This is a genomic window from Acidovorax sp. (assembly GCF_046339755.1).
GTDB lineage: Bacteria > Pseudomonadota > Gammaproteobacteria > Burkholderiales > Burkholderiaceae_C > Acidovorax.
In genome coordinates, this window is record NZ_JBKDTZ010000347.1 from 1 (window position 1) to 50,600 (window position 50,600).

Genomic DNA, 50,600 nt, shown 5'->3' on the forward strand with positions numbered 1-50,600 from the left:
CCGCCGGCGCGGGCAGCAAGCTGCGGTTCGTGGGCGCCTTCTGCGTCATCCTGTCGATGTACGGCGGCGGCGTCGCCACGGTGCCGGCCTACCTGGCCGACCTGTTCGGCACGCAGTTCGTAGGCGCCATCCATGGCCGCCTGCTGACGGCCTGGGCCACGGCGGGCATCCTGGGCCCGGTGGTCGTGAACTACATGCGTGAATACCAATTGGGGCTGGGCCTGCCGCGCGAACAGGTGTACAACCAGACCATGTACATCCTGGTGGGCATGCTGGTCATCGGACTGATCGCCAACCTGATGGTGCGCCCGCTGGCCGACAAGTGGTTCATGAGCGACGAGGAGCTGGCGCACGAGAAGAAGCTGGCCCACGAAAAGAGCGTGGCGGCCGAAGTGGGCGGTGGCCCCGGCAGCGGTGGCACCACCAGCCCCGCGCTGGTGGCCTTCGCCTGGCTGGCGGTGGGCATTCCACTGATCTGGGGTATCTACAAGACCTTGGTGAGCGCGGCCAAGTTCTTCCAGTAACGCAAACGGAGCGCAAGCAACGGGATCGGGGGCGGGCGCTTGCGCACCGCCAGCGGAGCACATGCCGTCGCTTCGCCCTCCTGATTCCCTGGACGGCAGTTGCAGGCCGGGGAACGCTGCGGGTGTGTCGTGATCCAACCGGTTGGCATTGCCCAGTAGACCATGAAGAAAGAAGAGAAGATCGAGTTCTACAAGGGCCCAGCCGGTGGCTGGGGTGCGCTCAACAGCGTGAAGAACACGCTGCTGCGCCAGGACATTCCGATCAAGGGTGCCAAGACCCTGCTGTCGGCCAACCAGCCCGATGGCTTTGACTGCCCGGGCTGCGCCTGGCCGGACCGCAACCACGCCTCCACCTTCGAGTTCTGCGAGAACGGCGTCAAGGCCGTGGCGGCTGAGGCAACGGCCCGGCGCGCGGGCCCGGCGCTGTTTGCCCAGTACACCGTGGCCGAGCTGGCGGGGCAGAGCGACTTCTGGCTCGAAGACCAGGGCCGACTCACCCACCCCATGGTCTACCACGCACCCAGCGACCAGTACCGCCCCATCTCCTGGGACGATGCGTTCGCCATCATCGCGCGCCACCTGAACGCGCTGCCAGACCCCAACCAGGCGATCTTCTACACCTCGGGCCGCGCGAGCAACGAGGCGGCCTTCCTGTACCAGCTGTTCGTGCGCCAGTACGGCACGAACAACTTCCCCGACTGCTCGAACATGTGCCACGAGCCCAGCGGCAGCGGCATGCGCCCGCAGATCGGCGTGGGCAAGGGCACGGTGACGCTGCACGACTTCGAGTGCGCGGACGCGATCTTCATCTTCGGCCAGAACCCGGGCACCAACCACCCGCGCATGCTGGGCGAACTGCGCGAGGCGCACAAGCGCGGCGCGCGCATCGTGAGCTTCAACCCCCTGCGCGAGCGTGGGCTGGAGCGCTTTGCCGACCCGCAGGACAAGCTGGAAATGGCCACGCTGGGCTCCACCCCCATCAGCACGCACTACTTCCAGCTGCGCGTGGGTGGCGACCTGGCGGCCGTCAAGGGCATGATGAAGCATGTGCTGGAGCAGGAAGAAGCGCGCGGCGGCGTGCTCGACCACGCCTTCATCGCCGAGCACACCACCGGTTTCGACACCATGGCGGATGAGCTGCGCAGCGAGTCCTGGGCCCTGCTGGAGCAGGAGTCGGGCCTGACCGAGGAGCAGATCCGCTCCGCGGCAGACATCTACATCGGCGCTAAGAGCGTCATCGCCTGCTGGGGCATGGGCATCACACAGCACAAGTACTCGGTGCCCACCATCCAGGCCATCGTGAGCCTGCTCATGATGCGCGGCAACATCGGCCGCGAAGGCGCAGGCCCCTGCCCGGTGCGCGGCCACAGCAACGTGCAGGGCGACCGCACCATGGGCATCTGGGAAAAGCCCCCCGTAGCCTTGCTCGACAAGCTGCGCGACGTGTTCGGTTTCGAGCCGCCGCGCGAGAACGGTGTGGACACGGTGGAGGCCATCGAGCTCATGCTCAAGGGCCAGGGCAAGGTGTTCTTCGCGCTGGGCGGCAACTTTGCCGCGGCCACGCCCGATACCTACGAGACCTGGAAGGCCCTGCAGCGCTGCGACCTCACGGTGCACGTGACCACCAAGCTCAACCGCAGCCACATCGTGCACGGCAAGGAGGCGCTGATCCTGCCCTGCCTGGGCCGCACCGAGATCGACGTGCAGGCCACCGGACCGCAGGGCGTGACGGTGGAGGACTCGATGAGCATGGTGCACATCTCCGTGGGCATCAACCCGCCCGCGTCCGAGCACCTGCTGTCCGAGCCGGCCATCGTGGCGCGCCTGGCGGCAGCCACCATCGGCGCGCGCAGCAACGTGCCCTGGATGTGGCTGGTGGAGGACTACGCGCGCATCCGCGACCAGATCGAGAAGGTGTTCCCCGACTTCAAGGATTTCAACAAGCGCGTGGCCGTGCCCGGCGGGTTCCGCCTGCGCAACACGGCCAGCGAGCGCGTGTGGGCCACGGCCTCGGGCAAGGCCAGCTTCCATGCACCCGTGGTGCCGCTGGACACGCCATCGCACCGGGCGCGCGAGCGTTTCAAGGACTCCATCGTGTTCACGCTGTTCACCACGCGTTCGCACGACCAGTACAACACCACCATCTACGGCATGGACGACCGCTACCGCGGCGTCTATGGCCAGCGCCGCGTGGTCTTCATCAACGACAAGGACATCCGCGCGCTGGGCATGAAGGACGGCGACTGGGTCGACATCCAGACCGTGTGGAGCGACGGCCAGGAGCGCCGGGCCGACCGCTTCAAGCTCGTGGCCTACGACATTCCGCGCGGCAACATCGCTGCCTACTACCCCGAGACCAATCCACTGGTGCCGCTGTCGGCCGTGGCCGATACGGCAGGCACGCCCACCTCCAAGTCCATCCCCGTGCTGCTGGTGCCCCATCTGGTGGCCTTGCCGGACGGGGTGGTGTCCCCCGCTGCTGCGGCCACGGCGCCGTGAGCCGATGACCACCACACCCGAGCAGGAACCGCTGGCCTGGGCCATCCTGCGCGCGCTGGCGCAGGCCCACGGCGAGTCGGGCGCGGGCATGTCGCTGCCGCGCCTGGGCAAGCGCCTGGGCCAGGGGGCGAGCGTGCTCATGCGCCAGCTCACCCTCATGAGCGATGCCGCCGTGGGCGGCCAGCAGGGGCCGGGCTGGGTGCGCGTGGTGCAGGCCGACGACCGCTGGACTGCGCACATCACCGAGCAGGGGCTTGCCGCCGCGCAGGAACTGCCCGCGGCCGAGGCTGCGCCATGAACGCCCGCATCGATACCGCGCCCGCGGACCCGGACCTCGATCAACGGCTGGGCGCACTCTCCGCCCTGGCGCAGCGGCCGGTGCGCGTGTTCGGCGAGGCGGGTGCCCCCACAGCGGGAAGCCTGCGCGCCGACACCCTGGCGGCCGAGACGCCTGTGGCGCTGGTCTTCAACGGTGTCTCGCATGCCGTGATGATGGCCAGCCCCGAGAACCTGGAAGACTTCGCCCTGGGCTTTGCGCTGAGCGAAGGCATCCTGGACCGTGCCGAGGACTGCCGTGGCACCTCGCTGCGTCTGGCCGATGCGGGCGCCGCCCAATTGCCCCCCGGTGTGCCGGGCGTCGAGGTGCACCTGGAGATCTCCACACGCAGCTTCGAGCGCCTCAAGGACCGGCGCCGCAGCATGGCGGGCCGCACCGGCTGCGGCGTCTGTGGCGTGGAAAGCTTTGCCTCGCTGGACCTGGCGCCCACCCGGCTGCCGGCGCGCGACTGGATTGCCCAGGTGGACCTGCCCACGGCGCTGCATGCCCTGGGACAGCTGCGCGACCAGCAGCCGCACAACGCGCTTTCGGGCTCGCTGCATGCGGCCGGCTGGGCGCAGCTCGACGGCACCCTGGCCCAGGTCTGCGAAGACGTGGGCCGGCACAACGCACTGGACAAGCTCATCGGCTGGCTGTCGCGCACGGGGCGGCTTGGGGAGCCGGGCTTCGTGGTGCTCAGCAGCCGGGGCAGCCACGAGCTGGTGCGCAAATGCGCGCGCGTGGGCCTCTCGGCGCTGGCCACCATTTCGGCCCCCACCGCCACCGGCGTGCAGGTGGCCGAGCTGGCCGGGCTGCGCCTGTGGGGCCTGTGCCGCGCGCCGCGCGGCGTGCTCTACGCATCGGGCCTGCCCGCCCTGTAGCCGTACGGCATTTTTGACATGGGCCTGCCGCGTGCCGATGGCATGATCGGGCCATGCGCGACCGCCAATCCACCCATGTCTGGCCGGACACCCTGCCAAGCCAGTTCGGGCCCTACGACCTCGACGAGGTGCCGGAAACCCACCGCACCTCCGTGGAACCCCAGCCCGGCGCCCCGGCACCCGAAGATCCCGCTCTGCAACCGGCACCTGCCGTGCCCCCTGCCCAGCCCGCGCGGCTGGCCTGGGCCGGCTGGGTGGCCGAAGGCCTGCGCGCAGCGCTCCTGAAGCAGCCCCGCACGGGCGCTGCCCTGCCCACGCCGCTGCAGGCCTTGGTGCTGGTGCTGCTGTGCAGCGCGCTGCTGGTGGGCCTGGAGCGCCTGCACACTCCCGGCCCGGCCGTTTTCCAGCTGGGGAACTGGCTGTCGCACTGGTGGGCCATGCTGGTGCTGGTCGGCGCCGCCTGGTGGGCCGTGCCCCCGGCAGCGCCGCTGGCCGATGGAGAGCGGCCTGCGGGCGGGCTCGCGGCCTGGCTGGTGCTGTCCACGGTGGCCGTGTTGCCCGCGGCGCTCGTCGTCTACGGGCTCATGGCGCTGGGGGCGCACCGGCCTGCGTGGTGGTCCACGGGCGTGGGTTACTGGGCCTTCTGGGGCATCTATGGCGCCATGATGCTTGCGTACATGCTCGCCCATGCCGTGCTGATGGCGCGCTTTGCCCGATCCTGGGCGCGTACCGCCGTGTTCATGGCGGTGCTGCTGGCCGTGACCGGCGCCGGCATGACCTATGTTCCGCTCCAGTCCTGGGCGGCGGCCCCTGCGGAAGATGGGCCTCGGCCGGCACGGCTGCGGCTGTCGCAGGCCGTCTTCGAGGCCCAGCAGGCGCTGATGCAGCAGCAGGCCGAGGCCCTGGCCGCCGAGCGCCCCGGCGTGACCGATGTCTATGGCCTGGTCTTCGCCCCCTACGCGCGCGAGAACGTGTTCCGGCGCGAGAGCAGCATGGTCGCCAAGCTGCTGGAGGAACCCTTCGACGCGCAGGGCCGGGTGCTGCACCTGCTCAACCATGCGGAAACGGCGGACACCCATGTCTGGGCCACGCCCGAGAACCTGGAGGACGCGGTGAACGCCCTGGCCGCGCGAATGGACAAGGACAACGACGTGCTCGTGGTCTACATGACCTCGCACGGCGCCCAGAACCACCAGCTCGCGGCCTCGCACTGGCCGCTGGAGGTGCCGCCCATCAGCCCCGAGATGCTGCGCGAGGCGCTGGATGGGGCTGGCATACGCCACCGCGTAGTCGCCATCTCGGCCTGCTACTCGGGCGGCTGGATCGACACGCTGGCCAACCCGTCCACCCTGATCATGACGGCGGCCGACGCGACCCACACCTCCTATGGCTGCGGCGCCCTGTCGGAACTGACCTTCTTCGGCCGCGCGGTGTTCGACGAGCAGCTGCGCAGCACGCACTCCTTCGAGGAAGCGTTCAAGAAGGCCGTGCCCCTGATCCAGCAGCGCGAGGTGGAGGCGGGCAAGAACGATGGGTTTTCCAACCCGCAGATCCGCGTGGGCGCCGAGATCGCCTCCGTGCTCAAGAGCCTGGAAGAACGCCTGAACGCAGCGCCCCGATAGCCGGGAAGGCCTGAAAAGGCCTTCATGCGGGCTGGAAATGTTGCATTGCCGTGGATTGGCGGCCTTTTGCGCTAATGTCACGCCCATGAACCTCTCTTTTATCCGCCTGGGCTGGCGTACCCTGCTGCGCGACCTGCGCGCGGGCGAGCTGCGCCTCTTGGTCGTGGCAGTGACCCTGGCCGTCGCCGCTCTCACCTCCGTGGGCTTTTTCGCCGACCGCCTGCAGGGCGGCCTGCAGCGCGACGCCCTGCAACTGCTGGGCGGCGACGCCGTGGTGGCCAGCGACAATCCGACCCCGGCGGTCTTTGCCGAGCGCGCCAAGGCACTGGGCCTGCAGAGCGTGACGACCATGGGCTTCCCCACCATGGGGCGGGCCAGCGACGACAAGGGCGGTGCCAGCAAGCTGGTGGCCTTGAAAAGTGTGCAGCCAGGCTACCCGCTGCGCGGCACCCTCACGGTGGCCGTGGGCCCGGGCGCGGCCGAGCAGACCACGCGCGACATCCCTGCGCGTGGCGAGGTCTGGCTGGATGCACCCCTGCTCGAATCGCTGGGCCTGTCCATGGGCGACATGCTGCTGCTCGGTGATTCGCAGCTGCGCATCACCCGCATCATCGTGCTCGAGCCTGACCGGGGCGGCGGCTTCATGAGCTTTTCGCCGCGCGTCATGCTCAACGCGGCCGACGTGCCCGCCACCGGCCTGGTGCAGCCCGCCAGCCGGGTGACCTACCGTTTTGCCGTGGCCGGCCCCGAGGCCGCCGTCAAGACCTTCAGCGAGTGGGCCACGGCCGAGGCCCAGAAGCCCGAGCAGCATGGCGTGCGCGTGGAGTCGCTCGAAAGCGGCCGCCCCGAGATGCGCCAGACGCTGGACCGGGCGCAGAAATTCCTGAGCCTGGTGGCCCTGCTGGCAGCGTTGCTCTCGGCCGTGGCCGTGGCGCTGGCCGCGCGTGGCTTTGCCGCCGACCACCTCGATGCCTCGGCCATGCTGCGGGTGCTGGGCCAGAGCCAGCGCACCATTGCCGGTGCCTACACCACCGAGTTCGCCATGATCGGCCTCTTCGCCAGCGCCCTGGGCGTGGCCGTGGGCTATCTGGTGCACTACGTCTTCGTGCTGCTGCTGGCGGGCCTGGTCGAATCGGCCCTGCCCGCCGCCAGCCTGTGGCCCGTGGCCTTCGGCCTGGGCATGGGGCTCACGCTCCTGTTCGCCTTCGGCCTGCCGCCCGTGCTGCAACTGGCCCAGGTGCCGCCGCTGCGCGTGATCCGGCGCGACGTGGGCGGGCTCAAGCCCGCCTCCCTGGCCGTGCTGGGCGTGGGCGTGGCCGGCTTTGCCGCCCTGCTGCTGGCCGTGAGCAGCGACATCAAGCTGGGCCTGATTGCCGTGGGTGGCTTCGCCGGCGCCGTGGCGCTGTTCGCGGGCCTGAGCTGGGTAGCGGTGAAGCTGCTGCGCCGCAGTGTCAACGAGGCCACGGCGCCGCGCTGGCTGGTGCTGGCCACGCGCCAGATCTCCGCGCGCCCGGCCTATGCGGTGGTGCAGGTCAGCAGCCTGGCCGTGGGCCTGCTGGCACTGGTGCTGCTGGTGCTGCTGCGCACCGACCTCATCAGCAGCTGGCGCCAGGCCACGCCGCCCGATGCGCCCAACCGCTTCGTGATCAACGTGATGCCCGAGCAGGCCGATGCCTTCCAGCAAAGCCTCAAGGACGGCGGGGTCAAGCGCTACGACTGGTACCCCATGATCCGCGGCCGCCTGCTGGCCGTGAACGGCAAGGCCGTGGGCCCGGCCGACTACACCGACGACCGCGCCAAGCGCCTGGTGGATCGGGAGTTCAACCTCTCCACTGCGGTGCAGCAGCCGCCCCACAACCAGATCGTGGCCGGCCAGTGGACCGAGAACGAGAAGGGCGCCATCAGCGTGGAGGAGGGCATTGCCGAGACACTGGGCCTGAAGATGGGCGATGTGCTGCAGTTCGACATCGGCGGCGTGCAGAACGAGGCGCGCATCACCAGCCTGCGCAAGGTGGACTGGGGCTCCATGCGCGCCAACTTCTTCGTGATGTACCCGGTGGAACACCTGGAGGGCGTGGCCGTCACCTACCTGGCTGCCTACCGCGCGCCCGACAAGGCGGGCTTCGACAATGGGCTGGTGCGCCAGTTCCCCAACATCACCAATGTGGACATGGGCGCCACCATCACCCAGGTGCAGCGCGTGCTCGACCAGGTGATCCGCGCGGTGGAGTTCCTCTTCGCCTTCACCCTGGCCGCCGGCCTGGTGGTGCTGTTCGCGGCCGTCACCGCCACGCGCGAGGAGCGCGCACGCGAATTCGCCATCATGCGTGCCGTGGGCGCGCGCGCCAGCCTGCTGCGCCAGGTGCAGCGCGCCGAGCTCATGGGCGTGGGCCTGCTCGCGGGCTTCCTGGCAAGCACGGTGGCCGTGGTCGTGGGTTGGGCGCTGGCGCGCTTCGTATTCGACTTCACCTGGACGGCATCGCCCTGGGTGCCGCTGGCGGGTGCCGTGGCCGGTGCCCTGCTGGCCCTGGCAGCCGGCTGGTGGGGCCTGCGCGAGGTGCTGCGCCGCCCGGTGGTGGAGACGCTGCGCAGCGCCGCGGAATAGCACCGCGCCTATGCTGCCTTGGCAAAAGGCGTGCGGATGTCCGAGAGGAACTGCTGCGCGCGCGGGTGCTGCGGGCGGGTGAAGAATTCACCCGGCGTGGCGCGCTCCAGCACGCGGCCTTCGTCCATGAAGAGCACGCGGTCGGCCACCTCGCGGGCAAAGCCCATCTCGTGCGTCACGCAGACCATGGTCATGCCGTCACGCGCCAGGTCGCGCATGACCACCAGCACCTCGCCCACCATCTCGGGGTCCAGGGCGCTCGTGGGTTCGTCGAACAGCATCAGCGGCGGCTCCATGGCCAGGGCGCGGGCGATGGCCACGCGCTGCTGTTGCCCTCCCGACAGTTCCGAGGGCCAGGCATGGGCCTTGTGCGCCAGGCCCACGCGATCGAGCAGGGCCAGGGCGCGCTGCTCGGCCTGCGGGCGCGTGAGGCCGCGCAGCTGGATCGGCGCCAGCGTGCAGTTGCCGAGCACCGACAGGTGCGGGAACAGGTTGAACTGCTGGAACACGAAGCCGATGCGCGAGCGCAGCGTGTTCACATTCACGTCGGGGCCGTAGATGTGGTGACCGTCGATCAGGATGCGCCCACCCTGGATGGGTTCGAGCCGGTTGAGCGTGCGGATCAGCGTGGACTTGCCCGAGCCCGAGGGGCCGCAGACCACCACCACCTCGCCCTGCTCGATGGTTTCGGTCACGTCCACCAGGGCGTGGTAGCTGCCGTACCACTTGTTGACGTCGTGCAGTTCGATCATGTCGGGAGCGCCTTGGCGGGGGAAGGAGATGCTGCGCGCCGCGCCAGCCGGCGCTCCAGCCCGTAGGCCAGGCGCGACAGGCCGAAGCACAGCATGAAGTAGGTCAGGCCCAGGATGCCGAAGACCTCGGCCGGCCGGATGAAGACCTGGCTGTTGATCTGGGTGGCGATGAAGGAGACTTCGGTGAGGCCGATGCTGTAGCCCAGCGAGGTCTCCTTGATGGTCGAGACGAACTGGTTGATGAGCGAAGGCAGCATGCTGCGCAGTGCCTGTGGCAGCACCACCAGGCGCATGGCGCGCGGGTAGGTCAGGCCCAGGGCGCGCGCGCACTCCATCTGCCCGCGCGGCACACCGAGGATGCCGGCGCGCACGATCTCGGCCAGGTAGGCCGCATTGAAGATGACCAGGGCCAGCAGCATGGTGGTGAACTGGCCGGTCTTCACCCCCGTCACGCTGGGCAGGAAGAAATAGGCCCAGAAGATCACCATCAACAGCGGCGTGCCGCGCACCACGAAGACCAGGGCCGTGACCGGCCAGCGCACGGCGCGCCAGGGGCTCACGCGCGCCAGGCCGAACAGAATGCCCAGCGGCAGTGCCAGCAGCAGGGCGCCGGCCGCCAGCAGCAGCGTGAGCGCCAGGCCGCCGAGGGGGCCATTGGGGTATTGGCCGACCAGGAAGTACAGCCAGTAGGTGTCGATGAGTTCCAGCATGCCAGGGGATCAGATCAAGCGTACGGGGTAACGGTGGTGGTACCAGCTGGCCAGCCCCGTGATGAGCAGCGACACCGTGAGGTAGGCCGCGCTCGCAAAGGCGAACGCCTCCACGCTGCGGAAGGTGGCGCTCTCCACCTTGGCGGCCTGGTACATCAGCTCGGCCACGCCGATCACGGTGGCGATCGAGGTGTTCTTCCAGAGGTTGAGCGCCTGGGAGATCAGCGGCGGCACGGTCACGCGCAGCGACTGGGGCAGCACCACGCGGCGCATGGTGGCCAGGAAGCCGAAGCCCAGGGCGCGGCCAGCTTCCATCTGCACCGCCGGCACCGCGCGGATGCCGCTGCGGATGTCCTCGGCCATGAAGGCCGCGGTGTAGAGCGCCAGCGCCACGATGGCCGCTGCCGCCTCGGCATGTCCGCTGTCATAGAGCCATTGCCTGGCCGCCTCGGGCAGCAACTCGGGTGCGCCGAAGTACCAGAACAGCATGTGCGCCAGCAGCGGCACGTTGCGGATGCCTTCGATGAAGACGAAACCCGCCCAGCGCAAAGGGGCCACCGGCGCCAGGCGCAGCAGGGCCACGACCAGGGCGATGGGCAGGGCCGCCAGCAGCGAGGCGGCCAGAAGCTGCAGCGACAGCAGCAGGCCACCCACCATCATGTGGTGGTACTGGCCGCTCAGCAGCAGGGAATAGTCAAACACGGGAATGCATGCCAGTCATTCAGAAGGCCGCAGCAAGGGGGGGCAGCGCGCACCAATGGAGCGCCGACCCTCCTGCCAGCCCTCGGCGGCCTTGCCATCAACCGTCGATCTTGTCCGACTCGAACTTGAATGGACGGGTCGTGAACTTGATCTTGGTGTTCGGGCCGTACCACTTGAAGTAGATCTTCTCGGCCTCGCCCGACTTCTCCAGGTCGCGCAGCGTGTCGTCCACAATGGATTTCACGGCGGTTTCACCCTTCTTGATGCCGAGGGCCAGCGGCTCCACGCTCAGGTTGGTGGGCAGGATGGCGTAGTCCTTGTTGCGCGCACCGAGCTTGCCGAAGTCGTCGATCAGCGAGGACTCGTCGTTCACATAGCCCACGCCCTTGCCCTGCTGCAGCGCCAGGAAGGCCTGCTGCGTGGTCTCGAAGGTCACCACCTCCACGGTGGGCACGGCCTTGCGCACATTGGGCTCCTGCGTGCCGCCCTTGACGGTGACCACGCGCTTGCCCGCCAGGTCGACCACGTCCTTGATGCCGCTGGCCTTCTTGACCAGCACCTTCTGGCCCGTGACGAAGGTGGTGAGCGAAAAGTCGATCTGCGCCTCGCGCTCCTTGTTGTGGGTGAGCGAGGCGGCCAGGATGTCCACGTGCCCCTGCTGCAGCTCGGGGATGCGCGCTGCCACGGCCAGCTGCTTGAACACGGGCTTGACGCCGATCTTCTTGGCGATGGCCTTGCCCAGGTCCACGTCGTAGCCGATCAGCTCGCGCGTCTTGGGGTCGATGAAGCTGTTGGGCTCGTCGGTGCCCAGCACGCCGACAACGAGCTCGCCCTTTTTCTTGATGTCTGCCAGCTGGTCGGCGTGGGCGGTGCCCGCAAGGGCGAACGCGGCGGCGGCCAGGGATGCAATGAAACGGATGCGCATGATTTCTCTCTCTCCAGACTTGTTGAAGACTGAAGGCTACGCTTCCAACCGGGAGATATGAACATCGCATTTCTTATAATCAAACTCGCCAAACGTGCTTGGCGCAGACTGTGACCCCATGGACGACGACACCCCCGAAAACACCACCTCCGCCACCACACCCTTCGAATGGATCGGCGGCGAAGAGCGCGTGCGCGCCCTGGTCGAGCGCTTCTACGACCTGATGGACCTTGAGCCCGGCTAAGCCGCGCTGCGCGCCGCTCATGGCATAGACCTCGCCAGCGCGCGGCAAAAGCTGTTCTGGTTCCTGTGCGGCTGGCTCGGTGGCCCGTCGTACTACACCGACCAGTTCGGCCACCCGCGCCTGCGCGCGCGCCACATGCCCTTTGCCATCGGTCCCCTGGAGAGCCGGCAGTGGGTGGCCTGCATGGACCAGGCCATGGGCGAGACGGGCGTGCCCGAGGCATTGCGCACGCGGCTGCGCGAAAGTTTCACGGGCACGGCCGACTGGATGGTCAACCAGCTCCTGGTGGCCAAGAAGCTGATGTGAGCGGGGGCCGGGCCTGCGCCCACAGGCATACTGCGCTTGTCCATTCCACTGGAGGAACCTGCGCCATGAAGCCTTCCCTTGTGCTTGCCGCCAGCCTGCTGGCCTGTGCCCTGTCGCATGCCCAGCCGGCACCCGCCGCGGCTGATACCTGGAGCAACGTGCCGCCGGCATCGGACGACCGCTTCACCAACCCCAAGAGCAAGCTCTACGCGGGCCCGAATGGCTGGCACAACTTCGGCGAGGTGCGGGCCGAGGTGGCAAACGCCGCCAAGACCCGCTACGCCTTCAAGACCGGGCTCACCTACCTCTCCACCCCCAAGGCCTTCGTGTTTGCCACCAACGCGCAGTTGCAATTGGTCGAGGTGGATTTCGGCACCGACCGACCCGCGCCGGGTGCCTATGAGGTGGCGGCCAAGCCGGATCCGGCACAGAAGAAGGTGCGGGTTTCGCTGGCCGACGCGTCGGGCGGCAAGCTCCTGGGCTGGCAGAGCGCCGACAAGGCCGGCACGGTCACGCTGTCCAAGGTCAATGGCTACCTGTATTTCAGCGCGCGCAACCTGCGCCTCCTGCCGGTGGGCATGGGCAATACGGGCGATTTCAAGCAGCCCATGTCATTGGGCTTCGAGGGTGCGGTCGTACCCGAATGAGCCTCTTCAACCCCCGGAGAATTCTTTTCCATGTCCTGCGATGAACGCTTTGCACAGGAGGCCCGGGCGCTGGGCTCCAGCTTCGACGGCGAGATCAAGATCGGTGGCAACTACGTGCCGCTGGTGCGCGATGGCCGCCACCTCTACCTGAGTGGTCAGATCCCCCGTGTGGGCGATACGGTGGTGGTCACCGGCGCGGCCGGTGCCGATGCCTCGCTGCAGGACGCGCAGCGTGCCGCCAAGGTCTGTGCCCTGCGCGCGCTGGCGCTGCTGCAGCGTGCCTTGGGCTCGCTCGATGCCGTCAGCGCCGTGCTGCGCATCACCGTCTACGTGCAGTCGGCCCCGGGCTTCACGCAGCAGAGCGAGGTCGCCGATGGCGCCTCGGAAGTGCTCTACCGCGTGCTCGGCCCGGTGGGCGCGCACACCCGCACCTCGGTGGGGGTGCTGCAGTTGCCCAAGAACGCGACGGTCGAGGTGGACCTCATCGCGACCACCGGCTGACGCAGCGGTGCTTCACTCTGCCTTGATGCCTGCGGTCTTCACGATCTGCGCATAGCGCCCATACTCCGCAGCCACCTGGCGCTGAAACTGCTGCTGCGGCGCACCCGTGGCGTCGATGCCCTGCGCGGACAGCTCGGCGCGCGCAGCCGGCGTCTGCACGATGCGCGCCGCGTCGGCGGCAATAGTGTCGAGCACGGGCTGCGGAGTGTTCGCCGGCGCGAACAGGCCGAACCAGGTGCCCGAGCTGTAGCCGTGGTAGGTTTCGCCCACCGTGGGCACCTCGGGCAGCAGCGTGTTGCGCTTTTCGCCCGTGGTGGCCAGGGCCACCACGCGGCCGCTGCGGATGTGCGGCAGCGCCGGGCCCAACGCCACGAACATCACCTCCACCTGGCCGGCCACCACGTCCTGCAGGCCCAGCGGGCCGCCGCGGTAGGGGATGTGGGTGGCGAAAAAGCCCGCCTGCTGCTTGAGCAGCTCCATGCTGAACTGCAGCGCGCTGCCATTGCCGGCCGAGGCATAGCTGTAGCGGCCCGGTTCGGCCTTGGCGGCGCGCACGAAGTCTGCGAGGCTGCGGAACCCCGTCTTGGCGTTGGCCACGAGCACGAAGTCCACATGGCCGAGCGACACCACGGGCACCAGGTCGCGCTGGGCGTTGTAGGGCAGGTTGTGCTGCAGGTTGGGCAGGATGGTGATGGGCCCGTCGCCGCCCACCAGCAGGCTGTGCCCGTCAGGTTGGGACTTGGCCAGCGCATCGGCGGCGACGATGCCGCCGGCCGCGCCGCGGTTGTCCACCACCACGGGCTGCTTCCACTGTTCGGCCAGGCGCTGCGAGAGGTAGCGCGCCAGCACATCGGGTGCGCTGCCGGGCGAGTTGTGCACGGTCAGGCGCACGGTCTTGGTGGGAAAGGGCGCGGCCGGCGATGGCTGCTGGGCCGACGCGGCGAGGGCCAGGCAGGCGGTGGCAAGGGCCACGGCGAGGGTTTTGAGGGAAGCTGCAGCGCGCATGGCCGGTTCGCAAAGGAGTCGAGGAAGGCCGCGATTCTGGGGACGCTTCTGCAAAACGGGAACGATCCTTTTTTCAGATCGTTAGCTGCAAAAGATCTAAGAGCGAGGCGTCAGGGTCAGGAATGGCGCGGCCCCGCCGGCTGCAGCAGCACCAGCAGCGCACCCGCGCCGCCATCGACGGGCCGGGCCTGCACGAAGGCCAGCACCTCGTTCTTCTGCACCAGCCAGCGCTGCACCCGGCCCTTGAGCACGGGGCTCTTGCCCGGGGAGCCCAGGCCCTTGCCGTGCACCACGCGCACGCAGCGCAGCCCGGTCTTGTGCGACTGGCGGATGAACTGGCCCAGGGCTTCGCGCGCCTCGTCCACGCGCAGGCCGTGCAGATCCAGTTGGCCCTGGATGGCCCAGTACCCCGAGCGCAACCGCTGCGTGACCTGCACGCCGATGCCGTGGCGGCGGTAGCTCAGCGCTTCGTCGGTGTCCAGCAGGGTGCTCACGTCGAAATCGTCGCTGATGGATTCGAGCAGCACGCGCTCCTCGTCCAGCCAGTGCTGCAGCGGCAGCGGCTGGGGCGGGCGGCGCTGCAGGCGCGCCAGGTTGCGCACGCGCAGCGGGGTAATGGGGCCTACGCTGCGGCTGAACAGCTGTTGCTCGGCTTCCGCCCGGGCGGCGGCCTCGCGCCGGGCTTTTTCCTCGGCCTGTTCGCGCTCGTGCTGCTCGCGCAGCTGGCGGGCCACGGTGGCCAGTTCCTGCAGGTCGGTGATGCGCTGGCTGGCAGGTCGTGGGGCGGGGGGGGCGCGCCGCGGAGGCTTGGCTGTTGCGGGTGCTGCAGGCGCTGCGGCGGGTGGCCGGGGGGCGAGGGCCGGGCGTGCCGCAGCCAGCCAGGCGGCGGCGGATGCCCGCCGTGCCGAGCGCGTGGGCGTTGGTGGTACCGGCGCGGGCAGCGCCGCTGCCAGATTGGGGGGCAGTGCGTCCTTGCCGGCGGCACGGGCCAGGGCCGACTGCAGGGCGGTCGGCGCCGGGGGAGGCGGTGGCGGCGCGGGAGGACGGGCCGGCGGAGCGGGGCTGGTCACAGCAGCCCCTTCTCGGCCATCGACAGGGCCTGCCCAGGGGCTACGATGACATGGTCGAGCACGCGCACGTCGATCAGCGCCAGCGTGGTCTTGAGCGTCTGGGTCAGCGCCTCGTCGGCGCGGCTGGGCTGCACGCTGCCGCTGGGGTGGTTGTTGGCCAGCACCACGACCGCGGCCTGGTGGTGCAGGGCGCGCAGCACCACCTCGCGCGGGTAGACGCTGGCCTGGGTCAGCGTGCCACGGAACAGTTCTTCGAGCGCCAAGAGGCGGTTCTGGTTGTCCAGAAAGAGCACGGCGAACACCTCGTGCCCTTTGGCCGCCAGGTGCAGCTGCAGGTAGTGCTTGACGGTGTCGGGCGAGTCGAACACCTCGCGCTCGCGCAACTGCTGGGCCAGGGCGCGGCGTGCCAGCTCCAGCACGGCCACCAGTTCGGCGCGCTTGGCGGGGCCGAGGCCCTTGATTCGGATGAGATCATCCGCACTGGCGTGCAGGAGGCCAGCGATGCCGCCAAAACCGCCCGTGAGCTTGCCGGTGGCGGCATCGAGCGCCGGTGGGTCGAGCAGCTCCTGCGCCATCTGCAGCACGCCTTTGCCCACGATGCCGGTGCGCAGCAGGATGGCCAGCAGCTCCGCGTCGGCCAGCGCGGCAGGGCCGCGCGCGAGCAGTTTTTCGCGCGGCTGGGCGTCCGGGGGGAGGTCTTTGATGGCCATGGCGTGCAGAGGGTTAGGGGGCTCTCGGGCACCCAGCCATGGGGGATTGCCCGTTTTTCTACAATAGGGGCCAGTTTATCGGGACTTTCATGACCTCTACCGCCACAGCCCTTCCCACCGTACAGCCGGGCTCCTTTCTCACGCTGCACTATCGCCTGGCAGGTCCGGCGGGGGATGTGATCAACACCTTTGCCGACAAACCGGCCACGCTGTCGCTGGGCACGGGCGAGCTGTCGCCCGCCATGGAGCAGCATTTGCTGGGCCTGGTGGAAGGCACGCGCGCCACCTTCGAGCTGCCTGCGGGTGCGGCCTTCGGCGAGCGCAACCCCGACATGCAGCAGTGGGTGGCGAAAAAGCTGCTCAGCGACCTGGGCAGTGCCGACGAGCAATACAGCCCCGGCGACGTGGTGCAGTTCCCCACCCCCGACGGCATGGGAAGCTATGCCGGTGCGGTGATGCAGGTGCGCGAGGACGGTGCCGTGCGCTTTGACTTCAACCACCCGCTGGCCGGCCAGCCCGTCACCTTCGAAGTGCACGTGATCGGAATCCTCTGATGCAGACTCCCCAGGAAATCCTGCTGGCCGAGCCGCGCGGCTTTTGCGCCGGCGTGGACCGCGCCATCGAGATCGTCGAACGTGCGCTGCAGAAGTTCGGCCGCCCGATCTACGTGCGCCACGAGATCGTGCACAACACCTACGTGGTCAACGACCTTAAGGCCAAGGGCGCCATCTTCATCGAAGAATTGTCTGACGTGCCGCCGGGCGCGACCCTGGTCTTCAGCGCCCATGGCGTGAGCAAGGCCGTGCAGGAGGAGGCCGTGGCGCGCGGCTTCTCCATCTTCGACGCGACCTGCCCGCTGGTGAGCAAGGTGCACGTCGAAGTGGCCAAGCTGGCCAAGGAAGGCTACGAGTTCATCATGATCGGCCACAAGGGCCACCCCGAGGTGGAAGGCACCATGGGCCAGCTCGACCACGGCATCCACCTGGTGGAAGACGTGGCCGATGTGGCCCGTGTGCAGCCCGGGCAGACAAGCAAGCTTGCCGTGGTCACGCAGACCACGCTGAGCGTGGACGACGCGGCCGAGATCTCGGCCGCCGTGCGCGCGCGCTTCCCGCAGGTGCGTGAGCCCAAGCACCAGGACATCTGCTATGCCACGCAGAACCGGCAGGATGCCGTCAAGGTGCTGAGCCCCCAGGTGGACCTGGTCATCGTGGTCGGCAGTCCTACCAGCTCCAACAGCAACCGCCTGCGCGAGCTGGCCGCCAAGCTGGGCACTACCGCCTACATGGTGGACAGTGCCGAAGAACTGCAGGCCGAGTGGTTCACCGGTGTGGCGCGCGTGGGCCTCACGGCCGGTGCCTCGGCGCCCGAGATCCTGGTCCGGCAGGTCATCGACCGCATCAAGGCGCTGGGGGCGGTATCGGTGCGCAGCATGAACGGCATCGAGGAAACCATCAAGTTCCCGCTGCCCAAGGGCCTCAAGATCGACGCCGCCACCGGCTTCGAGATCAAGGAGCGCCAGCCCGAGACAGGGCCGGCTGGACATTGAACCCAGATAAGTAGGCGCTCACAGCGCCACGGCGGGCCCGCTCCAGAGGTCGAGCGGCGGGTCGGCCGCCACCGCGCGCAGGATGTCGGTGCGCGAAATGAAGCCCGTGAGGCGGCCCGCCTCGTCTGCCACCGGCAGGCCGGGCAGCCCGGTTTCCAGCAACACGGCCGCCACGCGGCGCAGTTCCGTATCCGCCGCTACGGCGGGCACCGGGCTCACCATGACCTCCGAGACAGGCCGGCGTGCCAGATCGATGGCTTGCTTCACGGCACCGGGCTCGGGCAGCAGGTCCAGCGGCGCCATGTCGGCGCGCAGCAGCAGGCCCACCACGCGGCCTTGTGCATCCACCACCGGTGCCTGCGCCACATGGTGTTCGGCCAGCGTCTGCCAGGCGTCGTTGACCAGGGCGCCGGGCTGCACGGTCAGGGCCTCCTGCGTCATCACGTCGCTCACCAGGGTCAGGGGCTTGCGCGCCTGCGTCGGGCCTTGTTCGGTCTGGGCGTAGGCGCTCACGGCGTCCTGCAGGCGCAGGTTCACTGGCTGCACCGTGCTGCTGCCGGGCTGGGGCAGCACCTCGGGCTGCGCCTGCTCGTCCAGCGAGCGGGTGCGCAGGGCCTGCGGCCGCTGCACGCGCCGCACCGGCGCGATGCTGGCCAGGTTTTCCGCCCCGCCGCGGTACATCTGCCCCGAAGGGCCGAATACGAAGAACATGCCTGCAACCTCCTCTGTGGCGGCCTGCCCCCTGCAGTCGCCCTTGGCCATGTTATCGGCAGAAAAAAGGCCGGGGCACAGGCCAGGGTGTATCCGTGTGTGCCATAAGCGGGCCGTCCCGGGCATCTACACTCACCAGCTGTCCTGAACCGGGCCTTCCTGGCCCCGCACTCCCATGATTGACCGCGCCGCCATTTCCGCCGCCCGCGCCCAGCTGGCTTCCCGCCCCGACTTCCTGCGCACCACACCATTGCTGCGCCTGAGTGGCCGATCCCTGGGCGTGGACTGCGCCGAGGTCTGGCTCAAGCTCGAACACCTGCAGGTGGGCGGCAGTTTCAAGGCGCGCGGCATGCTGTACCGCCTGCTGGCCAACCCCGTGCCCGAGAGCGGCGCCATCATCGCCTCCGGCGGCAACGCCGGCATCGCCGTGGCGGCCGCAGCCCAGGCCCTGGGCGTGCGCTGCGAGGTGTACGTGCCCGAGGTCTCGCCCGAGGCCAAGCGCGCCCGCCTGCGCTCCCTGGGGGCCGACGTGGTCGTCACCGGCGCGGTGTATTCCGAGGCCTTCGAGGCCTGCGTGGCGCGCCAGAAGACCACGGGCGCCCTGCAGGCCCATGCCTACGACCAGCCCGAGGTGGTGGCCGGCGCCGGTACCCTGGCCGCCGAGATCGAGGAGCAGGGCGGCCGCCTTCCCGACAGCGTGCTCGTCAGCGTGGGCGGCGGTGGCCTGATCGGCGGCGTGGCCGCCTGGGTGGAAAGCCGCGCCCATGTGGTGGCGCTGGAGCCCGAACGCGCCCCCACACTGCACGCCGCCCGTGCCGCCGGCATGCCGGTGGACGTGGAAGTCGGCGGCATCGCTGCCGATTCGCTGGGCGCGCGCCGCATCGGCGCCATCGGCTGGGAGGTGAGCCAGCGCCATGTGCATGAATCGCTGCTCTTGCCCGACGAGGCCATCCGCTCGGCCCAGCAGTGGCTGTGGAAGGAGCTCAAGCTGGCTGTGGAACCGGCCGCTGCACTGGGCCTCGCTGCGTTGCAGACCGGCGCCTACAAGCCACAACCCCAGGAAACCGTCGCGATGATTCTCTGCGGCGCCAATTTCGATCCTGCAGGCCTTGCCTGAAGCGGCATGGCTCCGCACCTCTAAAATCGCACCATGCTAGACATTCTTCTTCTCCGCAAAGACCTCGACACCGCCATCGCACGCCTGGAGACCCGCAAAAAACCCCAGGCCTTCCTGGACGTGGCCGCCTTCCAGGGCCTGGAATCCGAGCGCAAGACCCTGCAGTCGCGCACCGAAGAGCTGCAATCGCAGCGCAACCAGCTCTCCAAGCAGGTCGGCATGCTGATCAGCCGCGGCGAGAAGGACGCTGCCGAGGCCGCCAAGGCCCAGGTCACCGCCATGAAGGCGGAGCTGGAGCAATCGGCCGCGCGCCTGGAGCAGATCCAGGCCGAACTGCAGGCCATCCTCGTGGCCGTGCCCAACCTGCCGCACGAGAGCGTGCCTGTGGGCTCCGATGAATCGGGCAACGTCGAGGTGCGCCGCTGGGGCACACCCGGCACCTATGCCGTCGAGGTCAAGGACCATGTGGACGTGGGCACGCCCCTGGGCCTGGTTGTCGACATGGGCGTCAAGCTCTCGGGCTCGCGCTTCACGGTGATGAAGGGCCAGATCGCCCGCCTTCACCGCGCGCTGTCGCAGTTCATGCTGGATGTGCAGACCCAGGAGCATGGCTACACCGAGTGCTACGTGCCCTACGCCGTCAACGCCGACTCGCTCAAGGGCACGGGCCAACTGCCCAAGTTCGAAGGCGACCTGTTCGCCGCCAAGAAGGGCGGTCAGGACGGCGAGCCTGTGCCCGACAACGCGGCGCTGTACCTCATTCCCACCAGCGAAGTGCCGCTGACCAACTTCGTGCGCGACGTGATCGTGGCCGAGGCCGAGCTGCCCATCAAGCTCACGGCCCACACGCCGTGTTTCCGCTCCGACGCGGGCAGCTACGGCCGCGACACGCGCGGCATGATCCGCCAGCACCAGTTCGACAAGGTCGAGATGGTGCAGATCGTGCACCCCGACAAGAGCTACGAAGCGCTCGAGGAAATGACCGCCCACGCCGAGGCCGTGCTGCAAAAGCTCGGCCTGCCCTACCGTGTGATGAGCCTGTGCACCGGCGATATGGGTTTCGGCGCCGCCAAGACCTACGACCTTGAGGTCTGGCTGCCCGCGCAGAACACCTACCGCGAAATCAGTTCGGTGAGCAACTGCGAGGCCTTCCAGTCGCGCCGCCTGCAGGCCCGCTTCAAGAATGCCCAGGGCAAGAACGAGCTGCTGCACACCCTGAACGGCTCCGGCCTGGCCGTGGGCCGCACCCTGGTGGCGGTGCTGGAAAACTACCAGCAGGCCGACGGCAGCGTGACCGTGCCCGAAGTGCTGCGCCCCTACCTGGGCGGCCTGGCCGTGCTGGCCCCGCAAGCCTGAAGCACCGCGGGAGCTCCATCGACCAACGGGCCTTCGGGCCCGTTTTTCATGGCCCCGCACCTTGCCGAACGCGCGCCAGCAGCTTTTTGCGCGTTGTGGTGCAATGCGTTCCGACAGCGCGCCAGGCCCGCACAAACCCCAGAGTGCGCGTCGCCTCCCTACCATCTTCTCAGGATCGATCTTCCATGACCTACCCCATGCACACCTCCAGCATCCCCGTGTTCCGCCAGATGCTGGGCGCCCTGAAGGACGTGCTCGCCAAGACCGAAGCCCACGCCACCGCGCGCAAGATCGAACCCGATGCGCTGCTGCAGGCCCGCCTCTACCCCGACATGTTCCCCATGGCCCGCCAGGTGCTCATCGCCTGCGACTTCGCCAAGGGCGTGTGCGCCCGCCTGGCCGGCGTCGAGGTGCCCTCGTTCCCCGACGGCGAGCGCCCCAGCTTCGCCGACCTGAACGAACGCATCGACACCGTGCTGGCTTTCATCGAGGGCTTGCCCGCCGAGAACTTTGCCGACGCCGCCACGCGCCAGATCACCCTGCAGCCCGGCACCCCGCGCGAAAAGCAGTTCGTGGGCCAGGCCTACCTGCTGCACTACGGCCTGCCGCAGTTCTTCTTCCACGTGACGACCACCTATGCGCTGGCGCGCCACAACGGGGTGGAACTGGGCAAGAAGGACTACATGGGCAAGGCCTGAATCTCAATGCACGCCGCGCTCGTTGCAGAGCGCAAAAAAAGCCTGCTATAATCGCAGGCTTCGACACATAGGAGAGGTGGCAGAGTGGTCGAATGTACCTGACTCGAAATCAGGCGTAGTGGCAACACTACCGTGGGTTCGAATCCCACCCTCTCCGCCACTGACAAAGCCCCGATGCTATTTAAACCATAGCTCGGGGCTTTTTCTTTTGCCGGGCTGCTCGCGACGGGGCTGGCCTGCCAGTTGGCCCGTGGGCGGTGGCTATGCCTTCACTGTCTAGAGCCAGCCCACGGGCCAGCGTTGCACGGTGGCGAAGGGCACAGGAACACTGTCAGCGGACTCCCCGTCCGTGCTGCTCGAGTGCGCGCAACTGCCCAACGAGCGCAACACCCTGGGCGGCGTCATCAGCGGCGTGCCACTGGAAACTCAGTGGTATTGGCCAATGGGCGGGAAGATCTGCCGCCCACCGCCGACGGCGGCTTCACCTTCACCACTCCGTTGGCCGCAGGTTCTGCCTATGCCGTCATGGTCAAGACCCAATCACGGGGCACTGGCTGCGTGGTGCGCAATGGCACGGGCGTAATCGGCGCCGCCTCTGTGGACACAGTTGCGGTGCGGTGTGCGGTCCTGGGATCCTTGGCAGTTGGCTTGTGGGAGCAGGACCAGTGCGTCCCCGGCCCGGACTGCACTGGCCTGAAGAACGGTTGGAGCCTATCGCAGGCCTCACCCAAATGGGTGTGGGCGAACAGTTGTGACACCCGACACAGACGCATCGCCGCGGCTCGGCAAAGATTGGAGCAGCCCCACCCTTGCGTGCGGACCTTACCGCACCGCCGCACTGCTGCGAGCGCGACACGGGTGGCTGTCTTTTTTATCTTTTGAACCGAGAGGGTTTCGACCATGCCAGTGACGACCACCACCCCGCCCCACGTGCCCAGCCCTTCTCGCGGTCTCGCCAGCAGCAACGGCACCGCCGCAGCGGACGCGTGCCTGCAGCCCGGTAGCGCTGGCGGCACTGCCACTGCGTGAAAGACAGATATCCCAATCAAGGCGATTCATGACACAACATGCACCCCAAAAGCGAATGCAACGCATCGGCCTTTTAGCCGTATTGATTGTTCCCATGCTCTCCGCATGCGGAGGCGGTTCCGACAGTTCGGTCGAAACGCCTGCCCCACCACCCGCTTCTTCGGCCACCTTGTCCCTTCTTGCTGGTTATCCGCTCAGTGAAGGCAATCAGGACGGCCCCACAAGCACGACCGCGAGCTTCAGCACGAACGTGGGAGGAATGGCCTTGACCAGTTCGGGGGAAGTGGTCATCGCAGATACCAACAATCACCTGATACGTAAGCTCAGCGCCAATGGCGAGCAAGTCAGTACCTTGGCCGGAGGCTGGGTTCCTTCGGGTGCCACTCCTGGCACCCCATCCAGTTATTCGGACGGCAACGGCCAGAGCGCGCGGTTCTACCGCCCCGCTGCGGTTGCAGTGGACGCAGCAGGAAACACCTATGTGGCCGAGACCGCGAACCACCTGGTGCGCAAGATCAGCGCAGCAGGACTCGTGACCACCCTGGCTGGCCGGGCAGGGGCATGTGGTAACCAGGATGGTGCGGGCAACGGAGCCACCCTGTGCAACCCCAGCAGCATCGCCGTAGACAAGACAGGTACGGTCTATGTGTCAGAAGCTTTTCTCCCTGGTCCAACTCAAACAGGGCGAATCCGCAAGATCACTGCGGATGGTGCAGTGAGCACCATCGCCAGCCAAACCAGAGGACGGAACCCACTCCTCGCCACGGATTCTGCGGGGACTCTCTACGCAGCAGATGCCGGACTGATCCTCAAGTACTCGGCAAACGGCCTGGCCACTGCGGTGTCGGGCACCGAAGGGCAGCTCGGCAAAACCATCGTGGCCATGACCTTCGACTCGGCTGATCGCCTGATTGTGCTGGACAAGGAGGTGATCTCCGAACTTATGCTCGGCCCCCCGTCCATACGGTATGTACGGCTTGGCATTCGCCATGTCGGCAGCGATGGACGTGTCACGACCCTGGTCAGCGCCCCATCCGACTGCCACAATTACAGCGGTCGCAGCAACGATGACCTGTGTCAGGCCATTACCATGGTGGCCAAAGCCGATGGCCAATTCCTGGTGGCCGAAGGCATCGGCGGCAGCAGTACCTCCTATAAATACGTGCAGTTGCGCAGCTACACACAGCAGGGCAAGTACACGGTTGTCGCAGGCCCGGTTTCTCCCACAGGGGCCAAAGATGGGCAAGGCGATGCCGCGCGCTTTGACCAGCCTTCGGCGCTGGCCTTCGATCCATCGGGCATGCTGTATGTGCGCGACAAGGGCAGCGACACCATCCGCACTGTGCAAGCAGACGGTCTGGTAGGCACCCTGGGCCGGCCCGGAGGGCGGTGCACTTCGATCACAGGTCTGGGCAAGGAATTTCTTCCAAGTGGAATTGCCACAGTCCCCGGATCGGCCTTGGCCGCTGACGGAGCAGGCAACCTTTACACCTACATTGATTCCCGCATTCTGAAGTTGCGCAATTGCGAGGCCGTGCTTCTGGCGGATGTGAATCCATTGCTGATTGTGGATCCATCGACGGGCACGGGCAGACCCGCCGTCAACCCCATCACCGGCATTGCTGCGGACAGCACAGGCAACGTCTATGCGTCCTCCTACCAAGGAGTCATTTTCAAAATAGATACCAAAGGGACAGCCACATTGTTCGCAGGCAGCGAAGCCCAGTGGGGGCACAGGGATGGTCAAGGCCAAGCCGCAAGATTTTCGTGGCTGGGCAACATGACCACCGATGCAGCCGGTAACCTCTATGTGGTCGATAGTCTGAATAACTTCAAGAGCTTGGGTCCAACCATCCGCAAGATCACTCCGTCTGGGCTCGTCAGCACTTTGGCAGGTAACCCTGATGCCCCCCCCGGCCATGCCGATGGCCTTGGTTCAGCGGCACTGTTCTCGGTTGATTGGCCAGAGGAGCCAAAGACCGCCAGCCTCGCGGCGGACAACAAAGGCAACGTGTATGTCTCCGACCCTGCCAACAGTGTGATCCGCAAGATCACTCCTGACGGCCAGGTCAGCACCCCCGTGGGACAGGTGGGACGCCGGGGATTTGCAGCAGTGGACCTGCCAGGCAGCATCGGCCGCCCCGCCGGCATTGCAATCCGTGATTCCAGGCTCTACATCTCCGTCCCCCATGGGGTGCTCCAGGTCAGGCTTCCTGATTGATCCGAGGAAACCGAATCGCCTCGATGGCTTCCTTCATGGGAGCCAGCGAGTGCCCCCCGGAGTACGGTCCGTAGGTGATGCGTGGCTTCTCATGGCCCAGCTCGGTCGCCATACGTGTTGAAGCTCAGGTCGGATAGGATGCATCGCCCTTTTGTCGGATGGCGGGGTTGGGTGAAAAGATGCATCCTTGGGTTGCTGTACGTGACGCATGCGCGGGCGGTTCTGCGCTGCTTGGGTTCGGGCCGCCCGCCTGCATGCTGGCTTGTGCAAGAATTTGTAGTTGCCGATACGTTTCACTTCACCGTTTCTTTCCCCCCGCAAAGGATGTGCTCATGATCTCCCTCCGGAATTCCGCTCTCGCACTGGCCGTCGCCATGGCTGGTCTGGCTGCAGCACCCGCGCATGCGGCAGACCCTGCCGTGTTCGACGCGGCCACGGGCCGCCTGCGCTTTCCCATCCTGCAGATCGACGGCAACCTGAAGTTCCGCGACGTGGTGATCCAGCTGGTCTCGCCCGGCCAGCTGCGCCTCAACGATGCCAGCGTGGGGGCGGAGATCAGCTTTACCTCGGCGGGCAATGTGCTGCGCATTCCGCAACTGAACTTCGGCGGCACCCTCTACCCCGCCGTCAGCCTGACCAGCCCCGGCTTTACGCTGGTGAGCTTCGGTGATGTCGTGATCGATGCAGGCTCGCCCAGCAACGCCACCCTGGACATCCGCGTGACGGCCCAGGGTACCCCCGTGCCCCTGATCACGATCAACAACGTGCCCAAGCCCACCAACCAGGCCGCGTTCTGCAACGATCCGGCGCTGCAGCAGACGGTGCTGGAAAACGCCGGCGCTGCGCAGGCCACCTGGACCATGTCGACCTGCACCTTCAGCGGCAACACCGGCCGCATGACGGGTACGCTGACCATCACCACGCCCGTGGCGGCCGCCATCCCTATCGTCGCGAACTTCACCTACCGCTGATCGGCCGGTTCAGTGCGGCTGGGCCTCGATGTGGCCCGGCGCATCCACCTGCACCGTGGCATGGCCGATGGCGTGTTCCCGGCGCAGGTAGCCGGCCACCTGTGCCGGCAGGGCCAGCGGGTCGGTGCCCGGTGCCGGCGCCACATGCACCGTGGCTACGGTGCTCTCGTCCGTCAGGGTCCAGGCATGGAAGTGGCCCACCTCGGCCACGCCGGGCAGGGCGCGGATGCCTGCCGCCGCTGCCGCCAGGTCCAGCCCCTTGGGCGCGGCCTGCAGCAGCACCACCAGCGCATCCGACACCAGCCCCCAGGCCGAGCGCACCACCAGCACGGCCACCAGCACCGAGAGCAGCGGGTCGAGCACCGTCCAGCCTGTGGCCATGATGCCGATGGCCGTCGCGATGGCGCCCACCGAGCCGAGCAGATCCCCGACCACATGCAGCAGGGCGCCGCGCAGGTTGCCGTCGTTGCGCTCGCCACGCATGAGGATCCAGGCCCCGATCAGGTTCACCACCAGCCCAATGGCCGCGACGATGAGCATGGGCCCGGCCAGCACTTCCGAAGGCGTGCGAAAGCGCTGCACCGCCTCCCAGGCGATCCAGGCCACGAGCAGCAGCAGGGATGCCCCGTTGGCCAGCGCCGCCAGCACCCGCACGCGGTGAAAACCGTAGGTGCGGCGCAGGTCCGGCGGGCGCCGTGCCCCGCGGTACGCAATCAATGCCAGCAGCAGTGCCGCCGCATCGGAGACCATGTGCCCGGCGTCGGCGATCAAGGCCAGCGACCCCGACAGCGCGCCGCCCACGGCCTGCACCGCGGCGTAGCCAGCGGTCATCAGAAAGACCAGGCGGATGCGCCTTTCGTTGGATGCAGTAACCGAAGGGGCGTGGCTGTGCCCCGCGCCTTCCGGGTGCTCGTGGCTCCCATGGTCGTGGGTGTCGTCAGGGGCGTGGGTATGTGTCCGGGCTTGGGCAGGCTCGTTGTACCCGTGGTCAAGCATAGGCCGGGGAAACCTAGAGATTCCCGGCAGAGGCCGCGATGCGCTGGCTGTAGGTCACATAGACACTGCAGCTTTGGACCGTCGCGAGGCTCAATCCATACAACTCAATGGTGGTTTTTCCTGACGACCAGGACGCGTTCTCGGACATTGAGCTCCGGTCCGTAGTGATGGCGGGGCCGTATTTGGATACCAGAGCCTCTCGCACTTCACCGATCAAACGGCGGCAGTCGCTTTCGTTTTTGGACGCGGTGACGTTCAAAAGAACCTGCTCCAGCCGGTCTTCCAGCAAGTAGAAACTGGCATTGAAGTTTTCGCCGACGATGGGAACTGACGGAATCCGAAATTGCAAGGTGGCGCCGCTCTTGGTTCTTTCCTTGGCAGATGGCTCATTCACCTTCCCATCAGGGTAGCTGCGCTTGATGGTTTCCAGCGATGCCCCGGCTTCTACCTTGCCCCACAGGGGTTCCGCAAAGACACCATGCGACGCCAACAGTGCAAGAACCAGTACAGCAGGTTTTTTCATGGGATATCTTTCTCCAAGATTGGGCGTGTGATTCCAAGTGCTGGGCATCCTGCAAGGATGCAACAGCCGTACCGTTGCATCCTATCAAGCCTTTGCCACCGCAGCGCCTCAATCCACGGCGATGCATGAGCGCTGGACTTGCCCGCAAAGGGGTCGGACAAGACAGCGCAGGGCCAGTAGTACTCTGCTGTGATGCTGAGCCCGCACCTCTTCATGCGCCTCGCCCGGCGGCCTCCGCGGCCTGCACCAGCGCCTTGCGCAAGGCCTTGGCGAAGCGCGGGTCGGTCACCGCGCCCACGTTGAAGCGCGACCAGCGCGAGGTCGCTGCGAAGTCCACCGAGAAGATGCGCCCCGGCGCCATGACGATCTGGCGCGGCAGCATCTGCTGCGCAAAGGCCAGCGAGTCCTGCACCCCCGGCAGGGCCACCCACTGGTACAGCGACTGCGGGTTGCGCGTGAAGACCTCGGCGCCCACGGCGTCGAAGATCTGCGTGGCACTCTGCGTGGCCGCGGACAGGCGGTTGCGCAGGCGCTGGATGTGGCGCTGGTAGTGGCCTTCGCTCAGGATCACGTCCACCGTGCGCTCGGCGTACTCCGAGCTGCTCACGTGGATCAGCGCCTTCAGGTCAGCGATGTCGCTGGCCAGGTCGGCCCCGCAGGCGATGTACCCCACGCGCAGCGCGGCCGAGAACGACTTGGAGAAGCTGCCGATGTAGATCGTGCGCTCGAGCTGGTCCAGCGCGGACAGGCGCGGTGCGCCGGTGGGCTTGAAGTCGGCCAGCGGGTCGTTCTCCACGATCATCAGGTCGTACTTCTGCGCCAGCTGCAGCACGCGGTAGGCCTTGGCGGCCGTGAGGTCCGAGCCCGTGGGGTTGTGCGCGACGGACTGGGTGAAGAACAGCCGTGGCTTGTGCACGATGAGCAGCTGCTCCAGCGCATCAAGGTCCGGCCCGTCGGCCAGGCGCGGCACGCCCACGATGTGCGCACCCGCCAGCTTGAGCTTGCCGAACAGCGGGTAGTAGCCCGGGTCGTCCACCAGCACCGGCGCCCCGGGCGGCACGAAGTAGCGTATCACCGTGTCCATGGCCTCGTTGGCGCCGTGGGTGAGCACGATCTGCCGCGGCTCGGTGCCGATGCCCAGATCGGCGAGCTTGCGCACCAGGTGGTGGCGCAGCGGCTCGTAGCCAAAGCGGTTGCCATAGCGGAACAGCGCGCCCAGGCCGGTGCGCACCACCTTGTGGTGGAACTTGTCCAGGCGCACATCGGCCAGCCATTCCACGGGCGGAAAGCCGTCACCCACCGCCAGCGCGCCGGGTCCGGACTTGAGCTGCTCGCGCATCAGCCAGACGATGTCCATCGCGCGGCCGAGCGAGCCGGCCTCTTCCTCCTGGGCGCAGGCCTTGGGATGAGCGCGCACGAAATAGCCTGAGCCCCGGCGCGGCTCGATCAGCCCGCGCGCCACCAGCATCTCGAAGGCCGCGACGATGGTGTTCTTGGCATAGCCGTGCAACTGCGCCAGCTCGCGCAGCGAGGGCAGCTTGTCGCCTGCCTGGTAGGCGCCGTCGCGGATCTGACGGTCGATGGAATCGGCCAGGGTGAGGGTCAGCGAGGCGGTCTTGGGCGCGGCTTTCATGGGGGTTTCAAAGCGGTTGGGCCACTATGACACAGCCCATGTGTACCCGGACAGATGGCGCAACTGTCCCTGAAAACTGTACCCATTGACGCTGGTACAGATGGCCTAGAGTCCGCCCCATCGCCCAACGACTTACATCCCGAGGACAACCCCAAATGGTCGCCGACTCCCGCCTTCCCCAGTTCCGTGCACTCAGCCCCGCCCAGCGCTTCGACCACGTGGTGCGGGCTGCGGGGCTGACCGCCGACGAGGCCGCGCTGCTGGCGCAGCCCGGCGCGCTGGGCGTGGAGCGGGCCAACGGGATGATCGAGAACGTCATCGGCACCTTCGAGCTGCCCTTTGCCGTGGCCGGCAACTTCCAGGTCAATGGCCGCGAGGTGCTGGTGCCCATGGCGGTGGAAGAGCCCTCGGTGGTGGCCGCCGCTTCGTACATGGCCAAGCTGGCGCGCGAATGCGGGGGCTTCCAGGCATCGAGCACCGGGCCGCTGATGCGCGCCCAGGTGCAGGTGATCGGTCTGGCCGATCCCTATGGCGCGCGCCAGGCCCTGCTGCTGCAGCGCGAGGCCATCCTGGCTGTGGCCAACAGCCGCGACAAGGTGCTGATCGGCCTGGGCGGCGGCTGCCGCGACATCGAGGTGCACGTGTTCGACGACGCGCCGCGCGGCGCCATGGTGGTCATGCACCTCATCGTGGATGTGCGCGATGCCATGGGCGCCAACACCGTCAACACCATGGCCGAGGCCGTCTCGCCGCTGGTCGAGCAGATCACCGGCGGCACGGTGCGCCTGCGCATCCTGACCAACCTGGCCGACCTGCGCCTGGCCCGGGCGCGGGTGCGGCTCACGCCCGAGGTGATGGCCACGGCCGAGCACAGCGGCGAGCGCATCATCGATGGCATCGTCGATGCCTGCGATTTCGCGGTGATCGACCCCTACCGCGCGGCCACGCACAACAAGGGCATCATGAACGGTATCGACCCCGTCATCGTCGCCACCGGCAACGACTGGCGCGCGGTGGAGGCCGGTGCCCATGCCTACGCTTGCCGGGGAGGGCGCTACACATCGCTCACGCGCTGGGAGAAGGATGCCAGTGGCGCCCTGGTCGGCAGCATCGAGATGCCCATGCCCGTGGGTCTGGTGGGCGGCGCCACCAAGACCCATCCGCTGGCGCGCCTGGCGCTGCGCATCCTGGGCGTGCAGTCGGCGCAGGAGCTGGGCGAGGTGGCCGTGGCCGTGGGCCTGGCGCAGAACCTGGGCGCCCTGCGTGCGCTCTCCACCGAAGGCATCCAGCGCGGCCACATGGCCTTGCACGCCCGCAACATCGCGCTGGGGGCCGGCGCCACGGGAGACGAAATCGACCGCATCGCCAAAAGCATGGCGCAGGAGCACGACGTGCGCGTGGACCGCGCGCTCGCGCTGCTCGCAGAAATCAGAGGCTGACAGAGACGGCCGGCAGGCCCGCGACAGGGCCGCCTTTTTTCAACGACAACGACAGGAGACAAGACCATGAAGCTGAACACACGCATCCCCTCCCTGCTCCGGCCGCTGATCGCGGCCGCCGCGCTGGCGCTCGGCCTGTCCGCGGCCCAGGCGCAGGACATCCGCTTTGGCTTCAATGCCGACCAGTCGGGCACCGGCGCGGCCGAGCTGGGCGTGGCCGCGCGCCACGGCTTCGACCTGGCCATCGAGGATATCAACAAGGCCGGCGGGCTGCTGGGGCGCAAGGTCGTGGGCATCGTGCGCGACGACACGGGCCAGCCCCCGAAGTCCATCCAGAACATGACCGAGCTGATCGACAGCGAGAAGGTGGCCGCCGTGGTCGGGCCCACCAACTCGGGCAACGCCCTGGCCTGGCTGCACATTCCGCAGCAAAAGAAGGTGCCCGTGATCGTGCCCGTGGCCACGGCCACCGACATCACCAAGCGCTATGCCAACGAGGCGCAGAACTACATCTACCGCGTCTCCATGGTCGACCGCGAGCAGGTGGCGCTGCTGATCGCCTACGCCGTCAAGGCCACCAAGAACCAGAAGATCGCCTTCATAGCCGACTCCACAGGCTTTGGCCAGCAGGGCGTGAAGGACCTGACTGAGGTGCTGGCCCTGCACGGCGCCAAGGCCGTGGCGGTGGAGAAGTTCGGCCCCAAGGACACGGACATGACCTCGCAGCTGGCCAAGATCCGCGATGCCGGGGCCGACACGCTCATCGTCTACGGCCTGGCCGACGCCAATGCCCAGCTGCTGCGCAGTATGGAGAAGATCAACTACATGCCCACCACGCTGGGCACTTGGGGCAACATGAGCACGCCGCTGCTCAACACGGCGGGCAAGAAGCTGGCCGAGCACATCATCTTCGCCACCTCCACGGCCGAGGACAGCAACCCGCGCGCCGTGGCGCTGGCCGCGCGCGTGCGCGAGCGCTACCCGCAGCTGCCCACCTTCGTGGCGGCCGCGCAGTCGTACGATTCGGTGATGCTGCTGGCCGCCGCCGTGAAGAAGGCCGGCAGCACCGATGGCGAGAAGCTCGCCGCCACGCTGGAGAACGGTGTACCCGACACCCAGGGCGTGGTCAAGCTCTACCAGAAGCCCTTTGCCAAGGGCGACCACGAGGCGCTGTCGGTGGCCGACTTCCACCTGGCCCGCTGGCGCGATGGCAAGGTGTCGGCCTATGAGGACGCCATCACCAAGGCGCTGACGCCGGCCGACTACAAGAAATAAGCCCGCAGCGCGGCAAGCCCGGAGACGGCACCCCATGACCAACGTACTGCAGGCCTTGCTGAGCGGCCTGGCCCTTGGCGGAATCTACGCGCTAGTCGCCTTGGGTTTCAGCATCACCCACACCACGACCAAGACGCTCAACTTCGGCCAGGGCGAGTTCCTGGTAGCGGGCTCCTTCATCGCGGTGGCCACCTTGCTGCTGCTCTCGGGCAAGGGCCACACCGGTGTGCTGGCTGCGGCGGATGTGACCTTTGCCCGCTATGGCCTGGCCCTGCTGGCCTCGCTCGTGGTGCTGGCGCTGCTGGGCGTGGTGCTCTACTTCACGGCGGTGCGGCCCTTCGTGGGCGCCACCGGCATGGCATGGGTCATGAGCACCATCGGCTTCGGCATCATCGTGCAGAACACCGCGCTGGCCATCTGGGGCCCGGGCTCCATGGCCATGCCCTCGCCGCTGGGCGACGAAGTGATCCGCATCGCCGGGGCCGGTGTGCGTGCTCAGGAGATCCTGGTGCTTTGCGTCACGGCCGTGGTCATGCTGGCGCTGGACTACGTGCTGCGCCGCACCAAGGTCGGCAAGGCCGTGCGTGCAGTGGCGGTGAACAAGCAGGCCGCGGCCCTCATGGGCATCAACGTGGGTGCCATGGTGGTGCTGGCCTTCGTCATATCGTCCAGCCTGGCCGGGTTGGCCGGCCTGTTGATCGCGCCCATCACCACGGCCTCGGTCTTCATGGGCCTGGCCATCGCGCTCAAGGCGTTTTCGTCGGCCATCGTGGGCGGGCTCACCAACCCGCGCGGCTGCATCGCGGGCGGCTTCCTGCTGGGCTGCATCGAGGCGCTGGTGGGGCTGTGGCGTGCCGAGCTGCGCGAGATCACGGTCTTTGCGCTCATCATCCTGGTGCTGGTGGTCAAGCCCGAAGGGCTGTTCGGCCAGAAGCCTTTCGAGAAGGTGTGAGCACAGCATGCGCACCCATACCCTTGCGTTCATCGCAGCCGCTGCGGCGGCCGTGCTGGTCCCCCTGGCGATCGGCAACGATTTCTACCTCAAGATCATCTTCACGGCGGGCATGTACTACCTGGCCGCCGCCGGCCTGAACGTGCTGGTGGGGTGGAGCGGGCAGAAGTCCCTGGGCCACGCCGGCCTGTTCGCCGCAGGGGCCTACACGGCAGCCCTGCTCACGGCCCAGGCGGGGTGGAACCCCTGGCTCGCACTCTTGGCGGCGGCCGTGGTGGCCGGGCTCTTTGGCGTGCTGATCGCGCTGCCCTCGCTGCGTGTCAAGGGGCCTTCGTTGGCCATGGTGACCATCGGCTTCGGCATCGTGGTCGAGAAGATCGTGACCGAGTGGCAGGTGCCCTTTGGTGGCCAGCAGGGCATCTACGGCATCGTGCCGCCCTCCATCGGCGGGCACATGCTGGACATGCGCGGCTGGGCCTGGCTGGTGCTGGCCTTTGCGCTGGCCACGCACCTGGTGCTGCGCACCCTGCTCGGGGGCAAGTACGGCCGGGCGTTCCAGGCCGTGCAGGCCGCCGAGGTAGCGGCCGAGAGCGTGGGCATCGACGTCTACCGCACCAAGGTGCTGGCCTTTGTCATCAGCGCCGTCACCTGCGGCGTGGCCGGGGCCCTGGTGGCGCAGCAGAATCAGTACATCAATTCGGACTTCATCAGCTTCAACCTGTCGATCTTCCTGCTGCTCATCGTGCTGTTCGGCGGACCTTCGGTGATGGGGCCGGCCGTGGGCGCCATCGTGCTCACGCTGCTCGATGCCTTCCTCGCGCGCTGGCCGGGGCTGCAGCACTTCACCTACGGTGCGCTGCTGCTGTTCGCGCTCTATGCCATGCCGCAGGGCCTGGCGGGGGCACTGCAGCGGTTGGGGCGGCGCCTCTGGCCGCGGCTGCACCAGGCGCAGCCACTGCCGGTGGTGCAGGGGGAATGGCAGCCGCGCCAGGCGCCGGGCGCCGAGGCCGCAGGCGTGATGCTCCAGGCCCAGGGCCTGTACAAGGCCTATGGCGGCGTGGTGCCGACCAACGAGGTCAGCCTGTCGCTGCGCGCGGGCCATGTGCATGCGCTGATCGGCCCCAACGGCGCTGGCAAGACCACGCTGCTCAACATCCTGTCGGGCATCGTGGCGCCGGACCGGGGCAGCATCGAATTTGCCGGACAGGGCATCGCCCGCGTACGCGCCAGCCAGATCTGCCGGCTGGGTATAGGCCGCACCTTCCAGAACCTGCGCTTGTTTGCCCACATGAGCGTGATCGACAACGTGTTGGCCGGCCTGCACCCGCACCTGCGCGTGGGCTTCTGGGCCAGCCTGCTCGGCCTGCCATCGGCGCGCCGCGAGGAGCGCCAGGCGCGCGAGGAGGCGGTGCGCCTGTTGCAGTTCGTGGGCATGCTGGACCGCGCCCATGACGAGGCCGGCAGCCTGCCCTATGGCCTGCAGCGCCGGCTGGAACTGGCCCGCGCGCTGGCCACGCAGCCACGCCTGCTGCTGCTCGACGAACCGGCCGCCGGCCTGAACCCTCAGGAGACGCAGGCGCTGACGGAGCTGATCCGGCGCATTGGCGCCAAAGGCATCACCGTGCTGCTGATCGAGCACCACATGGACCTGGTGATGGCCGTGTCCGACCATGTGGTGGTGCTCGACTACGGCGCCAAGATCGCCGAGGGCGCGCCTGCCGCCGTGCAGGCGGACCCCAAGGTCATTGCCGCCTACCTGGGCGTGGATGACGAGGAGGAGAACGCCGCCGCCACACCACACCCTGTCCCTGCCTGAGGCGTTGTCCATGCTCCAAATCGAAGAACTCGCAGTGAACTACGGCGCCATCCAGGCCCTGAAGGGCGTGAGCCTCACGGTGGCGGCCGGGGAGGTGGTGACCCTCATCGGTGGCAACGGTGCCGGCAAGAGCACGCTGATGAAGGCCATCTCGGGCCTGGAGCCCTGTGCCGGCGGGCGCATCGTGTTCGACGGCCAGGACCTGGCGCGCACGCCGGCGCACCGGCGCGTGGCCCTGGGCATTGCCCAGTCACCCGAGGGGCGCCAGGTGTTCCCGGACCAGAGCGTGCGTGACAACCTGCTCCTGGGTGCCTACCTGCGGCCGGCGGGGGATCCCTCGGTCGAAGCCGACCTTGAAGAGCAGTTCACCACCTTCCCGCGCCTGCGCGAGCGCCAGCACCAGATGGCCGGCACCCTGAGCGGCGGCGAGCAGCAGATGCTGGCCATCGGCCGCGCGCTGATGGCGCGCCCGCGCCTGCTGCTGCTCGACGAGCCCTCGCTGGGCCTGGCGCCGCTGATCGTCAAGGAAATTTTCGGCGTCATCCGCGCGCTCAAACAGCGCGGCATCACCATCCTGCTGGTGGAGCAGATGGCCAACCAGGCGCTCAAGGTGGCGGACCGGGCCTATGTGCTCAAGACCGGGGAGATCGCTTCGTCGGGCCCGGCGCGGGCGCTGCTGGAGGACCCGGCCGTGCGCGAGGCCTACCTGGGCAAGCACTGACCGGGCTGCTGGCGTGCCCAAGGGCGGCAGTCCTACAGACCAATGCGCGCTTGGAGAGGAGGGAAAACCCGGGGGCAAAAATACGATGGAGCCAGACACAACAGACCTCGCGGTCGAAAGGCTCCCATGAAAACTTGGTACAAGCTGTCGCTGGGTAACGATGCCCAGGCCTTCGAGCCCACCCAGCGCATCCAGCAGATGTTCATGTCGCAGTTTCTGATCTCGCCTGCCGGATCGAAACGTGCCCTTTTCTCGTGCTACGACAAGCAGGCAGACAAGCTGTGGCTGTTCTTCTCGCCCGCCGCGCAGGACATTGCCTTGCGCGTGTATGCCGAGCCTTGCGAGCCGCCCACCGCCCTCGACTGCATCGGCCTGCTGGCCGGTGAGGGCGATGCCCTGGCCGACCCTTTGAAGGTGGAAGACGAAGCACTGGCCTGACCGGCGCCCAAAGGTTGTGCCGGCTCATTCTGCAGGTACATCGCCCTGCGGCAGCACCAGCCTGAATTCCGCGCCCTTTCCCTCATCGCTTTCCACCTCGATGCTGCCGCCATGGCGCTGCACCACGGTGCGCACCAGGGCCAGCCCCAGCCCCACGCCGGCAATGCCGGGGTGGCTGCGGTCATGCAGCCGCTGGAACGGGGCGAACAGCTTGTCCTGCAGGGCCGGTGCAATGCCCGGACCCTCGTCGCGCACGGCAATCACCCATTGGCCCGCCCGTGCCGCCAGGGTGCAGTGCACGGTAGCGCCGCGCGGGCTGTACTTGATGGCGTTGTTCACCACATTGGCCAGTGCCCGGCACAGCAGCGAGCGGTCACCTGTGAACGGCGCCGAATCCGGCGCACCGGCCACCACGACCTGCACGTCCGCATCCCGCGCCGGCACCCAGGTTTCGTCCACCGTCTGGTGCAGCACGTCCGCCAGGTCCAGGGCCTCGCGCCGCATCGCCTGCGATTCGGCGCTGGCCAGCTGGATGAAATTCTCGGCCATGCCCAGCGAGGTTTTCGCATAGCGTGCGATGAGCTGCATGAGTTGCGCGTCCGACATGCGGCCCGGGTAGGCCTGGTGCATTTCCAGCAGCGTGAGGATGGAGGCGTTGGGCGCCCGGATGTCGTGCGAGATGAAGTGCATGGCCTCGTCGCGCTGCTGCAGCGCGCTGCGCATCTCTGTCAGGTCCACCAAGGTCACGAGCCAGCCCGACTGCGCCAGGTCGGTGAACTGCCGGCTTTGCACCAGCACGCTGCGGCCCTTGGCGTCGCGCCCTTCGCGGCGGGCCGGCAAGCTGCGGCTGGCCAGGCGTTCCGGGGTCACCAGCGGCTGTTCGGTGGCGATGTCGATCAGGTCGCCCAACACGTCAGTGATCTGGCGGCCCTGCAAGGGCCAGACCATGGGGTCGCCCTCGACCTCGGCCACGCCCAGCAGATGGCGCCGTGCGGCCGTGTTGGCCAGCAGGATGCGGCCCTCGGTGTCGCAGACCATGGTGGGCGAGGGCAGTTGCTGCAGGCTCTCGCTCACGAAATGGTGCATGTCGCGCAACTGGCGCGAGGCGTATTCCACGGCGTTGATGCGCCGCTCCAGGAAGTCGCCGCTGCTGGCGGCCGGGCCGCGCAGCGGGATCACCAGGCCCTGGCGCTGCAGGTTCTCCATCTGCAGCCTGAGGAACTGGGCCGCGGCACTCAATCGCCGCCAGCTCCACAGCGGGTAGGCCAGCACCAGCCCGATGAGGGCGGCGGCGGGCGCGAACTGCAGGCCGCTCCACACGGGCAGCAACACCGCCAGGGCCAGCGTCACGGCACCCAGTGCAATGCTGATGAGCAGGGCCGTGAAAGGGCCCAGCAGCAGGAGCGCCAGCAGGGCCAGCACCACCGGCAGCAGGTTGAAGGCCATGTTCAGGGCGGGCGCCGCCGTGTGGATGTGCACGCCTGCCAGGTCGGCATCCAGCACCTGGGCGATCACCTCCACCCCCGGCATCAGCCGCGACTCCTGGCCCACCGGGGTGGCGAACATGTCGCCCAGCCCGGCGGCCACGGAACCCACCAGCACGTATTTGCCGCGGAAGGCATCTGCCGGCACCTCGCCGCGCAGCACGTCGATGTAGGAGTAGGTGGTGAAGTGGCCCGGCCCGCCCGCGTAGGGGATCAGGCGGCGCCCGGCCCGCTCCCAGCGCGCGCCATCGGCCGGTGGGTCGCTCCAGCGCGCCGGTGGGCAGCCGCCGAGCGAGGGCGTGGCCACGCAGCGCATGGCGGTGCTGAAGTGCGGCCAGGGCGCACTGGCCGGCCCTTCGCGCACGTACAGGCTGCGCACCACGCCGTCCTCGTCCGCGGCCACGTGCACATGCCCCAGCCGGGCTGCAGCCTGCTCCAGCGCGGGAATCGGCCTGTCCGCGCCATCGCCTGGTTCGTACGGGCCATGGCGCTGCATCACCGGCAGCACCACGCGGCCGCTTCGTGCCAGGGCATCGGCGAGCAGCAGATCGTCCTCGGGGTAGTCGAGGTCTTCCTCGTTGAACAGCACATCCATGCCGATCACCAGCGGTTCCTGGCGCGACACGTTCTGGATCAGCTGGGCATGCAGGGCGCGCCGCCAGGGCCAGCGGCCGATCACGCCGATGCTGCGGTCGTCCACCGCAATCACGGCAATGTCCGGCTGCGGCGGGCGCGACACCAGGCGCAGCCCCGTGTCCTGCACCAGGTGGTTGGTGCGCGGCAGCGTGCCGGGCGTGCTGAGCCAGGCAACCAGGGCCAGCAGGCTCAGCGCGATGGCCGCCCATTCGATCCGCCGCTGCTGGTTGCGCGTGCGGGAGGGTTGCGTGGGCATAGGCCGCAGGGGGCTCAGGGGCGGCGCACCGGCTCACCGCCCATGGTGGACAGGGGCAGCCCAAAGCTGGTGTTCAGCCCCGTGCCCACGCGGATGCTGCGCGGCGGCGAGAACTCGCTTTGCAGGCCCGAAGGGTCGAGCACCTGGATGCGCACGAAGTAGGTGCCTGCAGGCAGATCGGCCGCAGAGGTCCAGCGCGGTTCGTCGAGCTGGGTGTCCTGCAGGACCTTGGTGAATTCCAGGTCCGGCGCCAACTGCACGCGAAAGCGCTGGCCGGCCTGGGCAGGCCAGTGCAGGCGCACAATGGTGTCGCCATCGGTCGCCTGCATGTCCGACAGGTCCAGCGCAGCGGGTTGCTGGGCCACGGTGAAGGCCTGCGCGGGCGCGAAGGGCCCCTGGTCCAGGGCGCCGCCTGCGAGTTCCGCGACCGTGGCGGCGCGCCAGAAGTAGTTGCCCAGGGGCAGCGTGGCCAGCGTCAGCTGGCAGGGATTGAGGCGGGCCTCGTCCACCAGCGGGCTGGTGAAATCCGCGCTGGCCGCCACCTGGATGCGGTACCAGCGGGCTCCGGGAACCTCGGTGCAGCGCAGAGCGCCCGTCACGCGCGGCACCACGGCCCCGGGTGCGGGCTGCTGGTACAGCGGCGGCACCGGCCGGGTCTTGATGGTGATGGCGCGCGTGGCGGGCTGGCCGGCAATGCCGGCCTCGTCCACGGCGCGCACGGCCAGGTGGTAGCTGCCGTCGTCGAGCGCGGCCCAGCGCAGCTGGCCATCGGCAAAGCGGCCGCTGCGCAGCACCTGGGTCAGGGCCGCATCGCGCGCCACCTGCGCCACATAGCCGCTGGCGCCGGGCGTGGCCGGCAGGTTGATGGCCAGCAGGCCCAGGTCGTGCAGTTGCGTCGGCACGGTGGACAGGTCGGGCGGGGCCAGCAGGGGGCGCGGCGCACCCAGCGTGCCATCGGGCGCCACCGACATGCCTTGCCCGCGCGCCAGCAAGGTGGCGCCGGCTTCTGGCTGCGCGGCATTCTCGGCGCGGGACTGTACCGCCACCGTGCCTTCGAGCACCGAGGCCGTGGCCTGGCCCGAGGCCGCCATCGCGACGCCGAATTCGGTGCCGCGCACGCTGGTCACGGCGCGCGGCGTGCGCACCTCGAAGCGGCGCAGCGCATCGGTGCTGGGGGTGACACTCGACTCCACGCTGCCGGCACGCACCTCCATCACCGACTGGATGCTGCCCGTGCGCCCGCGCCGGCGCAGCTGGCGCAGCTGCAGGTCGGACTGGGGCTGCACGCGCACCACGGTGCCATCGGCCAGGCGCACGGCGACAAAGCTGTCCGGCCCCACCTGCAGGCGCGTGCCTTCGTCCAGACGGGCACCCGGGGCCAAGGGTTGCGGGCTGGCCTGCGCGGCCGGCTGGGCCGTGGCATTGCCCTGCACGAATTCCACCTGGGCCGAGGCCCGCGGCTGCAGGCGCACGGGAATCCACACGGTGGAGCCCGGCTGCAGGCGCCTGGGGTTGGCCACCTTGTTGCGCTGCTGCAGCAGCGGCCACTGGCGCGGGTTGTCCAGGTAGGCGCTGGCCAGGCCTTCGAGCGTGTCGCCGGCGCGCACCGTGTGCGCGATTTCGTCAGTCTGCGGGTCTGGGATGGCTTGCGCATGCGCGCAACCGAGGCCCGCCGTGACCATGGCAATGGCGGACAGGGGCAATGCAAGGCGGTGGATGACCACGTCAACTCTCCTACGGCCGCGGCGTGCGCGGGGCTTCGTTCTCGGGGGCGAGCTCCAGCGCGGGAGCCCAGGGGCGCATCAAGGCTTGCGGTCGGGTTCCACGGCTTCGAACCGGTAACCCACACCATACACGGCGGTGATGAAGTAGCCATTGGCCGGGCGCAGGTCCAGCTGGGTGCGCAGGCGCGAGACATGGGTGTCGAGCGAGCGCGACAGCACGTCCGAGCCCTGGCCCCAGATCACCTCCTTGAGGTGGTCGCGCGAGAGCAGGCGCCCCATGTTCTGGAACAGGAACAGGGCCAGGTCGTATTCACGGTTCTTGAGTTCGGCCACGGTGCCATCGATCTCGAGCGAACGCGATTCGGGGAAGAACTTGTAGCGCCCGAAATCGAGCGTGCCGCCGGTGCTCTGCGGGTAGGCGCGGCGCAGCAGCGCCCCCACGCGCGCGTTGAGTTCGCCGATGCGCACAGGCTTGACCATGAAGTCGTCGGCCCCGCTGCCCAGGCCTTCGACGATGTCGCGCTCCTCCTGCCGGTTGGTCACGAACAGGATGGGCAACTGCTTGCCCACGTTCTCGCGCACCCAGCGCACCACCTCGGGGCCGGTGGTGTCGGGCAGGTGCCAGTCCACGATCAGCAGGTCGAAGGTTTCGCGGCGCATCTCGCGCAACAGCGCGGCACCGGTCAGGTGGGTGTGGCACACATGGCCCATCGCTTCGGTGGCCTGTTTGATCAGATCCAGCTGAAGCGCATCGTCGTCTAACGCCGCTATGCGCATGGTTCTCCGTTCCGTTCAAGATTCACCCCGCATTATTCGCGATGTCGGGTGGCCAGGGCCATGCGCCTTTTCGGTGATCGCCAGGTTTGACAGTTGTTCACCGTGTCACGGGCGATGCCAGGCGGCGCGTGGCACTGGGGCGCGTGTGGGGCCGGCCGGCAAGGGGCGGTGCGATTTCGCGCAGCAGCCGCATGCCCACCAGGGTGTAGCGGGTCTGCGGGCTGTTCCAGTTGCGGTAGCCGCAGCGTGCGTAGAAAGACCAGGTGTGCCAGGAGCCTCCGCGGCGCACGCGCACGCTGCCGTCGGCCGGTCCCTGCGGGTCCACGGCGGGTGACTCCGCGTAGTAGCTGTCGCCATGCCAGTCGGACACCCACTCCCAGGCATTGCCCAGCATGTCCTGCAGGCCAAAGGCGTTGGGCGCGTAGCTGCCCACGGGGGCCGTGAAGGCGTGGCCGTCGCTGCCGCGCAGCGCATGCTGGCGCCAGCGCTGCCACAGTGGGGCGGCGTCCTGGTCGAAGGTGTTGGCGTTTCGGAGCAGGCCCTCGGGGTCATCGCCATGCGGGTAGCGGGTGCGCGTGCCGGCGCGGCAGGCGTACTCCCATTCGGCCTCGGTCGGCAGCCGGTAGCGGTGGCCTTCGGTGCGGCTCAGCCACTGCGCCAGGGCCTGGGCATCGTTCCAGGTGACGTTGACCACGGGGTGGTCGTCGCCCTGCGGGAACCCCGGGTTGCGCCAGGAGTAGCGCGGGTCGCGTCCCTCGAAGGCATCGCCGCGCCGCGTGGTGGCCGGGTCGTACTGCGGGTTGTAGCCATAGCCACCGGTGCCGTCGGCAACGGATTCGGGCTGGTAGCCCGATGCCTGGAGGAAGCGCCTGAACTGGCCCACCGTCACCTCATGCTGCCCCAGGTAGAAGGCCTTGCTGATGAGCACGCGGTGGGCTGGGCCTTCATCGGCCAGTTCGGTGAACCGCTTGACTTCCAGCTGTGGGTAGGCCTGCGCGAGCACGTCGGGCGCCTCGGGCCCGCCCATCACGAAGCTGCCGGCGGGCACCTGCACGAAGTGCATGCCCAGGCTGTTGGTCCACACCGGGTGTGCCGGGCCGCGGTGCACCTGGCCCAGCGCCGGCGGGCCCATGGCAAGGGCCAGCGCGGCCGCGAAAGCGGCCCAGGCAATCCGAACGTCCATGGCAGTCTCCGAAAGCTGGCTTGCAAACCAGTCTACGGCACTGTGGGGCAAATGCCGCGCGCCAGATGTAAGTGCACCGGCTTGCGCTTTGCGGCCCCGGCGCGCTGCGATACAGTGCGTTACACCTGACGGGAGATGTATGGCCTGGATCCGGTCCGCAGTGGCAAGGGACACCGCGCGCCAGTGGGCGCTGCGCCTGCTGGTGCCGCTGCTGCTGCTGGCTGTGCTGCACCTGCTGCCGGTATGGCAGCCGCTGCAGCGCCTGGAATACGATCTTTTCAGCAGCCTGACCGCACCCGTGCGGCCCGATGCAGGTGTGCTGGTCATCGGCATCGACGAGCCCAGCCTGGCGGCGCTGCAGGCCACGCCGCCCTTGCCGCGGCGCCTGCACGCGCAACTGGTCGAGGCGCTTTCCGCGGCCGGCGCGTCGGGGCTCGGCATCGATCTGTTGCTTTCCACCGCCCAGTCCCCCGAGGACGACGCCGCCCTGGGCCGGGCCCTGCAGGGCCGCATGCCCGTGGTGCTGGCCAGTGCCCAGGTGGCGGTGCAGACCGGGCAGGTGGCGCAGTACCGGCAGACGCTGCGCTCCATCTTTGCCCAGGCGCTGCACGGCGACGTGGGCATGCAGCCCGACGACGATGGTGTGCAGCGCAGCGCACCACCGCAGAGCGATGCGATGTGGCGGGTGCTGGCGCAGGCCGCGGGCCGCAGCGTGGTGCCCCCTCCGCCCGGTGCGCTGCTGCGCTACTACGCTCCTGAAGTGGCGCTGCCCTATGTGCACTACACCCAGGCGCTGGACCCGGCGCGGCAACTGGCGCCCGGTGCACTGCAGGGGCGCTTGATGCTGCTGGGCCAGAACACGCCGGTGGGCGGGGTGGACCAGTTCACCACGCCGCTGCGCAGCCTGGGCCACGGCACGCAGTCGGGCGTGATGCTGCATGCCACAGCGCTCATCAATGGCCTCACGGGCGACTGGATCGTGCCCGCGCACCCGGCGGGCCCGCTGCTGCAGGCCGCGGCGGCGATCGTCCTGGTGGCCGCGCTCACCCGGCGCTGGCGCGGCTGGCTCGCCGTGTGGCTGAGCGTGGCGCTGGCCCTGCTGGCGCTGATCGGCGGGCTCTGGGCCTACCTGCAGGGCGTGTGGTGGCCCACGCTGCCCACGCTGGTGGCACTGGTGCTGCATTTCAACGTGGGCGCGACCGACAGCTACTGGCGCGAACGGCGCCAGCGCGAGCGCCTGAGGCTGGACTTCGGGCGCTACGTGCCGCCAGCCGTGGTCAGCGCGCTGATCGCCAGCGGCACCGCACCGGCCATCAGCGGCGAGCGGCGCGAACTCACGCTGCTGTTCTCGGACCTGGCGGGCTTCACCTCGGCCAGCGAGCACCTGCCGCCCGAATCGGTGGCGCAGGCGCTCAACGCCTATTTCACGCGCATGACCTATGCCGTGCACCGCCACGGTGGCACGCTCGACAAGTTCATCGGCGATGCCGTGATGGCCTTCTGGAACGCCCCCGTGGCCGAGCCGCAGCATGCGGCACGCGCCCTGGCCTGCGCGCAGGAGATGCAGCGGGAAATGCAGGCCCTGCGCAGCCAGTGGGCCGGCACCCCCTTTGCCGACCTGCAGTTGCGCATCGGCCTGCACACGGGCGAGGCGGCCGTGGGGCACCTGGGCTCCGAGGGACGCTTCACCTACACCGCCGTGGGCGACGCGGTGAACACCGCGGCCCGGCTCGAAGGCGCGAACAAGGCCTTTGGCACCGGCATCCTGCTGTCCGAGGCCACGCGCAGCGCCTTGCCGCAGCCTGCGCAACTGCTCTGGCTCGATGCGGTGGTGCTGGCGGGCCGCAGCAATGGCATCAACGTCTACACCCCCTGCAGCGATGCGCCTCTCGTGGCCATCAGCCTGGACCTGCAGTCCCATGTGCGTGCGGGCCGCTGGCACGATGCCCTGGCCTGCTGCGCCGAATGGAGCGCGCGTGCGCTGCAGGCGGCGCCCGGGCTGGCCGCCCAGGCCGGGCGCCTGCGCCTGCGCCTGCAGGCCCTGGCCGACGCCGAAGCCAGCACGGAACCGTCCGACGCGGGCTTTGCCAGCGCCCTGGACAAGTAATTCATCAGAAGGACCCCCGCCATGCCTTCCTCGCCTTTCCGGTGCCGATGGGCTGCCACCCCGCTGGCCCTGGCTGCTGCCAGCCTGTTCCTGCCAGGTGCCTGGGCCCAGTGCGCTGGCGTGGCCACGGCACCCGGTGCCATGGCTGCGCAGATCGTGGCCCTGGCCGGCCAGGGCCAGACCCGGCCCGCGGGCGAGGGGCCCTGGTCGCCCGCCGCCCTGGCCCAGCAACTGGGTGCGGGCACGGGCGTGCGCACCCTGGAGCTGTCATCGGCCGCGCTGCTGCTGGCCGATCGCACGCAGATCCGCATGTCGGCCAATGCGCAACTGCGCCTGTGCGCGTCGCAGCCCGAGCGCACGCTGCTGGAACTGGCCGCCGGCCGGCTTTGGGCGCGCACCAAGAAGACGCCGGCCGCGCTGGAGTTGCAGACCCCGGCCGCCCTGGCCGTGGTGCGTGGCACCGACTGGGACGTGGAGGTCGATGGCAGCGGCCGCACCACGCTCACGGTGCTCTCGGGCCAAGTCGATCTGTCCAACGCCTTCGGCCGGGTGGAACTGGGTCCGGCGGAACAAGGGTATGTGGAGCCCGGCAAGGCCCCGGTCAAGCGCGTGCTGGTGCGCCCGCGCGACCGTGTGCAGTGGGTCATGGCCAACCCGGTGGATCCCACACGTTGGGTGGAGCTGCAGGGCGATGCCGTGGCGCCCCCGCTGGCCGCCATCCGCGATGACCTGCGCGCGGGGCAGTGGCCGCGTGCGCGCGAGCAGCTGCAGGCGCTGTCTGCCAGCGGGCAGGGCGGTGCGGTGATCGATCTGCTGTTGGCCGACCTGGAGGTCTTTGCCGACCAGATGGACGCAGCCGGACAGCGCCTGGCTGCGGCCTGGCAGCGTACCCGGGATCCGCGCACGGCGGCCCGCCGGGCCGAACTGCTGCTGGCCCTGGACCGGGGTGCCGAGGCGCGCACCTGGCTCGACGCCGCGCGCGCGCAGGCACCGGATGCCACGGCCCTGCTGCTGGCCGACGGCGACTGGCACCGCCTGGAGGGCCGGGGCGACGAGGCCATCGCGCTGTACCGCCGTGCCGTGGCCGGTGCCCAGGGGCGCCAGGAGCCGGCCGGGGACCAGGCCGCCGCCCAGTGGAGCCTGGGCCGCGCCCTGCGCGAGCGCGGCGACCTGCGTGGCGCGCGCGAGGCCCTGGCACGCGCCGTGGCGTTGGCACCGGAACAACCCGCATACCAGGGCGAGCAGGCCACGCTGGCGGCCGAGGCACTGCGCCTGGGCGACGCGCGCAGCGGCTTCGATGCCGCCCTGGCCCTGGCCGGCGACGACTACGTGAGCCTGGCCGGTGCGGGCCTGGTGGCGCTGCAGCAGGGCGACCCGGCCGGTGCACGCACCCAACTGCTCAAGGCCCTGGTGATCGAGCCGCGCTACGCGCGCGCGCAGGTCTGGCTGGCCGTGGCCGAGTACCATCTGGGCGAGCGGGCCGCCGCGCTCGATTCCCTGGCGCGCGCCAAGGTGGCCGATCCCAAGGACCCGTTGCCCTGGCAGGTCGAATCGGTGCTGCGCAATGACCAGGGCGAGCCCATCGAAGCCATCGCCGCCGCGCGCGAGGCGCTCACCCGGCTGCCCTACCTCAAATCGCTCGATCCGCTGACCAGCGACAGCCAGGGCTCGGCCAACCTGGGCAAGGCCCTGGGCGACTTCGGCCTGGAGCACTGGGCGCGCGCCTATGCCAGTGCCTCGTACTACCCGCTGTGGGCGGGCAGCCACTTCTTCCTGGCTAACCGCTACGAGAGCGATTTCAGCCGCAATTCCGAGCGCTACCAAGGCTACCTGAGCGACCCCACGGCTTTCGGCGCCAGCGAGAAGCAGGCCCCGCTCGTGCTCACCCAAGGCGGCGAGTGGCTCTGGATTGCAAGCGCCGAGCGTGGTCCGTTGCACGACACGCTGGCCGCCGACGTGGGCCACCACGGCTTTGCCGCGGCACCCGTGCCCGTGGCCTGGCAGGTGCGGACCAACGGTGTGCAGATGTGGCCGAACGACGGCAATGTGCCCAGCTATCGTTTGTCATCCCCTGGTTTCGATGTCGCGCTGGGCCTGCGGCCTACCGAAAGCCTTGGTCTGTTCCTGCTGCACACCGAACACCGACTGCGCTACAGCTTCCCCGACGGCCGGGATTTCGGCAATGGCATCACCTTCAATGGCCTGGCGCGCCAGCGCAGCGAGCGCACCGACCTGGGTGGCTCCTGGCGCTGGTCGCCCGACGCGCAGACCTGGCTCAAGCTGCACCGCGCACGCTTCGGCCAGGGCCTGGTGCTCGACGATGCGGCCTGGGGCCCGCAGGGTTCGCGCGTCACGGACCAGGACGATGGCGTGCTGTTGCGCCACACCCTGCAATGGGGCGGCCAGCGCCTGAGCCTGGGCTGGGAGGGAACGCGGGGCGTGTTCGTTTCCAGCCTCTCCGACCCGCTCGTGACGTCGGCGCAGGGCACGCGCGTGCGCTTTCAGATGCCCTGGCTCGCGGGTGAATGGCGCCAGGGCCCATGGACCTGGCATGCCGAGGCCTACTGGGCGCGCCTGGCCGTGCAGCGTGGCGACCGTTTCTACGATTCGCTGACCGGCGAGGACCTGCTGGACCCCACGGCCGAGCGTGGCGGCCGAGCGCGCCAGCCGCTGCCGCGCCTGGGCCTGTCCTACCGCCTGGGGCCGGGCCGTGCGCTGCACCTGGCCTACATCGAGAGCGTGCGCTCACCCGGCTCGCACACGCTGTCGCCGGTGGCGCTGGGGGCGATTGCCATCGACCACCAGTACCAGTTGCCGGGCGCCTTCGGGCGCAAACGCGCGGCGCAGTTCGACTGGGAATTCGACGCGCGCACCTTCGGCTTTGCCACCATGTCGAGCCAGGATGTCGTGAACCCCACCCTGGCGGGCGGAGGCCTGGCGCTGCCGCCGCGGGGCCTGGTGAACCTGGACCGGGTGGGCAGCCTGGGCGCGCAGATCCAGACCGGGCAGACGGTGGTGGACCCGTACAACGAGAACCCGGAGTTCAGCCAGGGCCGGCTACACCAGGCGGGCTTGGCGCTCAACCGGGTGCTGGCGCCGCGCTGGAGCGTGCTGGGCAGCTACACCTGGGCCCGGTCGCGCAACCTGGGCAGCCAGTTCGCGGGCAATGCCTTGCCAGGGTTTGCGCGGCACACCCTGGCGCTGGCCAGCGTGTGGAAGCACGGCGGGCGTGACCTGACGGCCGGCTCGCTGGTCTACCGGGGTTCCCGTTTCGCCGACGAGGCCAACGCAACGCCGCGCCGGCCGGGCTGGGACCTGGTGCTGGCGCACTCCCTGGAGTCAGCGGACCGGCGCTGGGCCTTCATCGCCACGGCGCAGGCGCCGTTGAACGGCGATACCCGGCCCACGCTGTGGGCCCGGGTGCGTTACCGTGACTGAGCTCAGCCCGCTGAAGCGGCGTCCGCCAGGGCCTGCAGGGCGGTGGTGACTTCATCGGCTTGCACGCCGTCCACCGGGATCAGCCGCGGCGCCAATGCCTGCAGGGCGTCACCACCCCGCTTCAGTTGGGCGATGGCCTGCCCGGCCTCCTTGGGCGCATCGAAGCCTGTGCTCTGCAACAGCAGCCCGCCATCTGCCGCGACGAGCTTGAAATAGAACTTTCCATCGGCCTCACGGTACTGTTTGAAGGCCGGGAGAAGTTTTATAGAAGGCTTGCCCGCCGTAACCAGCTCTACGCCTTCGAGTGCTATCGCCTGATCGCGAAGGTCGCGCAGGCCAACAGCTTTGCGCAGCTCGCGGATGAAGGGCGTGGCCAGCGCGCGGGCGCGCTCGGCGCCGGCCAGCAAGGTGGTTTCAATGCGGGCCGGGTTGTTGATCAGCTCCTCGTAGTGCGCGCGCATCGGGGCGATCACCTGGTCCACGCGCTCCAGCAGCAGCTGCTTGGCATCGCCCCAGGCGATGCCGTTGGCGTACTGCTGGCGCAGGGCGGCCGTTTCGGCCTCGGTGGCGAAGGCCTGGTAGATCTGGAACAGGGCCGAGCCCTCCACCTCCTTGGGCTCGCCGGGTGCGCGCGAGTCGGTCAGGATGCCGCCGATGAGCTTCTTGAGCTGCTCGCGCGAGCTGAACAGCGGAATGGTGTTGTCATAGCTTTTGCTCATCTTGCGGCCGTCGAGGCCCGGCAGGGTGGCCACGTGCTCGTCGATGGCAGCCTCGGGCAGCACGAAGTGCTCGCCATAGAGGTGGTTGAAGCTCGCCGCCATGTCGCGCGCCATCTCGATGTGCTGGATCTGGTCGCGGCCCACGGGCACCTTGTGGGCCTTGAACATCAGGATGTCGGCGCCCATGAGCACCGGGTACATGAACAGGCCGGCGGTCACGCCATCATCGGCATCGCGCTCGGCCGCGGTGTTCTTGTCCACGCTGGCCTTGTAGGCGTGGGCGCGGTTGAGCACGCCCTTGCCGGTCACGCAGGTCAAGAGCCAGGTCAGTTCGGGGATCTCGGGGATGTCGGACTGGCGGTAGAAGGTGACCTTCTCGGGGTCCAGGCCCGCGGCCAGCCAGCTGGCGGCGATCTCCAGCGTGGAGCGCTGGATGCGCACGGGGTCCTCGCACTTGATGAGCGCGTGGTAGTCGGCCAGGAAGTAAAAGCTCTGCACGCCGGGCGTGAGGCTGGCCGCTACCGAGGGGCGGATGGAGCCCACGAAGTTGCCCAGGTGGGGCGTGCCCGTGGTGGTGATGCCGGTGAGAAAGCGCGTGGTGCTCATGGGAAAGACGAAATCAGCGGGAAGATAGGAGTAAAGGCGGGTCAGCGCAGCACCGCGACCAGCGGCGTGATCAGGAGATTGATGGCGCCATAGCCCAGCGACATCAGCGGGCGCAGCCAGATGGTGCCCACCACACCGGCCACCACCAGGCCCATCACGATGAAGAAGCCGAAGGGCTCGATGCGCGAGACCATGTGGGCTGCCTTCCAGGGCAGCAGGCCGACGAGGATGCGGCCGCCATCGAGCGGCGGCAGCGGGAACAGGTTGAAGGCCCACATCACCAGATTGACCAGCACACCGGCGCGCGCCATCTCAATGAAGAAGCGCTCGTCCACCCCTGCGCCCAGCAGCACGACCAGCAGGACGGCCCAGAAAATGGCCTGGAAGAAATTCGAGGCCGGGCCCGCCAGCGCGACCCAGATCATGTGCTGCTTGGGGTTGCGCAGGTTGCCGAAATTCACCGGCACCGGCTTGGCATAGCCGAACAGGAAGGCTCCCGAGGTGGCGAAGTACAGCACCAGCGGCATCAGGATGGTGCCGATGGGGTCGATGTGCTTGATCGGGTTGAGGGTGATCCGGCCCATCATGAACGCCGTGTTGTCGCCGAAGTGGCGCGCGGCGTAGCCATGGGCGGCCTCGTGCACGGTGATCGCAAAGAGCACCGGCAGGGCATAGATCAGAACGGTTTGGATGAGATTGGAGATGTCCACCATGCCAATTGTCTCAGACACACGACAACAACCCTTTGGCACAGTCACATTCCGGGATTGTTACGATGGTTCCGTTGTTTCAAATGGATACAGGCGTGGCAGACTCTCCCCGGGACATGCGCGCGCTACATTGAACACAGCGGCCACCCTGCCAAATACAACACTGATATCGGAGATGAATCCCATGGGCCTGGATCGTTTGAAGATTGGAACGCGCCTCATTCTGGCGTTTGGTGCCATTGCCTTGCTGGTGGCGGTACTGATGGTGGTGGCCAGCTCAGGCATCGGCCAGGCCGACGATGCCTACCGCGCTGCGGTGGGTTCGGCCACGGGGCTCACGGCGGAGCAGCGCGCGCCGCTGGAGCAGGCCATCCGGGCCGGCCATGAGCACCTGGAGAGCGCGCGCCTGTGGGTGCTGCTGCTGGGTGCCGGCGTGTTCGTGGTCTCGCTGGTGTCCTTCGTGCTGCTGCGCAGTGGCATCGTGCACCCGCTGAACCAGGCCATCCTGATCGCCGAGACGGTGGCTGCGGGCGACCTGAGCCAGGAGTTCTCGTCCGAGCTCGAAGGCGACTTCGGCCGCCTGCTCACGGCCCTGGGCACCATGGAAGACACGCTGACCGAGCTGGTCTCGGGCATCAAGCAGTCCACCGACTCGATCACCGAAGCCGCGGCCGACATCGATTCGGGCAACTCCGACCTGGCGCGCCGCACGGAAGACCAAGTCAGTTCGTTGGCCGACACGGCCGGCAGCATGGCCGAGCTGACCTCCACCGTGCGCCAGAACGCCGAGCGCGCCCGCTCGGCCAGCAACCTGGCCGTGAATGCCTCCCAGATCGCAGCGCATGGCGGCAGCGTGGTGGGCGACGTGGTGCAGACCATGGAGGCCATCAGCGGCAGCTCACGCAAGATCGTGGACATCATCCAGGTCATCGAAGGCATTGCCTTCCAGACCAACATCCTGGCGCTCAATGCCGCTGTGGAAGCAGCGCGTGCAGGTGAGCAGGGCCGTGGCTTTGCCGTGGTGGCCAGCGAAGTGCGCAGCCTGGCGCAACGCAGCGCCGTGGCGGCGCGCGAGATCAAGACCCTGATCAGCCAGTCGGTGGACCAGGTCGAGAGCGGCGCCGGCCACGTGGGCCGCGCCGGCAAGACCATGGAGGAGATCGTGGGCGCCGTCGGCCAGGTCACCGCGCTGCTGGGCGAGATCTCCGGTGCGCTGCATGCACAGAGTTCGGGCATCGAGCAGGTGAACGGCGCCGTGGCCCAGATGGACAGCGCCACGCAGCAGAACGCGGCCCTGGTCCAGCAGGCGGCCAGCGCGGCATCGGCCTTGTCGTCGCGCGCGCAAGACCTGCAGCGCGCGGTCGGCGCTTTCAAGCTGGATTGACCCCCCCGGAGTCGCTTAGCGCCTTAACCTAAATAGACTAGCGGTTGGATTAGGGGGGACGCCCTAAGCGCAAAATATTGATATTCCGGCTTAGCGGCGGGGGGGCCATTCG

40 protein-coding genes, 1 tRNA gene and 2 pseudogenes are annotated in these 50,600 nt (G+C 68.5%); 26 read left to right on the top strand and 17 right to left on the bottom strand.

The window, feature by feature from the left end:
• From ACK59X_RS30365 to ACK59X_RS30390, 6 genes and pseudogenes are all read left to right on the top strand, one after another.
• Positions 1-524, top strand: a pseudogene (locus ACK59X_RS30365) (MFS transporter); the annotation flags it as partial.
• Between the two features lie 162 nt (positions 525-686).
• Positions 687-3,023, top strand: a complete 2,337-nt coding sequence (locus ACK59X_RS30370) for an FdhF/YdeP family oxidoreductase (protein WP_409962497.1) — start codon at positions 687-689, stop codon at positions 3,021-3,023.
• Positions 3,024-3,027: 4 nt separating this feature from the next.
• Positions 3,028-3,321, top strand: a complete 294-nt coding sequence (locus ACK59X_RS30375) for a hypothetical protein (RefSeq protein WP_409962499.1) — start codon at positions 3,028-3,030, stop codon at positions 3,319-3,321.
• Positions 3,318-4,220, top strand: a complete 903-nt coding sequence (gene fdhD, locus ACK59X_RS30380; RefSeq protein ID WP_409962501.1) for a formate dehydrogenase accessory sulfurtransferase FdhD — start codon at positions 3,318-3,320, stop codon at positions 4,218-4,220. Before ACK59X_RS30375 ends, fdhD begins: the two co-directional genes overlap by 4 nt.
• A gap of 53 nt (positions 4,221-4,273) precedes the next feature.
• Entirely contained in the window at positions 4,274-5,842 is a 1,569-nt protein-coding gene (locus ACK59X_RS30385) for a C13 family peptidase (protein WP_409962503.1), read from the top strand.
• Between the two features lie 85 nt (positions 5,843-5,927).
• Positions 5,928-8,447 (top strand): ABC transporter permease, encoded by a 2,520-nt coding sequence (locus tag ACK59X_RS30390; RefSeq protein ID WP_409962505.1) that lies wholly within the window; start codon positions 5,928-5,930, stop codon positions 8,445-8,447.
• Between the two features lie 8 nt (positions 8,448-8,455).
• On the opposite strand, the gene ACK59X_RS30395 is transcribed toward ACK59X_RS30390, so the two are convergent.
• From ACK59X_RS30395 to ACK59X_RS30410, 4 genes are all read right to left on the bottom strand, one after another.
• A complete protein-coding gene (locus ACK59X_RS30395) occupies positions 8,456-9,199 on the bottom strand; it encodes an amino acid ABC transporter ATP-binding protein (RefSeq protein ID WP_409962507.1) in 744 nt (247 codons plus the stop codon).
• Entirely contained in the window at positions 9,196-9,909 is a 714-nt protein-coding gene (locus ACK59X_RS30400) for an amino acid ABC transporter permease (RefSeq protein WP_409962509.1), read from the bottom strand. The genes ACK59X_RS30395 and ACK59X_RS30400 overlap by 4 nt, the downstream gene beginning before the upstream one ends.
• Positions 9,910-9,918: 9 nt before the next feature.
• Positions 9,919-10,617 (bottom strand): amino acid ABC transporter permease, encoded by a 699-nt coding sequence (locus ACK59X_RS30405; protein ID WP_409962570.1) that lies wholly within the window; start codon positions 10,615-10,617, stop codon positions 9,919-9,921.
• A 91-nt stretch (positions 10,618-10,708) separates the two neighbouring features.
• Entirely contained in the window at positions 10,709-11,536 is an 828-nt protein-coding gene (locus ACK59X_RS30410) for an ABC transporter substrate-binding protein (protein ID WP_409962510.1), read from the bottom strand.
• A 118-nt stretch (positions 11,537-11,654) separates the two neighbouring features.
• Between ACK59X_RS30410 and ACK59X_RS30415 the strand changes: the two are divergent.
• The 3 genes and pseudogenes from ACK59X_RS30415 (at position 11,655) to ACK59X_RS30425 (ending at position 13,234) form a co-directional block, all read left to right on the top strand.
• Positions 11,655-12,086 (top strand): annotated as a pseudogene (locus tag ACK59X_RS30415) (group II truncated hemoglobin).
• Between the two features lie 65 nt (positions 12,087-12,151).
• The gene (locus ACK59X_RS30420; protein ID WP_409962512.1) at positions 12,152-12,733 is read left to right on the top strand and encodes a hypothetical protein; all 582 of its coding nucleotides are present in this window, start codon (positions 12,152-12,154) and stop codon (positions 12,731-12,733) included.
• A 30-nt stretch (positions 12,734-12,763) separates the two neighbouring features.
• A complete protein-coding gene (locus ACK59X_RS30425; RefSeq protein ID WP_409962514.1) occupies positions 12,764-13,234 on the top strand; it encodes a RidA family protein in 471 nt (156 codons plus the stop codon).
• Positions 13,235-13,246: 12 nt separating this feature from the next.
• Here ACK59X_RS30425 and ACK59X_RS30430 read toward each other — a convergent pair whose 3' ends face one another.
• From ACK59X_RS30430 to radC, 3 genes are all read right to left on the bottom strand, one after another.
• Positions 13,247-14,206: a Bug family tripartite tricarboxylate transporter substrate binding protein gene (locus ACK59X_RS30430; RefSeq protein ID WP_409962516.1), complete on the bottom strand. Its 960-nt coding sequence runs from the start codon at positions 14,204-14,206 to the stop codon at positions 13,247-13,249.
• Positions 14,207-14,355: 149 nt separating this feature from the next.
• Positions 14,356-15,000 carry a Smr/MutS family protein gene (locus ACK59X_RS30435; protein WP_409962572.1) on the bottom strand — a complete coding sequence of 215 codons (645 nt, stop codon included), beginning with the start codon at positions 14,998-15,000 and terminating at the stop codon, positions 14,356-14,358.
• Between the two features lie 305 nt (positions 15,001-15,305).
• A complete protein-coding gene (gene radC / locus ACK59X_RS30440; RefSeq protein ID WP_409962518.1) occupies positions 15,306-16,019 on the bottom strand; it encodes a RadC family protein in 714 nt (237 codons plus the stop codon).
• Positions 16,020-16,108: 89 nt separating this feature from the next.
• Between radC and ACK59X_RS30445 the strand changes: the two genes are divergently transcribed.
• Both ACK59X_RS30445 and ispH read left to right on the top strand, forming a co-directional pair.
• Complete coding sequence (locus ACK59X_RS30445) at positions 16,109-16,573, top strand: peptidylprolyl isomerase (RefSeq protein WP_409962520.1); 465 nt, start codon at positions 16,109-16,111, stop codon at positions 16,571-16,573.
• Positions 16,573-17,568, top strand: coding sequence for a 4-hydroxy-3-methylbut-2-enyl diphosphate reductase (gene ispH, locus ACK59X_RS30450; RefSeq protein WP_409962522.1), 996 nt, complete (start codon positions 16,573-16,575; stop codon positions 17,566-17,568). The genes ACK59X_RS30445 and ispH overlap by 1 nt, the downstream gene beginning before the upstream one ends.
• A gap of 18 nt (positions 17,569-17,586) precedes the next feature.
• Here the strand turns inward: ispH and ACK59X_RS30455 are convergent, their stop codons facing one another.
• The gene (locus ACK59X_RS30455) at positions 17,587-18,279 is read right to left on the bottom strand and encodes an HPP family protein (RefSeq protein WP_409962524.1); all 693 of its coding nucleotides are present in this window, start codon (positions 18,277-18,279) and stop codon (positions 17,587-17,589) included.
• Between the two features lie 175 nt (positions 18,280-18,454).
• On the opposite strand from ACK59X_RS30455, the gene ACK59X_RS30460 reads away from it, so the two are divergent.
• The 6 genes from ACK59X_RS30460 to ACK59X_RS30485 all read left to right on the top strand — a co-directional run bounded on the left by ACK59X_RS30460 (position 18,455) and on the right by ACK59X_RS30485 (position 25,671).
• Entirely contained in the window at positions 18,455-19,396 is a 942-nt protein-coding gene (locus tag ACK59X_RS30460; protein WP_409962526.1) for a threonine/serine dehydratase, read from the top strand.
• Positions 19,397-19,429: 33 nt separating this feature from the next.
• Positions 19,430-20,752, top strand: a complete 1,323-nt coding sequence (serS, locus tag ACK59X_RS30465; RefSeq protein WP_409962528.1) for a serine--tRNA ligase — start codon at positions 19,430-19,432, stop codon at positions 20,750-20,752.
• A 185-nt stretch (positions 20,753-20,937) separates the two neighbouring features.
• Positions 20,938-21,450 carry a DUF1993 family protein gene (locus ACK59X_RS30470; RefSeq protein WP_409962530.1) on the top strand — a complete coding sequence of 171 codons (513 nt, stop codon included), beginning with the start codon at positions 20,938-20,940 and terminating at the stop codon, positions 21,448-21,450.
• Positions 21,451-21,520: 70 nt separating this feature from the next.
• Positions 21,521-21,610, top strand: a tRNA-Ser gene (locus tag ACK59X_RS30475).
• Between the two features lie 924 nt (positions 21,611-22,534).
• On the top strand, positions 22,535-24,700 hold the full coding sequence (locus ACK59X_RS30480; RefSeq protein ID WP_409962532.1) for a hypothetical protein: 2,166 nt from the start codon (positions 22,535-22,537) through the stop codon (positions 24,698-24,700).
• A 332-nt stretch (positions 24,701-25,032) separates the two neighbouring features.
• Positions 25,033-25,671, top strand: a complete 639-nt coding sequence (locus tag ACK59X_RS30485; protein ID WP_409962534.1) for a hypothetical protein — start codon at positions 25,033-25,035, stop codon at positions 25,669-25,671.
• A 9-nt stretch (positions 25,672-25,680) separates the two neighbouring features.
• On the opposite strand, the gene ACK59X_RS30490 is transcribed toward ACK59X_RS30485, so the two are convergent.
• The 3 genes from ACK59X_RS30490 to ACK59X_RS30500 all read right to left on the bottom strand — a co-directional run bounded on the left by ACK59X_RS30490 (position 25,681) and on the right by ACK59X_RS30500 (position 28,823).
• Positions 25,681-26,667, bottom strand: coding sequence for a cation diffusion facilitator family transporter (locus tag ACK59X_RS30490; RefSeq protein ID WP_409962536.1), 987 nt, complete (start codon positions 26,665-26,667; stop codon positions 25,681-25,683).
• Positions 26,668-26,680: 13 nt separating this feature from the next.
• Positions 26,681-27,190, bottom strand: a complete 510-nt coding sequence (locus ACK59X_RS30495; RefSeq protein WP_409962538.1) for a hypothetical protein — start codon at positions 27,188-27,190, stop codon at positions 26,681-26,683.
• Positions 27,191-27,401: 211 nt separating this feature from the next.
• The gene (locus ACK59X_RS30500) at positions 27,402-28,823 is read right to left on the bottom strand and encodes a PLP-dependent aminotransferase family protein (RefSeq protein WP_409962540.1); all 1,422 of its coding nucleotides are present in this window, start codon (positions 28,821-28,823) and stop codon (positions 27,402-27,404) included.
• 119 nt (positions 28,824-28,942) lie between these two features.
• Here ACK59X_RS30500 and ACK59X_RS30505 point away from each other — a divergent pair, with 119 nt between their 5' ends.
• The 6 genes from ACK59X_RS30505 (at position 28,943) to ACK59X_RS30530 (ending at position 35,464) form a co-directional block, all read left to right on the top strand.
• Positions 28,943-30,262, top strand: coding sequence for a hydroxymethylglutaryl-CoA reductase, degradative (locus ACK59X_RS30505; protein ID WP_409962574.1), 1,320 nt, complete (start codon positions 28,943-28,945; stop codon positions 30,260-30,262).
• A gap of 66 nt (positions 30,263-30,328) precedes the next feature.
• Positions 30,329-31,537, top strand: a complete 1,209-nt coding sequence (locus ACK59X_RS30510) for an ABC transporter substrate-binding protein (protein ID WP_409962542.1) — start codon at positions 30,329-30,331, stop codon at positions 31,535-31,537.
• A gap of 34 nt (positions 31,538-31,571) precedes the next feature.
• Positions 31,572-32,489: a branched-chain amino acid ABC transporter permease gene (locus ACK59X_RS30515; RefSeq protein ID WP_409962544.1), complete on the top strand. Its 918-nt coding sequence runs from the start codon at positions 31,572-31,574 to the stop codon at positions 32,487-32,489.
• A 7-nt stretch (positions 32,490-32,496) separates the two neighbouring features.
• Entirely contained in the window at positions 32,497-34,305 is a 1,809-nt protein-coding gene (locus ACK59X_RS30520) for an ABC transporter permease subunit (RefSeq protein ID WP_409962546.1), read from the top strand.
• Between the two features lie 10 nt (positions 34,306-34,315).
• Positions 34,316-35,026 carry an ABC transporter ATP-binding protein gene (locus ACK59X_RS30525; protein WP_409962548.1) on the top strand — a complete coding sequence of 237 codons (711 nt, stop codon included), beginning with the start codon at positions 34,316-34,318 and terminating at the stop codon, positions 35,024-35,026.
• A 126-nt stretch (positions 35,027-35,152) separates the two neighbouring features.
• A complete protein-coding gene (locus tag ACK59X_RS30530; protein ID WP_409962550.1) occupies positions 35,153-35,464 on the top strand; it encodes a hypothetical protein in 312 nt (103 codons plus the stop codon).
• Between the two features lie 24 nt (positions 35,465-35,488).
• Here the strand turns inward: ACK59X_RS30530 and ACK59X_RS30535 are convergent, their stop codons facing one another.
• The 4 genes from ACK59X_RS30535 to ACK59X_RS30550 all read right to left on the bottom strand — a co-directional run bounded on the left by ACK59X_RS30535 (position 35,489) and on the right by ACK59X_RS30550 (position 41,524).
• Positions 35,489-37,840, bottom strand: a complete 2,352-nt coding sequence (locus ACK59X_RS30535) for a CHASE2 domain-containing protein (RefSeq protein ID WP_409962552.1) — start codon at positions 37,838-37,840, stop codon at positions 35,489-35,491.
• A gap of 14 nt (positions 37,841-37,854) precedes the next feature.
• Positions 37,855-39,564, bottom strand: coding sequence for a FecR domain-containing protein (locus ACK59X_RS30540; RefSeq protein ID WP_409962554.1), 1,710 nt, complete (start codon positions 39,562-39,564; stop codon positions 37,855-37,857).
• A gap of 78 nt (positions 39,565-39,642) precedes the next feature.
• The gene (locus ACK59X_RS30545; RefSeq protein WP_409962556.1) at positions 39,643-40,341 is read right to left on the bottom strand and encodes a response regulator transcription factor; all 699 of its coding nucleotides are present in this window, start codon (positions 40,339-40,341) and stop codon (positions 39,643-39,645) included.
• A 97-nt stretch (positions 40,342-40,438) separates the two neighbouring features.
• Positions 40,439-41,524, bottom strand: coding sequence for a formylglycine-generating enzyme family protein (locus tag ACK59X_RS30550; RefSeq protein ID WP_409962558.1), 1,086 nt, complete (start codon positions 41,522-41,524; stop codon positions 40,439-40,441).
• 160 nt (positions 41,525-41,684) lie between these two features.
• Between ACK59X_RS30550 and ACK59X_RS30555 the strand changes: the two genes are divergently transcribed.
• Complete coding sequence (locus tag ACK59X_RS30555) at positions 41,685-43,631, top strand: CHASE2 domain-containing protein (protein ID WP_409962560.1); 1,947 nt, start codon at positions 41,685-41,687, stop codon at positions 43,629-43,631.
• 21 nt (positions 43,632-43,652) lie between these two features.
• Positions 43,653-47,069: a tetratricopeptide repeat protein gene (locus tag ACK59X_RS30560; RefSeq protein ID WP_409962562.1), complete on the top strand. Its 3,417-nt coding sequence runs from the start codon at positions 43,653-43,655 to the stop codon at positions 47,067-47,069.
• A gap of 2 nt (positions 47,070-47,071) precedes the next feature.
• Here ACK59X_RS30560 and ACK59X_RS30565 read toward each other — a convergent pair whose 3' ends face one another.
• Complete coding sequence (locus ACK59X_RS30565) at positions 47,072-48,394, bottom strand: tryptophan--tRNA ligase (RefSeq protein WP_409962564.1); 1,323 nt, start codon at positions 48,392-48,394, stop codon at positions 47,072-47,074.
• A gap of 41 nt (positions 48,395-48,435) precedes the next feature.
• Positions 48,436-49,104 carry a site-2 protease family protein gene (locus ACK59X_RS30570; RefSeq protein WP_409962566.1) on the bottom strand — a complete coding sequence of 223 codons (669 nt, stop codon included), beginning with the start codon at positions 49,102-49,104 and terminating at the stop codon, positions 48,436-48,438.
• A gap of 184 nt (positions 49,105-49,288) precedes the next feature.
• On the opposite strand from ACK59X_RS30570, the gene ACK59X_RS30575 reads away from it, so the two are divergent.
• Positions 49,289-50,488, top strand: coding sequence for a methyl-accepting chemotaxis protein (locus ACK59X_RS30575; protein ID WP_409962568.1), 1,200 nt, complete (start codon positions 49,289-49,291; stop codon positions 50,486-50,488).
• The last annotated feature ends 112 nt before the right edge of the window (positions 50,489-50,600 follow it).

Bases quoted from the DNA above. Each gene is read 5' to 3' on its own strand.
- ACK59X_RS30370 (WP_409962497.1), top strand. From the start codon at position 687: ATGAAGAAAGAAGAGAAGATCGAGTTCTACAAGGGCCCAGCCGGTGGC.
- ACK59X_RS30375 (WP_409962499.1), top strand. From the start codon at position 3,028: ATGACCACCACACCCGAGCAGGAACCGCTGGCCTGGGCCATCCTGCGC.
- fdhD (WP_409962501.1), top strand. From the start codon at position 3,318: ATGAACGCCCGCATCGATACCGCGCCCGCGGACCCGGACCTCGATCAA.
- ACK59X_RS30385 (WP_409962503.1), top strand. From the start codon at position 4,274: ATGCGCGACCGCCAATCCACCCATGTCTGGCCGGACACCCTGCCAAGC.
- ACK59X_RS30390 (WP_409962505.1), top strand. From the start codon at position 5,928: ATGAACCTCTCTTTTATCCGCCTGGGCTGGCGTACCCTGCTGCGCGAC.
- ACK59X_RS30395 (WP_409962507.1), bottom strand. From the start codon at position 9,199: ATGATCGAACTGCACGACGTCAACAAGTGGTACGGCAGCTACCACGCC.
- ACK59X_RS30400 (WP_409962509.1), bottom strand. From the start codon at position 9,909: ATGCTGGAACTCATCGACACCTACTGGCTGTACTTCCTGGTCGGCCAA.
- ACK59X_RS30410 (WP_409962510.1), bottom strand. From the start codon at position 11,536: ATGCGCATCCGTTTCATTGCATCCCTGGCCGCCGCCGCGTTCGCCCTT.
- ACK59X_RS30420 (WP_409962512.1), top strand. From the start codon at position 12,152: ATGAAGCCTTCCCTTGTGCTTGCCGCCAGCCTGCTGGCCTGTGCCCTG.
- ACK59X_RS30425 (WP_409962514.1), top strand. From the start codon at position 12,764: ATGTCCTGCGATGAACGCTTTGCACAGGAGGCCCGGGCGCTGGGCTCC.
- radC (WP_409962518.1), bottom strand. From the start codon at position 16,019: ATGGCCATCAAAGACCTCCCCCCGGACGCCCAGCCGCGCGAAAAACTG.
- ACK59X_RS30445 (WP_409962520.1), top strand. From the start codon at position 16,109: ATGACCTCTACCGCCACAGCCCTTCCCACCGTACAGCCGGGCTCCTTT.
- ispH (WP_409962522.1), top strand. From the start codon at position 16,573: ATGCAGACTCCCCAGGAAATCCTGCTGGCCGAGCCGCGCGGCTTTTGC.
- ACK59X_RS30455 (WP_409962524.1), bottom strand. From the start codon at position 18,279: ATGTTCTTCGTATTCGGCCCTTCGGGGCAGATGTACCGCGGCGGGGCG.
- ACK59X_RS30460 (WP_409962526.1), top strand. From the start codon at position 18,455: ATGATTGACCGCGCCGCCATTTCCGCCGCCCGCGCCCAGCTGGCTTCC.
- serS (WP_409962528.1), top strand. From the start codon at position 19,430: ATGCTAGACATTCTTCTTCTCCGCAAAGACCTCGACACCGCCATCGCA.
- ACK59X_RS30470 (WP_409962530.1), top strand. From the start codon at position 20,938: ATGACCTACCCCATGCACACCTCCAGCATCCCCGTGTTCCGCCAGATG.
- ACK59X_RS30480 (WP_409962532.1), top strand. From the start codon at position 22,535: ATGCAACGCATCGGCCTTTTAGCCGTATTGATTGTTCCCATGCTCTCC.
- ACK59X_RS30485 (WP_409962534.1), top strand. From the start codon at position 25,033: ATGATCTCCCTCCGGAATTCCGCTCTCGCACTGGCCGTCGCCATGGCT.
- ACK59X_RS30490 (WP_409962536.1), bottom strand. From the start codon at position 26,667: ATGCTTGACCACGGGTACAACGAGCCTGCCCAAGCCCGGACACATACC.
- ACK59X_RS30495 (WP_409962538.1), bottom strand. From the start codon at position 27,190: ATGAAAAAACCTGCTGTACTGGTTCTTGCACTGTTGGCGTCGCATGGT.
- ACK59X_RS30500 (WP_409962540.1), bottom strand. From the start codon at position 28,823: ATGAAAGCCGCGCCCAAGACCGCCTCGCTGACCCTCACCCTGGCCGAT.
- ACK59X_RS30510 (WP_409962542.1), top strand. From the start codon at position 30,329: ATGAAGCTGAACACACGCATCCCCTCCCTGCTCCGGCCGCTGATCGCG.
- ACK59X_RS30515 (WP_409962544.1), top strand. From the start codon at position 31,572: ATGACCAACGTACTGCAGGCCTTGCTGAGCGGCCTGGCCCTTGGCGGA.
- ACK59X_RS30520 (WP_409962546.1), top strand. From the start codon at position 32,497: ATGCGCACCCATACCCTTGCGTTCATCGCAGCCGCTGCGGCGGCCGTG.
- ACK59X_RS30525 (WP_409962548.1), top strand. From the start codon at position 34,316: ATGCTCCAAATCGAAGAACTCGCAGTGAACTACGGCGCCATCCAGGCC.
- ACK59X_RS30530 (WP_409962550.1), top strand. From the start codon at position 35,153: ATGAAAACTTGGTACAAGCTGTCGCTGGGTAACGATGCCCAGGCCTTC.
- ACK59X_RS30535 (WP_409962552.1), bottom strand. From the start codon at position 37,840: ATGCCCACGCAACCCTCCCGCACGCGCAACCAGCAGCGGCGGATCGAA.
- ACK59X_RS30545 (WP_409962556.1), bottom strand. From the start codon at position 40,341: ATGCGCATAGCGGCGTTAGACGACGATGCGCTTCAGCTGGATCTGATC.
- ACK59X_RS30550 (WP_409962558.1), bottom strand. From the start codon at position 41,524: ATGGACGTTCGGATTGCCTGGGCCGCTTTCGCGGCCGCGCTGGCCCTT.
- ACK59X_RS30560 (WP_409962562.1), top strand. From the start codon at position 43,653: ATGCCTTCCTCGCCTTTCCGGTGCCGATGGGCTGCCACCCCGCTGGCC.
- ACK59X_RS30565 (WP_409962564.1), bottom strand. From the start codon at position 48,394: ATGAGCACCACGCGCTTTCTCACCGGCATCACCACCACGGGCACGCCC.
- ACK59X_RS30575 (WP_409962568.1), top strand. From the start codon at position 49,289: ATGGGCCTGGATCGTTTGAAGATTGGAACGCGCCTCATTCTGGCGTTT.